Raw genomic sequence first — 40,797 nt, forward strand, 5'->3', positions numbered from 1 at the left:
TCTTCGCATGCGAATACGGCTCGACATACTTGCGTCCAATCCGAAGCGACAGCTTTGCCACTTCCAACAACACATTCGTTCGTGGGGAATCACTCATCACCAGATTTTAGCGCATTCTCATCTCAGATTCCAGAGATGTTTTCAACAATGCAAAACGGATTCACAGCGTCGCTGGCGATCTATCTTGATTCGACTTGGGCCACGGGATCTGGTTTCGATTACAGTGTTGCAGTGAACAACCAGTCTGGGGCCCATTTAAGGGATTTCATTTTCCATGTTGGTGTTGTCGGAGGAGATTTGCTTGTCAATGGGTCAAACAATACTGACTACAGCCTCAATGACGGCAAGCTGACAAATGGTTCCAACTATACGGTCGCTGATGCTGGGTGGTACACATTCGAGCAGAGTTTTTATGACGACGGTGGAAATCTCGCTGTTGACTTAAACCTGAAAGATAGTCTTGGCACAACAGTCTATACAAAGACTCTTGGAACTCTGGACGATATTGCTGCGACAGTCGGTGGAAACCGATATGGCTACTTCGCATTTAATAATGTCGAAGGACTTGCGATCGACAGTTCGCAACTCCTTGGGAATGTTGTCCCAGAGCCTTCGACCTTCGCGCTTGTTTGCTGTGGAATTACAGGTTTCGTAGCTCGGAAACGTCTTAAACGACGAGCGTAGTATAACTTCAGAAATCGCCAGTCTCGGATTGGGGATTTGTTGACAGTTAATAATTGAGAGTTATAGAGCCCAGGTGTCACGGTTCATTCCGTTGATGCTTGGGCTCTTTCTTTTCTTCGGGTATTTTTCCTGGGGGGCCTTTGGGCGTCGTCTCCTTCTTTCCAATGGTTCACCCGCTCGACGCTCCATGTTCCTCAAGCTTTCAGTGGTTCCAATTCGCCGGGCTGTTTTCTCAGCGCTTCGCAGTGGCGTCAGTAAGCTCGTTCATCTTCTTCAGCTTTGACAGCTGTCCCCATTCGCAGCGATGCCAGAAGTGTGGGGCAGCATACCTTCTGGGTGAAGTCGACGACTCAAGTGGTTGTCGAGGTGGATTGAGGGGTTTCTGTGGAATGGGCGCCCTTGTCGAGTTGCCTTAGCAAGGACTGTTTGAAACCGTCCGATCAATCTTGACGGGAGTGTGAAAAAACGGTTCAATGGGTGTTGATGCGATCGGTTTTGGAAACGATCGAGGCACGGACGCCCTCGCCGCTTTGAATGGAGGGTGCCTATGGTTTTCTCGAGAGACGGACGTGAGTCAGAGGCTCAGTGCCGACTGTGTGCACTGCCGTTCCGGAATCTTTTGAGAATGCGGTTCTCTTGCGTCCTGTTGATGTTCAATTCGAGTGCCTCGCTTGATCAGTGGGCGAAGAATTTGGGTCGCCACGCTATGAGATCGGACCGTCTATGTTGTCCAACGATGCGGTTCGTCCCTGGGTGATCAGTCCTCTCCTTCAATTCACTTCTGATGGACATATCTCTCTAAATCGGAGCGTATGATGAATCTCATCGATATCGTTAAGGATCAAGCGACAGCTGCAATCACCGACAAACTCGGGACGATGCTGGGCTTGGACGACAATAAGACCAAGGTTGCTTCACAGGCTGCGATTCCAGCATTGCTTTCCACTCTGTCGGGCTTTGTCTTGACTCGTTCCGGAGCGGATCAACTGGCCACTCGCCTGAATCAGTTCGATGAGAGTGACCGTGAGCGCGTTGCAGAGATGATGGCCTCTCAGCCGACAGAAGCCGCTCGGAAAGGATATGATTTTCTGTCAGCTTTGCTCGGAAGTGGACCGTTAACGAGCCTTGTGGGGACACTCGTTTGCTATCTCGGCAGCGACACGGACACTGTGAAGAAGCTGCTCGGGTATGTCGCACCAATAGCGCTTGGGGGAATTCTGAAGCAGTTTCAAGGGGAGGAACTGACTCCTCATGGTTTGGAGAATTTGTTCGAGAATCAGAAGTCGAACATCGCTACCGCTTTGCCCAAAGGTCTCTCACTTCCGGAGATTCCCGGCCCAGCTTCTCTGGAAAAAGGGAGTCGATCCCCAGAGAAGATGCGTGGCAATGCCGATGCCTCATTCGTCAAGACGTGGGCACCGCTTGCAGCCGTGGTTGTGCTCGGGCTGTTCGCGTGGAATTTCTTCCAGAATCCGGAGCAGGCTGATCCCGTAACGGTCGCTGAGGCGAAACCGTCTGATCCTGTCCAGCATGAAGCTCTCAAGCCGATTGCTCCAGTCGAGGAGAATCGTTCGGTCGTAGAATGGAGTCAGTATGCAGATGGCCTGGACGGGGTTGTGGTCTCTTTGAGAAGTCAACTGGCTGGCATTTCTGATGTGGAAGAAGCCCAGAATGCACTCCCCGGCTTGAAAAAAGTCAGTGAGCAAATTGACGGGTTGGCCAAACTGAAATCGGCGTTGCCGGAGTCTGCGATGAATAAGGCTACGGAAATGGCTGGAACTCATTCGATGCCAGTGAATGAACTCGTTGCCAATCTGAAATCCAATCCGGATCTCAATGCCGTTCTGGGGCCCGTCCTGTTGGAGATCAACGACAAAATGCAGCGATTGAAGGATTGAGTTCTCTGAGCGGACTTTTGGGAGCGCATCGGGAAAGATAGTCTGTGGCCAGTTCGTCGAGGTTCACGGTTGTGGCCCAGTCGCATCATGTTGGATTTCTGCGTTGCGTCTACGAAACATGTCTTGCGAAAGGTGTCTTGGTGAATCCATTCTCACTTCGGTCGGGTTTTGAGTTGTAAGTCCTTTCGGGTAAGCTGTTTGTGGTGGGGTGATGCCGTTTCACGAGTGACTGGTTCGGTTTTTCTGAGAAAGTTTGGCACCTCGTCTGCTAATCAATCGTTCAACGCAACGAACGCTCTCACAGTCTCTCTCACAAAGACTCTCACAACTTTTGTTGCGCTCTCTCTCACACAGGCGGCGTTCGATTTCGGGCGTCGCCTGTCTTCGTTGGGACTTTGCGAAGATTCTGCTACATTGACGGGCTCGACTCATTCACTCTGAATCACGAGTTTTGAAGCTTCCATGTTCGAATCGATTACACAAAACCTCACAGACGCACTCGGAAATTTCACGCGCGGAAAGTTGTCGGAAGGCAACATTCGCGACGGAATGGCGCAAGTTCGCAAAGCGCTCCTCGAAGCGGACGTAAATTACGATGTCGCAAAGTCTTTTTGTGACAACGTCACGAAACAAGCGGTCGGTGACCAGGTTCTGAAGTCGTTGAAGCCCGGCGAGCAGATCGTCGGAATTGTCTACAACGAACTCGTCAACCTGATGGGGCCGGTGGACCATTCGATTGCCATTCGTCGCGGAGAGATGGCAATCATCATGATGTGTGGTCTCCAGGGGGCTGGAAAAACCACGACATGCGGAAAACTGGCGACGATGCTGAAAGAGCAGGGGGCAACTCCGATGCTCGTTGCTGCCGACCTTCAGCGACCTGCGGCTATCGAGCAGTTGCGGGTGATTGGCGAGCAGGTCGGAGTTCCGGTTTATTGGGAAGAAGCTGGTTCGAGCACTCCTGTAAAGGTTTGCCAGAACGCACAGAAAGCGGCGAAGAAAGAAGGATGCAATGTCCTGATTCTCGATACCGCCGGGCGTTTGCACATCGACGACTCGTTGATGAAAGAGCTCGTTCAGATCGACAACAAACTGATGCCGCATCAGGCATTGTTGGTTTGCGATGCGATGACCGGGCAGGATGCGGTCAACAGTGCGAAAGCTTTCAATGAAGCTCTCGAACTCGATGGCGTGATCCTCACGAAGCTTGATGGGGATACACGCGGCGGGGCTGCACTCTCAGTGAAAGCTGTGACCGGGGTCCCGATCAAATATATCGGGGTCGGGGAGCAACTCGACAAACTCGAGCCGTTTCATCCCGAGCGAATGGCGCAGCGAATTCTCGGGCAGGGGGACGTGGCAACCCTCCTCGAGACAGCTCAGCGTGTCCTCGATGCTGAGGAGATGGAGGACCAGCAGCAGAAGATGCTGGAAGGGAAGTTCACGCTCGACGACTTCCTGAAAGCGATGTCTCAGATTCAGCGAATGGGCTCCATGAAGTCTTTGATGAAGCTCATTCCGGGAATGGGCCAGATGGCTCAGGCCATGGAAGCGATGGATGGGATGGATCCGGACAAGGACGTCAAACGGGTGAAAGCGATGATTTCCTCGATGACGGTTGAGGAACGACGCCATCCCGATCGAATCGATCGATCTCGCCGCAATCGGATTGCGATCGGAAGTGGGACAGATCCTGCAGAAGTCAACGACCTCCTCAAGCAGTTCAAGGGGATGTCCGGGATGATGCAGCAGATGGCCGGAATGAACATGGGAGATCGCATGAAAGCTGTTCGAGAGCTTCAATCGGAAGCCATGAATCCGAACAGTCGTGGGGTCTCACAAGGAAAGCAACGCAGCAAACGAGGTGATTTGACCAAAGATGCGTTGCGTGAGAAGAAAAAGAAGGAGCGGCAACGTCAGAAGAAGGCACGAAAACGGAAGAAGTAGTCTCTCGGATTCGTTAAAATGCGAAGCACCTGAGAGCGAAAGTTGGGAGCTCGGCGACGCAATTTTGGGCCTGTTGACGTGACAGTGCACGGTAAATTGTGTATGAAACCACGTTCCCCAAAGTTCTGTCAGAGGTTCAGGTGCACGCATTTTGCTGTAACTGTAGACTCTTTCTATGGTTAAGCCTTGATGGAAGCGGGTGCGGAGCTGCGAATAGTGTTGTCAATCATCTGAATCGTTCTGATTTTTGATGAGAATCCACTTTTCAGCACTCACTTTTTAGCACTTTGTCGAATTTCAGGATTCGCATCGTGGGTCAGCGACTCAATCGAAAGTGAGTGCTGCCGGACGTGCCAACGAACAGGTTGTTGTGGCACGAAGTTTTAGAAACAAGATCTGAGCCGATTTTAGCTGGTCTGAATCGGCAAACGTTTGAGTCTCAGAGGAGACAAGTGTGGCGGTTCGTATTCGAATGAAGCGGATGGGGCGAACACATCGCCCGTTTTATCGCATCTGTGTCATGGATGCTCGGCGTCCTCGTGACGGGGAAGCGATTGAAGAAGTCGGAACCTATGATCCAATGAAGACTGAAAAGTCGGATCGGGTGACTTTGAAGATCGATCGTGTTGAGCACTGGCTCTCGGTCGGCGCACAGCCCACCGAAAAAGTTGCAGTGTTGATCCGAAAGTTCAAAGAGAACGATTGGGGAGCGACGAAGTCACCTCCTCCGATGGCTGCGCCTCAAGTGAAGCAAGCGCCTGCTGCGGAAGAAGCTCCGGCAGAAGAAGGTGCCGAGGCAACTGAGTCAGCGGAAGGTTAAGCATTCGGAATGCTTTTCCGGCCGAATGCATTTCCCGACCGTAAAGTGGCATCTGTCGAGTCAGCGCTCGATTGTCTTTTAGACAGATTGTTCAAACGGTTCAGGGTGGCATCTCGATCGATGCGATGCCGTCCGAGGAATCGTTTCACAGTTGCGGGACTGAACTGTTCATCGAGGCGGATGCCGCGATGACCGGTTGATCGCCCAGCGAGTATTCTGAAAACCACTTGAGTCAGCTTCTCGGGATTCACTCCTGAGAAGATCGGGTGGTTGAAATCTGGTAGACGGATGCGTTTTGACGTTCTCACCTTGTTTCCAGGACTTTTTGAGGGGTTCTTGCAGCAGAGCCTGCTCAAGAAAGCGATCGACGCGCAGCTCATCGAAGTTGCATTGTGGAACTTCCGCGACTGGACAAATGATCGTCATCAATCCGTTGATGATACTCCGTACGGCGGCGGTCCAGGGATGTTGATTCGTTGCGAACCCGTCTTCGAATGCGTCGAAGCGGTTCAAGCGGAGTGCCGACAGCCTGGGCGTCTGATCATGCTGACTCCCCAAGGGCGACGGCTTGATCAGAGATTGGTTGAAGAGTTGTCGGAAGAGCAACGTCTTCTGCTTCTGTGCGGGCGGTATGAAGGCTTCGACGAGCGAATCAGTGAAGGGCTTCAACCGCTTGAAGTTTCCATTGGAGATTTCATCTGCAATGGGGGCGAAGTCCCAGCGATGTTGATGATCGAGAGCGTCATGCGGCTCATCCCCGGCGTTCTGGGAGACGAATCGAGTGCGAAACTCGATTCATTTTCCGAATCCGGACAATTGGAATATCCTCAATATACGAGACCTCGAGAATTTCGCGGGATGTCTGTTCCCGAGATCCTCTTGAGTGGAAATCATCAGGCGATCGCCGAGTGGCGGTCGGCTCAAAGTCAGGCCCGGACGAAAGAACGGCGCCGAGACCTTTTTAGCGGCAGCGATGGAGAAGATCACTTTTCCTCATCGGACTAGCTGCGTCGTCAGGTACGGACGATTCAGACAATACGATGTTCCTCGTCCCTCGTCAGGAACCGCTCGTGACAATCAGGACTATCAGAAATGCGACACAAACTTCTCGACCTCGCAGAGCAGTCGAGCCTGCGTGAGAACAAACTGAACTTTGCCGTCGGCGACACTGTTGACGTTCATACCCGGATTCTTGAAGGGAACAAAGAACGGATTCAGATCTTCGGAGGAGTCGTGATTGCCAAACGGGGACACGGCACGAACGAAAGCTTTCTTGTACGCAGAATCGTTGCCGGAGAAGGTGTCGAGCGAACGTTCCCTGTGAACTCTCCCAAAGTCGCTGATGTGGTTGTGAAGCGACATGCACGCGTTCGTCGTGCGAAGCTTTTCTATCTTCGAGATCGCATCGGAAAAGCAACTCGACTTCGCGAACGTCGTGCACGAGCAGGCGAAGCAGAAACCAACACCTAAGCCATTGCCATGGTTCTTGTGCACTCACATGAGCTTGTGTCATTCAGTGATGACGGATATGGCTCGTGCGAATCGCCGGCGACCAGAGAGCAGAAGAGCACCGACCAAAGATCCAGTTGGCTGAGAGCACATTCTTCAGCAGCCCAGCGATTGGCCGTAAGTTCTTGATGGTGTGACTTCAGAAGATTGCTGCAAACGAAAAACGACGTGACTGATAAAGTTCAGTCACGTCGTTCTTTTTTGTCGTTCTCAATTTGCGTCGTTCAGTTGCCATCCTTTCGATTGGCCAGGCTCAATTGGCAACTGTGATTGCTTTCTGAACAGGAGCGGGCGAGTCAGGGATTCCCTATCGGAAGTTGACTGGTTCTCCGTCCCGGGGATCAATCAATCTTCGGAACTCAGCCGGATCGAGCGATTTTGGAATATCTGTGATCGATCCATCGCAGAAGAGTGCGAGGAACTGGTCGCCAATGTCTCCCAGTGGGGCGAACGGTTCTTCTTCGTTGTATTCCAGTCCCCCAGGTTTGGTCCAGATTTCAGCGGTGTCGTCTCCGGCCTTAACGGCGAGAATTGTGTTGGATGTTCCATCCGTGATGTCTCGCAATCCGAGTCCGGGTTCACCTTCCTGGAAGAGAGTTCTTCCTCCGGTGAAGGCGTGAATTGAAGTCTTGCCGTCTGGGTTGGTTCCGAAGGCTGCGGGCATTTCTTGAATCAGCGTTTTGTTGTGTTCGCTGTCCCACGGTTCGTCGAGATGAAACTGCTCGTACAGTGGGGCTTGTTCTAGAAACGGAAGCAGGTGGACTCGCCAGCTGAGACCCTTTCCTTGTAATTTTTCTGCGACACCGTTGGAATCCGCAGCTGGGAGTGATTTGTAGACATCGTGATAATTGTGAAATGCGAGCCCGATTTGCTTCATGTTGTTGCGCGGGACGTAAATCTCCTCGGCTTTCTTTCTCTCCATTTCAGCGACCTGCTGAATGGCATTTGGGAGATTTTCAAAGCCTTCTGGGCGTGGAACGTTGACCGTGATCAGGGTTCCTTCTGTGGAGATTGCTGCTTGATCCACCAGGGCACTCACGAGTGTCCGGAACTCATCGTGTTCCGGGAGTTGTGACTTGGATTTCTCGAACTGCTGCTTTCCCATGGCGAGGTAGCTGTTCAGCATTGATTGAAGCCCCTGTGCAGAATCTGCATTGATGGCATCAATTTTTGCCTGCAGAAGTTGGGAGTCTTCGAGGTCGCTGGCGATGGAAGCGGTTTTCACCTGCTGCAGGAACGTCATGGCCATCCCGATCATCGGGTTAGGTTGGTCGCCTTGCAGTTCCCCGATGACTTTGGTGACGGTTTGCATGTCGAGGGCAATTCCGATGTCCTGCTTCTGCATTCGGGTCAATGCAGCCGAAATCGGGCCGGTTCCCGCGTCCGTCGGAACGGTTTCCAGGTCGATTTGCGGTCCGAAGATGAGCTGTGAATCACTGAGTGGAAGAACGACTCCATCGGCGGTTTTCACACCTTTTCCCGTTTGGAGATCAATGGGTTCTCCCTCGGGAACCGAATCAAGAATGTTTTGAATATCGACATCCGGAACAAGTTGAACAAGGATGACGGGAGGCGGAGGAGTTTGTGGCGGTCCGATTCCGGGTTGAAATGCAACCGGTGTCAGCTCGTCCGATGTTGCCCGGTCGAGATCGACCTGTCCGTTGGCAGCGACGGCGAATTCTTCAGCTGGAAATGCAGGGTCAAGCTGACCCATTCCCGGCCCCATCCCCATTTGAAGGAACATCATCCCCATTGCGCCTGCTGCAGTGAGAATCTCTCCGTCGAAGCAGATGAGGATTTGTTCAACTTGCTCTGGTGCCACGCCGACACTTTTTTCGAAGTCCGCTAAAGCCTCTTCGGAGTTGACCTGTGGATTGGAATCCGTGATGAGTTCAAGGATTGCCGGAAACATTGGGTTGTTCATCGCCTTTGAGGGGCGAATCGAAATGATCGCGGCTGTGTCAGCGGGGACTCGATCGAAGATTGTGCCCGTTGATGGAGCGTCGGCAACTGGGGTTTCCGTCGATGGGGTGAGAGGTTCTGCCTCCTCCTGAGAAGGAGCGGGCGCCGCATTGGCCTCGATTTTCTCCGGTTGCTCCGGACTGTCGTTTTCCGCGACGTTGTCGCCGCCGCCTCCACAACCATGGACGAGGCACATCATCAGTAACATTAACAGCGTTAAGCGTCTCATTGCTTTGTCTCGCTTCAACAGGAGGATTCTTTCAATTGGATCGTCGGAGATTCCGAAAGATTTCGCAACTGAGTTCAGCTGCGCTCACGGGAACAGAACCGTCTCTTCTCTAAATTTTCGCGTGCCGCTTCTCACAGTCGTTTCGTTTTGCGGCGAAGAATATTTTCATCGTTTCCCCGCATTCGACGAAATTTCGTGCACTCGATGGCTTGAGAATTCCACTTGCGATTCGGTGAAGACCACTTCGAGGTTGTACCCGAAGTGAGGAGCTTTGAAAGGTGGAGTTAGAGAAGGTTCGCAAATGGATGGGTGCGCGATTGCAGCGGGAGTGAGACCGGGGAATTCGTGCGGTGCGATTCGAAAGTCGCGCAGATCAGATCGACGACTTGGCGAGCCTGATACATGCTACACAGCGGCTCGCGATCCGTCTGGATTGCGTCGATCAAGTCTTCAGCTGCGATCTGGTTTCGCGATCGATAACGCTGCCCGGACAATGGTTCCGGAGCCCCAATTCCTGCACTGGAAACCTGTTGCCAGCGAGAATCTGTTTGAGCTGTGGACCAGTTGGAGTCCAGTAAGATATATGTCGGAGCCAACGTCCCCTCGTAGATGTCCATGACACCCTTGGAACCGCAGATTCTCATTCCGTAGCGTGACGGATTTCCGGCGCAGTTCTGGACGGATCGAAAGTGCGCAGCGGCTCCGGACTTCAGGGAATATTCGGCCCGCATCGCATTCCCCAGCAGCGGGCCCAACCCTTCGTTTCCGTCATAAACGTCGCTCAGGGGAGCCCGTGAACCGGATTGCAGGATCGTCGCAAAACACGATTCGGGTTCGAAGCCTAGAGTGAGGAGGAGGTCGAGCATGTGTGAACCGAGGACCCATAGGTCCTCTGGTCCGCCGCGTCGATCTTCTTTGCCTTGCAGCCGAATTTCCACAATCTGGCCGAGGGTGCCATCTTCGATCAGCGATTTGATGACCGGAATCCGCGGGCTGTAAGTGGTGAGATGAGCGATGGCGAGCTTGATGTGCCGCATCTCGCAAGCCTGAACGATTTCGTCCGCTTCTTCCGGAGAACGGCAGAATGGCTTTTCCATAAAGATGTGAACGCCATGTTCCGCCGCTGCAACGGCAACGTCGCGATGCTGATCAATCCATCGAGGGCAGATGGCGATGATGTCAAGTTGCGCCTCTTCGAGCATCTTCCGATAATCGGAATAGAGTTGAGTTGTTTTCAGTTTCTTTCCGGCTTTGGCGCGTCCGTCGGGGTCCTCGTCGCAGACCGCGACAATTTCCGTTTCGGGCATGTCGAGCCAGACGGTATCGAGTCCGTGTCCGTATTTGCCTCGGCCCGTTCTTCCAAAAACTCCAACTCTCAACTGCTTCGCCACAATGCTCTCCATCGCTGCCAACGTCACGGATACACAGACAAGAGGGAGGGAATTGCCTCCCTCTTGATGAAGTTCAACTCTCAGCGAAGTTGATTCTCTCCCGCGTTTTCCTCCTGGTGAATCGTGACAGGCCAACCGGGGAACTGGTTGGAAGGATCTCCGTCCGTGACGTCGACAAGAAATCGAAACGACTCGATTTGGTAGGTTTTGTTCTCGGTGTCGATCGTCACCAGTCCAAGGCCGCTTCCCTTTTGATGGGCTCGATCGTAGCGGTTGGGAGCGGTGCCGACTTCCGGGTTTCCGACAGCGTAGACATAAACGAGATTGCCGAGACCATCGACGAATTCTCCTGTGTTTGGCAGGTCGTGCTCCGGGCGATTCTGGTGCGGCATCTCAATTTCGTCGGGACGCCACCATCGAGGATAACCCACTGCGATGGCAGGCGGACAGAAGGACCAGTTGCTGTCTCGCTGTTCGTCGACTCCATATTGGACCATGGTCGTGAGATGCTGGTCTCCGTTGATGTGCAATGCTTTCGACTTGCGAACGATGTCGATGGCACGATCACGAGCGGTTTGCGGCCATCCTCCACAGTCGAGATCCGCTTTCAGGTATCCATCGAAGCCTCCATGATGCGTGGCGACACCTGCGAACACTGTTTGGCTGAGAAGCACTTTCATGGTATGTCCACGCCAGTCTTCGGCCCAGTTCCGGAGGAACTCTTCCTGGCGTTCTCCGAGAAGGACCAATCCTGGTTTATCAAGTTTCGACGTGTCGAAATCGGGATCTTGAACGTGATCTGCGCGGCCGCTTCCGGTGTCGACTCGTTCGGGACCGCTCTTCCATTGGCGGTCTGCGATGATCGCGAAGCTGACGTCTCCGTACACCATGTCGCCGTAATAGACGCTGATGTCTTGTTTGACTGGTGTGGGATCTGCGAAATCGGGATGGTGGGCCACGCACGTCTTATGAACTGCATTGACCATTCGGGCGGGTTCGCGGTAACCCCCTTTGGAGGAAGCACCCTGTTCCAGCCCGGTCATTGCTGCTCCGGCTTCACCCCAGATATTTCCCTGAAAGACGTCGTGGTCGTCCGGGATGCAGAGTGTCGGTCGGTCTCGCATTGCTTCTCGGAAAGACCATCCGAATTGGTAGTACTTTCTCAAGTAGTTGAGAATCGCGGGGCCGGCTGGATCGCGAATGATTCCGTAGCCACCATGTGATTCGTAAATCTGATCGCCCGAGAAATAGACCATGTCCGGGTCGAGTTTCAGCAGGTTGTTCACGACAGGTTCGTAAGGGAACGCGTAATCGTTCTGGCACGTCAGAGCACCGAAGCGAAGCGGTCGTCCTGTCGGATTCTTCTGGATCGTCCCGGTCCACTCGGATGCGGTTTCTGTACCGTCCGTTTGACGTTCCCGATATACCAGTTTATATGGCGTCGGTGTTTTTTCGTCCCAGTTCGGAACTCGGAACGTCGCGACCCAGGCATCTTTGTCTAAAGCTGCGGTCCCGAGATCTTTCCATTCGCCGTCCTGTTGAATGTAGAGTTCAACGTCCTGGTTGTCCTCTTCGCCGAGCGGGCCGGTCAGGGCGCTGATTTTCATCACGAATCCCTCATCCGAACGGGAATCGCTGAGCGAATACATTGACCACAAGATCGGTCCGAACTTGCGATCTTCTGCGACGGTGAAGGCGTCACCTTCGACGATCCAGTTGGAGAAGCGATAGCGCGACTTCCCGCCATTTTGCTGCTGATTGTTGCGGCGTCGAAGTGGTTGATAGTTATTGACGAGGGAAATGTTTCCGAGAAGTTGATCGCTCGGAACGGTTGTGCTCACCGAGTCAATGACGTCTCCGTTGGGGGACTGTGCAGTTAACGTCAACTTGCACTGCTTGCCCATTGGAGTGCTGGCGAGATGCAGGCGAAATCCCTTGACGTCCAGTGGATTTTTGAGCGGCTTTTTGATCTTGCCGAGAACAAGTTCTCCATTGACGAGACCGGCATTGATTCCGTTGTTTGCAAAGACATTGCTGCGGTATTCGTTGATGTCGCTTCGGGTTCCGACACGAAATCCCGCACCGGCGTCTTGGCCTTTGAGTTCGACTTGTGCGAGATCGACCGACATGGCAAACGGCTGTTGTGGGTCGGTCAACTGATGAGTGATCAGGTGAATGTTGCGGGCGTTCCCGAGCGACTGGCACTCCGCAGCTCCATCGATGACTCGCCAGTCTTCCATTGGGTTAGCCCAGAACTGACTTCCCAGCCAGACTCGGTCGTGAGTCGTGCCCCAATCGTCGATCGGTTCGCCGGTTGTTTGCGGAGAAGATTGAGCGGAAGCTTTGCTCTTGAGTCCAATCAGTGCAGCGCCGCCTGCGATTGCTTTCAAGACCAGTCTGCGGGAGAAGTTGTTCATCGATTTCATTCCTTGTCGAACGTCATTTTGCAGGTTCGGTTTAGACCATTCGTATCGTTGCGTGCAAGTGTTCCGCATGAAATCGAATCGAGGTCGATTCGAACGGATGAGTCGGCTGCCTCGATTCAATACGTCACACGGGTTAAGCTCTTGAGTGACATCATTGGGAAGAACTGGTCTGTGAAGCGGACGAGTCGGGAAAACTCCCTCGGCGTTTCTTTTCTCTGTTGCATTCGGTTCGCGATCACACCGCGAGAATTGGCTCAACTTCAACTTTGGAGGATTCAAGCTTATGTGGTCTTTTCTTCGTTCGACTTTCGTTCTTGGCTTGCTCACTCTGAGTAGTCATCTCTTGATCGCGACAGAGTCTTCTGCCCAGTCGGAAGAACGCCCCAATGTGATCGTGATTTTTATTGATGACATGGGATATGGCGACGTGGGGTTTAACGGGGCAACCGGCCCGCGGACGCCGCATTTGGATCAAATGGCAGCCGAAGGGATGAAGTTTACGGACTTCTATGTGGGCTGCGCAGTTTGCAGCGGGTCACGCACTTCGCTGATGACCGGATGTCACTATCAGCGCGTCAGTATGAAACCCGTTCTCTTTCCGAATGCACAAAACGGGCTTCATCCGGACGAAGTCACAATCGCTGAGGTACTTGGAGATGCTGGGTACGCAACAACGTGTATTGGCAAATGGCACCTCGGGCATTTGCCTCCCTGTCTGCCCACCATGCAGGGTTTCGACTCTTATTACGGAGTTCCTTACAGCAACGATATGTGGATCGATCCCGCCAACAAAATCGCAGACGATGTTGTGTTGCGCGAAGGGGGCACACTCGCGGATTTGCAGGCCGGCAAGAAGATTAAAAACGCCGTCCCGCTCATGCGAGATGATGAAGTCATCGAGTACCCCGCAGATCAAACAACGCTGACGAAACGATACACTGAAGAAGCGATTCGGTTTATTGGTGCTCACAAGGACGAGCCCTTCTTCGTGTATCTTCCGCATACGATGGTGCATTTACCGCTGGCTGTTTCAGAAGCCTTCGCTGGACGAACGGACCATCTCATCTGGGACGCGATCGAAGAAGTCGACTGGTCGGTCGGGCAGATTCTGGATGCTGTGAAGGCTGAGGGGATCGACGAAAAGACGCTTGTGATCTTTACAAGCGACAACGGGGCGGCCGTTGGATCGTCATTGCCGCTTCGCGGTCGCAAGGCGAGTGTTTACGACGGAGGAATCCGCGAACCGACACTGATGTGGTGGCCGGGGACAATTCCCGCCGGATCGGTTTGTTCTGAAGTCGCAGCGACGATCGATGTTCTGCCGACGGTCACAGCGTTGGCGGACGGAAAACTTCCTGAACGCAAGATCGACGGGAAAAACATTTTGCCTCTGATGACTGCTCAAGCGGGGGCCAGGAGTCCACACGATGTGTACTGTTTGATGCACGGTCCCGGTGCTGTTCGTAGTGGAAAGTGGAAGTACTATCCGTGGGCAGAGGGAACAAAAGGGCAGCGCGGGGCAGACATCTCCGGACGCGAACCATCATCCCAACCGGTACAGCTTTACGACACAGTGGCCGACATTGGAGAGACGACGAATGTTGCTTCCAGCCATCCCGATGTCGTCGCAAAACTTCAGGCAAGTTGGGAAGCTCATCAGGCGGAAATCAATGAGAACCGACGACCAGTCGCCCCGCTCATTCGTCCGCGGGGGGCGAAGTCGGCAGCCAGACCACCGAGACAACCATCGAAGTAACCAGCGGTCCGAGAGTCGAATGAGGCATGTGTGATCTTCGAACGCTCCTCAGCAATCTGCTGGATGAGTGGGAATGGTTTGTTGGTCTCGATCTGTCGAAACATCGCACGCTCAGGCGAATCAATGCGAACCATCTGATCGTTCGTCCGTCTGACTTTCGGAGCATTTCCCCTTTGCACTCTGTGATCGATAAGGGCAGTGGGACTTTCCTCGAAAGCGACGGGGCAACCCTGTGCAGAGCGCCGATGCGAATGCTCTCATGGTCATGAGTGTTTCGGGATAAGTCGTTAAAGGAAGGAAGATCCGTTGCCTAGTGAATGGCTCAGCGAAGAGCACGCGACCGCGTATCTCGCCATTAAAAATGAAGTTCCGCAGCGAGCAGCGGGTGAATCGACGCTGTTGGCGGAACTTCCGAAAGAGTCGAAACGGATTCTCGATCTTGGTTGTGGAGATGGGCATCTGCTGAAGTTGGTCCTTCAGCATTGTCCGGATGCCGTCGGTGTTGGCCTCGATTTTTCCCCGGCGATGTTGCGTCGCGCACGGGAGCAATGGCACGGCGACGATCGAGTCCAGTTCGTTGAGCATGATCTGGAGCAACCGTTGAGTGAGCTGGGAACGTTCGATGCGGTCGTTTCAAGTTTCGCGATTCATCACTGTCCGCATCGCCGGAAACGCGAGCTTTACCAAGAGGTCTTTGACCGGCTCAATCCGGGGGGATTCTTCTGCAATCTTGAGCACGTTGCGTCACCCAATGACAATGTTCATGCCGCGTTCATGAAGGCCATCAGTGAAATCGAAACCGGCGAAGATCCTTCGAATCAGTTACTCGATGTCGAAACGCAACTGCAGTGGTTGAGGAATATCGGATTCGAAGATGTGGACTGCTACTGGAAGTGGCGCGAGCTTGGGCTGTTGATCGGAAAGCGATCTGTCTCGAGTTTGAAGCTCGACGAGTCTCAGGAGTTTCCTCTCAAGCAGGTGATCGTGATGCGTCATGATCTGAAAATGAGGAGAGGCAAGCAGATCGCGCAAGGGGCGCATGCGTCAATGTCGTTCCTCGCGAATCGACTCCGTCAGAAAGAATCCGTTTCGCTCAACGAATTGACCGTCGACCAGCAACAATGGCTCAAGGCTCGTTTCGCCAAAATCTGCTGCCGCGTCAACAGCGAAGAAGAATTGTTGGCGATCCATGACGCAGCTGTCGAAGCTGGGCTGGAAGTGCATTTGATTGTTGATAGTGGAAAGACCGAGTTTCACGGACAGCCGACGAAGACTTGTCTCGCAATAGGTCCGGATCGGTCAGACAGAATTGATGCAATCACCGGTCATCTGGAACTGTTGTAGTGATGCAAGTAGCGATGCAAGGTTCTCGCTGGTCGCTTCGAAAGCTCGCTATGATTATCTCTGGCGAGCTTGCTTCTTCTTGAATCGTTCCATTTCCCGTTCGGAGAGGAATCGAATCGAACAACCGATCGGGACTGTTTCGACGACTTCCGGGCGATCCCCTTTCAAAGCTGCTTCGATTGCGTTGTTCACATAGTGCTTCGAAGCTTGTTCGGCGTTGGTGTCATCGTCGAAGGCACCCATATAGACGATCTTCCGGTCTTTGTTGAGAACGAAGAATTCCGGAGTCCGTGAGGCTCCATAAGCTCTGGCAATCTGTTGTGTTTCGTCGAAGAGGTAGGGGAAGGAAAAGCTTTTTTCTTTCGCACGCACTTTCATTGCGTCGAGTTGATCAGCTTCAACCAGATTGACATTGATCGCGACAACCTGAACGTTTTTGTCTGATGCTTTGTAGTGATCGGTCAGGTGAATCAGTCGGTCTTCGTAGTCGACTGCATATGGACAACTGTTGCAGGTGAAAGCAACAACCAGAACGTCTGCATCCTTGAAGTCCGAGAAGGTGAGCGATTCACCGCTGGCGTTGGGGAGTGCTTCCCATTCAGGGGCTGGATCGAGATAGCTTTTGACCTCGTTAAATTCTCCTGCGGTCACTTGCGATTCGATTCCGCTCGTGAACCAGCAACCCAACAGGGCAGCAATGATGAATCCGTATCTCATGATGAAATGTTCTCACTGATCTAAAATGAGGATCTGGAGCATGTGGTTTTGAATTCAAAACTCAGGCATCCGATCACAATGTTTCAACGAATCACTGTGCTTTCACAACTGTGCTCTTAACAGTTGCACTCGATGATCTCGAATCCGGCTCGCGCCCGCAATGAACGTTCAGCCGTTGCGTGTGACGTCTCCTATTGTGTGATTGCGTGCCGGGAAATCAACGACAATTTTTATTGCGTTTCGGGATCTCGGGATTCAATCACGGACAGGATGAATCGGCAACTCACGGCGGATTCTCTTGACGGCTTCCGGGACAACTGATGCCGAGGGTGTGAATCCGTCGGCGAAAAGAATATCTTCGCATTGAAATTTCATTCGACTGACGATTCCGCTCGTTCCTCTTTTCAACAACTGGGTTCTCACCTGAGGTCGATTTATGTTCAGAGTTTATTCCGATCGAGCGAACTGGGGCAAATGCCTGAAGCTTGTGGTCGTTGCAATCTGTGTCTCTTCGATCGCGAGTTTTAGCGTGGTCAGTATGGCGGAAGACCAGGCTCCGGGAACTTCTTTGCCGAAAAGCACTCCGGAATCTCAGGGGGTCTCTTCGAAGGGATTGCTGGAATTCATTGAGACGGCCGACCGGGAAGTTGACTCGATGCACAGCTTCATGCTCGTCCGCAACGGCTACGTTGTCGCAGAAGCATGGTGGGAGCCGGAATCACCTCAAAAGCCACACATTCTGTGGTCACTCAGCAAGAGTTTCACATCGACGGCGATCGGACTTGCGGTCGAGGAAGGAAAGTTGTCCATCAATGATCCCGTGCTCGATTACTTTCCGGAATCATCACCTGAGGATGTCTCTTCCAATTTGAAAGCGATGCGGATTCGAGACCTTCTGACGATGACGACCGGTCATCAGGATGAAGTGAACCTTCGCAATGAATCTGACTGGATCAAAGCATTTCTCGCCCATCCTGTTCCTCATAAGCCCGGAACCCACTTTCGATACAACACACCCGCGACGTTTATGTTGTCCGCCATTCTGCAGAAGGTGACTGGAGAGACAGTCGTTGAATATCTTGGTCCCCGATTGTTTGAGCCTCTCGGAATTCAATTCCCGCAATGGGATGCAAATCCTCAAGGCATTTCCATCGGAGGTTACGGGCTGTACCTGCGGACGGAAGACATTGCCAAGTTCGGACAACTCTATCTTCAGCGGGGAAAATGGAACGGCGAACAATTGATTCCGGAGGAGTGGATCGCGGAAGCAACTTCGAAGCAGGTTTCCAACGGAAGCAATCCTTCAAGCGACTGGGATCAGGGATACGGATTTCAGTTCTGGAGATGTCGACACGATGCCTTTCGAGGCGATGGAAAAGATGGTCAGTTTTGCATTGTCATTCCGGAGTACAACGCCGCCGTTGCCATCACCGCCAACACTCGCAACATGCAGTCCGAACTCAACATCGTGTGGGACAAGCTTCTGCCTGCGTTGTCGAATTCTCCACTGGCTGCCGATGAAGCAGCACTCAAGAACCTCAACGAAGCCATCTCTAATCTGAAAGCGAGCCGATAAAACTGCTGGCCCTTGTAAGAGGGAACCAAAGGCCGAGTGTCGCGTGACGCTCGGCTTGTTTTCCTGATACTGTTGATTTTTGACGTGTGGATATTCTTTAGTTCTTTGCGGAAGATTCATAAACGGGACCTAGACTGATCGAATTGCGTTTCCAATCTCGAAGCAAATTCGATCGACGAGCCACAAAATGAATCAAGAGGGTTCCGAGCAACCAGAACCAAAACGCCGAAAGAAGCGGAAGAAAAAGAAGCGATCGAGGAAACAAGCTGGCACGTTCGAACTGATCGTCGCAGATTTCTTCGCCAAGTTTTCGTTCCTGCTCAAACCTCTGGCAGTAGCTGCCTTCGCAGCCCTTTTCATCTTTTGTATTATGCTCGTGATGCAAGTCGGGTTTCAGCCGTTCGCATGGCGAAGCCAAGTCCAGTACGAAGGCCGCACGACTCGCAAGTGGCTGGAGTTGGAACGAGAAGGAAAAGCACGCAAAGCCGAAGTGCTCTTCGACGGAAAACGCTACATCTCGCCGGACAGGGTGATCGGACTCGACTGGGAAGCTGTTCCCGACATTTTTGAAGGAATCACCGATGATCGGACGCGAACGCTATCGCTGGCCATTCTTAAAATCTACAAGACCGCGCCGGGGACGCCGGTGACTTCTGACTTGTTGAACGGGTACGAAAGTGAAGATCCTCGCGTTCGACTTTGGGCTGTCAAGCTCTCGGAGCGGATCGAAGATCCTTCGGACATTTCACGAGCGACCTCGCGACTTGAGGGCTTGAAAGATGATCCCGACGAAGAGGTCCAACTGGCCGTTGACGAGACGCTTCAGATTCTATCTGCGAAAACGTAGTCACTCTTCGCGGTCGATTGACGACTGCCGAACGGAGCCTGAGCGTTTTTGCTCTTCAGTATTGTGCCAGATGGAATTCAGTTCCCAAACCTGGAGTGACACGAGGCGTGTTGCTCCGTCTTTGGAATAGAGAGTGACTCCGTCACTTGCCTCGCTGGGAAAGATTCGATCAGTAATCGTGATTGCACCATTGTTCGCGAAAACTTCGACCGAGGATGTGTCGACGAAGATGTGGAGTTGAACGCGGCCGTTCTTGACCGAGAGAGGAGCAGCGTGCCGACCGGGGAACGCGAGATGAAAGTTCACGTCTCCGCTGACTGTTCGATCCACAAAGACTTCTGATGATCCTGGACGAACTCCGATCACGGTGCGTTCATCTGGCCCTTCGCAAACGCGAAGTCCAAACTCTTCAGCATCGCTGACTTCGAATTCTGCGATGATTTCCAGCTGTCGGCTGTTGAGGGAGCCGAGCGGAACAGCTTGATTCCCGTCGATTCGAACGTCAGTCAACTCAAGCTCTTGCCCGCGGAGTTTCTGGAGTTCTCGCACTGGACGCTGAATGAGTCGCAGGGAGCCATCGACTTCGCGAAGTGAAAGGGCACGTGGGATCGACATGCTGCTTCGCCAGGGGCTCGTCGGAACGAGGGCTGTTTCCCAGTTGTTCATCCAGCCGATCCAGATTCTCCGGCCGTCTTCCTCAGGAATATTGTCCCACGAGATCGGAGCATAAAAGTCTCTTCCATAGTCCACCCATTGCGAATCTTGCGTGTCCGCATGGAACGTTGTGCCGTCGAATTCTCCGATGAAGTATTCGCCTCCCGATCCTCCCGCGATCGATCCACCTCCGATGTCTGCTTCCAGAATCCAGCGTGTCTCGCCGTCGCTGCCTTCAATCGGAAGTTCAAACACGTCCGGGCATTCCCAGTTGGGTTTGGTGTCGACGCCAGCGGGACCGAATTCGCTCAGCAAGGTCCAGTCTTTCAGATTGGGAGATCCGTAGAACTGAATAATCTTCTTGGCAGCTAAGGAAACGACCATGATCCAGCGCTTGCTGGGAGTGTGCCAGAAAACCTTCGGGTCTCTGAAATGTGCTTCGTCGAGATCAAGAACAGGGTTCTCAGAATACTTGGTCCAGTGGCGTCCGTTGTCGAGGCTGTATGCGAGATCCTGTGTCTGTTTGCCGTGACCATTGCCGGTATAAATGGCAACCATCGGCGGGTTTTCGAGCGTTCCAAATCCGCTGGTGTTTTTGGAATCGACAACCGCACTGCCGGAGAAAATCATCGTCCCGTATTCTTCGTGGAGTGCGATCGGAAGATGTTCCCAATGACATAAGTCGCGACTGACAGCATGTCCCCAACTCATGTGGCCCCACTTATTTCCGTGGGGATTGTGCTGATAGAACAAGTGGTATTCGCCATCATGATAGACGAGCCCGTTCGGGTCGTTCATCCAGTTGAGTTCGGGAGTGAAGTGAAACTGCGGACGGAATTGCTCGCGGTAATACCACGGTGAGCGGCGGTATTTGTCGATTCGAACTTGACCGGGATTGATCCGTGGTTGACTGGTCAACAGGACGTGATCGAGATTGATGTGTCCCCAGTCTCCGACCGCTTGATCGAAGATGCGAAGCTTCGCTTTTTTCCCGTTCAATTCTTCGACATCCCAGGTTTTCCACTCCATGACTCCCGAATGATTTCCCGTTGCGGAACGGACAGCTTCACCATCAACGATGAGTTCCGCGCCGGTTTTCCCCGGATGTCTTCCTCCTGAAATCAGGAACACGATGAACTGGTCGGAGATGACGAATTCTGGAGAGATCAACTCCCCATGAGCTGGGTCTTCTCCGTGAAACGAGTTGAGAAATCGCCGACCTTTGTAGCCTTCAACGCTGAGAGATTCGCCATCGACGGGTTTTTCCCCGAACGCGGTCCCGAGAACGGTCCAACCGTTGAAGTGGTCTTCTTCGAAGTCAAACAGGGGTCTGTCAGCAGACAGCGCCGATTGGCAACAAGTGATCAGAAGAAAGAGTGCGGGAGCGAGCAAACTCAGAAGCGATCTCATTCGGCAAGGTTCCTGCAAAGCTGTTGTGACACGAATGACTCGAGACGAAGTCGTCATTGTCAATCGTCTGAAACGTATCAGTTCATGGGAGAGACGTCACTCGTTCCGGGCCGAAATCATGGAAGGGATTGATCTGAGACGGGAAAAGCCTTCTCGCAAGAAAAGGTGACAACCAATCGCAGTCGCAACGACCTGGGAAGTCTATCTGGGATTCTCAAGCACGGACCCCGCGTTTTTCGATGATGACTGAGAACTTCGTTCAGCGGCAAACAACTTCGGTTAGCACGATTGGGATATCGACTGTGCTGGAGGCGGGCTCGTGTCTTCGTCGCTGGTTGCGAACGATTTGTCTGGGATGTATTCTTCGAGTCGAAACTGTACCGATAAAGATCGAGTGAAAACCACTCATCACATTCTTCGGGCAATGTCGTCAAAGAACGATTTTGTTCCGAATTGCGAAATTGTTCTGATCGGGTTTGTGACTGTATTTGGATAAAGGGAGACGAAATGGACCACATCAATGGTTCGCTGGGGCGAAAACTGAACATGGCGCTCGTTGGTGGAGGACAGGGGTCTTTCATCGGACGTGTTCACAACGTGGCAGCCATTCTCGACAACCGTGCTCAACTCGTCGCAGGTGCGCTTTCGTCGAATCCTGAGCGAGCCAAGGCATCGGCTCCGTTCTACGATATTGATCCATCTCGTGCGTACAGTTCTTACACGGAGTTGGTCGATACGGAAGCTGGACTCCCTGATGGAGAACGTGTCGATTTCGTCACTGTCGCAACGCCGAATCACACCCACTTCGAAATCGCGAAAGCAGCGGTCGAAAAGGGATTCAATGTGGTTTGCGATAAGCCGATGACGTTTGACCTCGATCAGGCGGAGGAACTCGTCAAACTGGTCGAGAAGTCGGGTGTTGTCTTCGCTTTGACCCACAATTACACGGGTTATCCGCTCGTTCGACAGGCTCGGGAAATGATTCTCGCCGGAGAACTCGGAGAGATTCAGGCGATCCGCAGCAACTACATTCAAGGATGGTTGCGAACACGTCTCGAAGCCGAAGATCAGAAGCAGGCATCTTGGCGGTCAGACCCTGCCAAGTCGGGTGCAGCTGGTGGTTTCGGGGACATCGGAACCCATGCTTACAACCTCGCAAGATATATGACCGGATTGCTTCCGGAAGAGGTGTCGTGTCACTTGAAGTCGTTCGAAGAAGGACGAGTTCTCGATGACTACGGACACGCCGTGATTCGTATGGAGAATGGTGGACTCGGCACTGTGACCGCCAGCCAGATTTCACACGGCCGTGAGAACGATCTGTTCATCGAAATCGACGGAACCAAAGGCGCCCTGTCGTGGCGACAGGAAGACCCGAATCAGATGATGGTTCGCCGCAACGGGGAACCATGGCAGATTTACACTCGCAACCCGAATGCTCCTTTCATCGGAGAACTCGCGGCGGCATCATGTCGTCTTCCCGGCGGGCATCCTGAAGCCTTCTTTGAAGCCTTCGCCAATGTCTATCGCTTCGCTTATGACAATATGATCAAGCGGGCTGCCGGAGAATCTTTCGAAACAAAGGATACCATTTATCCCAACGTCTATGACGGTGTGGAGGGAATGTATTTCATTCAACAATGTGTCCAAAGTAGTAAAGAGAACGGGGCCTGGTTGCCGCTGAAGCATCCGCTCGCTCGACGTTAATTCGTCGAACTCTTTGTCAGGAATCGCACGGTTTGGTTCAGCGACTCGTTGAACCAAACCGACTCGGCGAGTTGTCGGGAACGAGCAACGTGCTCAACTAATGGATTGAAAGTCAACGCCTCAGGTGAAGGAGAAAAACCATGGCCGAGTCCACTCAAACGTCCTCCGAGCAGTCTTCGTCGTCAGAGACTGGGCAGCAGCAGGTTCGCATTGAACTCGATGACACAAACGTTGAAGCGCTCTACGCAAATCTGTGTCGTGTTTCGAGCACCCCGGAAGAAGTGATTCTCGATTTGGCCGTCAATCCGAATCCGATGGCGACTGGCAGCCAGAAGCTGAAAGTGACTCAGCGAGTGATTCTCAATCACTACACAGCCAAGCGGCTCGCTGCTTTGCTCTCAGCGACAGTTCAACGACACGAACAAGCCTTCGGTCGCCTCGAAGTTGACGTGAGAAAACGGCTCGTTTCCGCAGAGACAACTTAAGCTCGACGACACTTCCGGAACGGTTCAGAGTGTCCGCCCGAGACAACAGAACACATCGTGGTGGTTCTCGGAACCGTTCAGTCGGAATTCCGAAGAAGTCGTGAAATGAAGAGGTCATCCTATGGATGCCAATGGAGGGTCTCCTCCAGATGATGAGGAGTCAGAACGAGATCGATCGGGTGAAAAGGATTCCGGCAGGGATTCTCGCGATCCTCTTCCCGACCCAGCTTCTTTTCCCCAGCCGATACAAGCTCAGGTTCAGCATCAGAATTTGAGTGCGCGTGTTCCCGGTCGGGTGGGGGAAGGAGTCTTCGCGAATGGAGTCATGGTTCTGACGGGGCAGACCGAAGTTGTTCTCGATTTCGTTCTGAGGATGGGAGAACAACAGCGAATTGTTTCGCGATGTGTGCTTCCCTATCTCGTCGCACGTCAGTTCTTAATGGCCCTTCAAAGCAACGTCGACAACTACGAACAACGTTTCGGACCACTCCCGCAACTTCCTGTTCCCAAACCGGAAGCGTCAACAGGTCCCGTGTCTGAAGAAAGAGAGTCAGGCGGCTCTCCAGCAGGCGACGCCGGCAATCCTCATCATTCTGGGTTCGGAAACTTGGGGCATCCGGAAAACAGAGATCGGAGTCCCGCTGTCCCGCGAGTTGAAGATGTCTACGATGAATTGAAGGCGGATGATCAAATCTATGCTGGGCACTATGCCAATGCTGTGTTGATCCGGCACACCGGAACAGAATTCTGCCTTGATTTCATTACCAACTTGTTTCCGCGCTCAACCGTGACATCTCGCGTTTTTCTCGCTGCGCCTCACATTCGTCCTCTCGTGGGATCCTTACAGCGAGCTCTTCAACTTCCGGGAAGCAGCGATGAGATGACATAATGTCTCGATGGATAAGTTTGAGTATTCGTCTTCAAATGTGCTTGGGACCGCGCCGGGAGCTTGCTCAGCGAAGATTGTGGAACTTTGACGACAAGTGACAACCTATGCACGCTGTGATTCTTGGTGCCGGAACGGTCGGAAGATCGATTGCAGATTTGCTTGTTCAGCAGGATGTGAATGTTTGCATCGTCGATGAACAGCGCGATGTGCTGAATCGTGTCGAAGAACAGCTGGATGTTCAAACGGTTCTCGGATCTGCGTGCGAGTCGATTCCACTGTTTCAGGCTGGAGTCCAGAACGCTGAGATTTGCCTGGCGGTGACCAGTCGCGACGAGGTGAATCTCGTCGGGGCGAGCTTATCCAAAGTGATGGGCGCGAAAACAACGGTCGCCCGCGTTTTCAATCCTGCTTACCGCGATTTCAGTACTTTCGACTATCAACGGCATTTCGGGATCGATCGGCTTCTCAGCCTCGAAAAGTTAACTGCTCTGGAACTCGCGAAAGGTCTCCGTGCTCCGGGCCTGTTTGCTGTCGAAAGTTTCGCGCGGGGCGGAGTGGAGGTGCTGGAGGTCGGAGTCGACCAACGTTCGGACGCCGTTGGAAGGTCCATTCGGGATTTAAATCTCCCAGCGACAGTCCGCATCGGTTTGCTTGTCGGGAACAAGGGGCCGTCAGTTCCGACAGCGGATGAAGTCATCCAGCCGAGTGATCGAGTGACGCTAATCGGAAAGTCGACGGCGCTGGAAGATGTGAAGAGTCTCTTTGAGGCGAAGTCTCACCGGACGATGTCAGTGATTATCGCGGGAGGCGGAGAAATTGGTTTCCACCTCGCGAAGATTCTCGACAGTCGACGCTATCGGGTTGTGGTCCTTGAAGCTGATCCCGAACGATGTCAGTTGTTGGGAAGCCGACTGGAGTCCGTGACCGTTCTCGCGGGTGATGCCACCAATCAAAAGGAACTCGAGGAAGCACGAGTCAGTTCCGTGGATGTTTTCGTCGCTGCGATGGGACGAGACGAAGACAACATAATCTGCGGTGCTGAAGCGAAGGAACTGGGAGCGTCCCGAATCATCAGCATTGTTCGTCGACCAGACTATGTGAATGTGCTGGAGAAAATTGGAATTGATCTCGCCGTCAGTCCGCGAGAAGTGATGGCCGGTGAGATCGTCGGAATGATCCAAACTGGGCCAATTGCCCGGCAAAGCTCGCTCGCTGGCGGAGCGGCTCAGGTCTGGGAAGTCGAAGTCCGAGAAGGAGCACCTTGTACCGCGGGGGCACTTCGCGACTTGCAGATCAAAGATTGTCTGATTGCAGCCATTGTTCGCGAGGAATACGTCGAAGTGGCCTCCGGCGATGACCAACTACGGGTCGGCGACTCGGTCGTTGTGATCGTTCAGAAAGGTCAGGAGTCCGCAGCGCTGAAGTGGTTTGGGGCGAATGGTCAGGGCTCGCGAGGCTGAACGGTCTCGAGGTCTCTCTGTTGTTCAATCAACGATAAACGAACGTTCGCTATGTTGACTGAGCACCGGAGTTTTTCGACTCTTTCCACCGCGCAATCTCTCGCTCAATGTTCACCGGGACAACCACAATGGGTGGGCTTGGCGATGGAGACTGAATGGCTTGAAGGACACGTTGATTGAGCTTTTCGAGTTCTGCTCGAACGAAGTCTTCGTTGGCCAGAGTTTTGATTTCGTTCAGGGTCTGCTCAATGTCTCGACGGGCGTCGATCAGTGGTGGAACGATGCTCAGCTGTTCCCGCTTCAGTTTGTCTTTTAACCACCAATCCGATTCGAGAACTTTTTCAACACCCGAAATCGGCTTTCCATGACCGCTGAGATTGTCGAATTCCCCTTCGCTTTGAGCGTCTTGAATTCGTTGTTCAATGAAACCTTCCCAGGGCTGATGAGCCGGTTTTCGTTCTCCCACTGTTCTTCTCCGATTAACAGGGTGTTATCACAGTTGAACATGTTTGTGATACATAATCGTGATGCTTAAGACTTCGATTAAGGAAGTCTGTTTTTTAGATCGCATCCAATAATGCGCTGCTCAATTCTACTCAGAATACTTTTCTAAGTACTCGGTCATTTTGAGCTTCTTTCGCGTGCTTTCGCTGGTCATGTAGCGAATTTTGCCAAAGATGGGACGTTCCGGACCCCATGCACGATCGTATCTTCCCAAGACCCAGAATATCCCGGAATAGCTGTTGGGATTGCGTCCATCAACGGCGTATTTATTGTTCAGCTCGATCATCACTTTCAATGCGTCTCGCGGTGTCGCGGACCATTGAAAGATTTTCTTTCCCCACAGCATGCGGAGGTAGTTGTGGAGCCGACCGTCACGGACAAGTTGTCGTTGGGCTGCGTTCCAGATTTCGTCGTGCGTTTCTGCCCGTTCGAATTCTTCGAGAGAATAGGTGTGAGGTCGGTCGTCGTGGGCGTGTTCTTCGAGCGTCTTTTTTGCCCAATCAGGAAGCGACTCGTAACGATCGTAGTCGCTGCGGTGAGCACACATGTTGTATCCGAGTTCTCTCCACGTAATCAGTTCGTCGAGAAAGCTTTCGGAAGAGGACGACATTCCCCACCATCCTTCACGGGCTCCGGAAGTTTTGTCGGACAGCTGATCGATCGACCAGCCTTCATGATCGGCAATCCGCTGAAAGACCGTATGTGACGAGATCTGTCCAAAGTGAAGATATGGAGAGAGTCCGCTGCTGGCGTCTTCGTCGGGATGATTTCTGCCATCGCCGTATCGAACCAGCCGATCCTCAATGAAGCGATCGAGTACATCATCCGCAGCCCTGCGACCTCCCTCAAAATCGGCCGGGCCGACAGAGTGATCAATCGGAAGTTCTGACAATGCTTTGCTTGTTGCTTTCAAGAGATCTGCCGAAGCAGTGGGCCACTTCTTGAGAATCCTTTTCGGGACGGGAATGGAATTCGGGAGATCGTTAGCTTCGATGGGATCGACGTCGGGAAACTCTTCGAGGTGAGGAGGCAACGACTTTTGGAGAAAGCGGCGAAACGAGTAGGCGGTTTTGAAGACTTCTTCCGTCGATCTCATCGGGAAGAGTCCGTTCGAATCGACCGCTTCAAGTTTGACGTGCAGCTTGCGGGAAATGAGTCGCAGCATCGTCGGAATGAAGAACGACGGAAAGTCATCAGTCACGACAACCGCAGCTTTGTCGGCCAAAGTCGTCAGCAGTTCTCGACCGTGGTTCGGAGTTGGTTCGACATACGGGTAATACGTGACATTGGCGTCTGCGAAATCTCGCTTCTGGTCAGCCATTCCCTGAAGGACGAAACGATGAATCCGGTCGCTGGCCCAGCGATAGTTGACTCGAAGTGCTTCAAAAACAATGAGAGGTTTGTTGAGCAAGTTGGCCCATTCCACAGCTCGCTGGAGTGAGAAATTCGACTTCGCTCGACGATTGGCAATCATCCAATAGAGAACATAGTCGCCGTTCTCCTGAACTTCTTCGTCATTCAGCGATTGAATTCGAGATGTCGGAACGTCACTCATGAGACGAAATTCGTTTCGTGAAATTTCTGAGCAATAACTTCCTGGCGGAACTGGAAAATTCGACGAAGGTCCCTGTTCACTAATCTGTCATGCAAGAATCGAGGACCGGGAACGTTATAATACACGTGATCAGAGACTTGTGTTCCGTTGTCTTTGGGAATGAATGTGTGTTGGTGGATCCATTTTCGATAGGGACCGCGAATTTGTTCGTCTGTAAAAGAACATGGAGGATTCCATTCCGTGATCTTCGTCCGCCAGCGAATCGGGATCTTTCGCAGAGCCAATCGATAGTCAATCAGCGTTCCTTCCTGCATCGGAATGGGGCGCGGAGTGACGATCTTGAAGTTCAACCAGGGCGGAGTGATCGCTTCCAGATTCTCTGCGTCGCCGAAGAATTGAAAGACCTCATCAATCGGTGCGTCGAGGAACTGCTCGCAGGAGAGTTGCCAGTCTGGTCCAGTAGATGTGATGTCAATTCGGTCTGCCATGGGGGCCAAGCTCATTCGGTTTCGCTGAGTCTATCAGAAGGAATCGTCGATTGTTCAACTTCCTTGACGATCCTAGACGCAAGAGCGAATCCGTCGAGAGGGCTTTTCGGCTCCTCGCTTGTTGGCAATTTCATTGGACCGCAGTTTGACCGATGCCGGTTCAGAAATTGAGCAAGCACAAACGACAACAGCGGCGCCGAGATCGCTCGACGCCGCTGATTCAGATTCCGACATTGTTTCAGGAACTCAAACTTGAGGGGCTACTCGTGTCGCATTGCAGCTTTTGCTTTGAGGTCGACACTTGTCAGATAGCGGAAGAAGTAGCCGACGTCTGTGTAGGGGACACTGACTGCAACAACGATGAGGTCTCGCGTGGACGCGTTCAGACATTCGTTGTTCGGATTGGGATTTCCGGTGTAAGGAGTAATGGTCACGGTGACTTGATTGGTGGTGAGCGTGGCTCCCACTGTGTTGCGAACCTGATCGATCACCGCGGTTTTCACATCGGCAGTCGAGACACCCTTAATGATCGCTTGTCGGCTTCCTTCACGGGCCGCATTGGTGATCAGGTTGGAGACCATAAAAGCCCGTCCAAACTCAATCACTCCGAAGGTGACGCTGAGCAAGATTGGCATCATCACCGCTGTTTCGACAATTGCGGCTCCCAACCGAGATTTTTTCTGATTGCTGATTCGATGTTGGCGTCGCATGGGATCACTCGAAGTTAGTTGTGAGGGAATCGTTGAATCTGATCAGAACATAGAAGGGTTCTGTCGATCAGTGAATGAGTCCAGCTGGGGCGAGGACGGAATCGTCCCGGATGACGGTATCTCCGCCAACAACACTGGGGTCGGTGTAAACTGCTGGTTGAATCACGACGGTCTTCCCGCTCGGCTTTCCTGTCAGTCGAACGAACATAATTCGAATCGGGACAAACTTGACGATGGTGTAGTTCGCGTTATTTCCGTTTCCAGAAACTTGCGTGAAGATGGGAATCATTCGTGGCTGGCCTTTAATCGCCTCAAGCTCATCTTTGATTCCTGCACTCAATCCGGTGTCTCCGTTCAAGATCATCGGCAAAGCGTTCAGGTCGAGTTTGCCGCCGAAGTAAGAGAGGTCGGAATCATTGAGTCCGTGAAGAATTTGTCGTGAGATGTCAGCTGTGCTGTTTCCCTGGTGTCCAAAGTCGACTGTTCCACGGTTTCCAGGCGGCAAAGCCTGGTTTCCATAAGGATAGAGGCTGACTTCCAAAACTCCGTCGCTCCCGCTGGTGATGGTTTTCGTCTCATCGTTCCAGTGATAGTTGTCCGAGCCGACCCCATTCAGTATCAGGTCGTTCCAGGTGGGCTCATCGAGGGTGATGGGCAAAAGGCCAGCCTGGATGTTGGGAACGTTGCGAATCGTGACTCCTGGTTGAATGGCTGCGGTTGCCTTCACTGTAGTCGTTGCGTTCCGGGATCCGATGACGGGAGCGAACCAGAGATCGAGCGGCCCATCTCCGAGATTGCTTCCCGGTGTGTTTCGACGGGCCGTAACTTCCACTGCGTTGTAGGGAGTTTGTCCCCACTTGATCGACCACTGACTGGTTGCTGGATCCCATTGTCGGTATCCGAAGCGAATGTCGTTCGCGCTGTCGATGTAGGTTCCACTTCGACCAGCTGCTTCATTTGCTGCAGCTACGGCCACCGCTGCGTTTCGTGCTGCGGTCGCTCCCTCGGCATTCGTTTTGGAAGCTCCAACTCCCCACGACTTGTAGAGTTCGATGTTCGCAGCGAGCGCTGCGGCATCGGCACTTCTCTGTAGTTCGGCTCGCGACAGAGATATGTATCCCATATCGAGTGCGAGGGCTGTGAACGCGAAGAGAATGACCAGCAATCCGATTCCCATGATCAGAACAGCCCCCTTGCGGTCGTTCTGGAATTTCGGTTGAAGTCGTGTTCTTTGCAGGGTTTTCATCACCGGCTGCCTCACCATGAGTTGAGCGGTCAAAATTCAGAAGTTTGGGGGAGCAAAATTTGAGAAGTGATCCCAAAACCTGCGAGTCGACAGGCATCTCGAAGTTGATCGCACGTTGCTTCTGCTCGTGCGGATTCGAACAAGCTGCTTCGAAAAGTATCTGAAGCGTTTCGAAATTCAGGTGTTACTCGGCTGCGAGTCGGTGAACGTAACGGTCGTTGAGGTCCTGAGCGTACAGGTCTCCGTTTTCGTCATAGAAGCGGATCGCAGATCGTTTGAAGTAATCGACTCGGTTGGCTCCGAACGTCACTTTTGAGTGTTCGATGGAGTTTCCAGGGTGGTAAGGATTCAGGTCGGTACGATTTGTGAACAACCAGACTTTAAGGGAGTTGCTGTCGCCGAACGTTCCAAAGGTTGTCGAAGTGCCGTTGAAAACAGACATCGTAAGGTGACCGCCTTCGATTGCAGTGGCGGTTGTGTAGGTGATTTTCTCGTTTGAGGTTGACAGTTCCGACGGAGCACGTTGTCGCTGATAACCAATCAGGTAGTCTCCGAACCACACTTGCAGCTGCATTCCTCCCTCACCGAAATTCGGAAGAGTTCCGTGGTTGAGTTCGAACAGCGTATGTGTGTCGAATCTTGCGTCAGTGGGGCCAAACACTGTGGCAATCTGTGGACAATCCGCGTTGGGATCGGGGTTGTTGACGACTAACTCCCAGTCTTCTTCGACACGATGAATCGGCGGAGCATTGGCGACAATGTCTTCGAACGTCACTTCCTGCGAAGTGTCGTCGCCAGCTGTCTGTGCGATGGCAACTTGCCCCCCGTGAACAATAAGGGCAACTGCCGAAAGGCAAGCCAAAGATTTCAGTGCACGCATAATGGGAGCCTCTCAATCGATTGGAAAAGTCGTGTTTCTGGTACGATGGACTTCAGCATCTTCCGAATGGTGGAGAGAGCACCAACAAAGAGGGAGGTTTGTATTTCGGGGATACATTGAAGTGTGACCAAACCCTATTTCACGAATTCGCAGTCGTTGCCCGAATTTGAGAAAAATGGGAGAAATTTTTGATCCTCGCGTGATCCAATCGATCGTTCCAGATGAATTCAACGGGTGCCTGTGTGGATGTTTCGCAACACTGAGTGAGAACCTGATGGTTTTGTCATTCAAGGGAGTGCGTCGCTACGCCTCTCGATGCGGATTTACTACGATTCCGAAAACTGGATTTCAAAGCGTGGTCTCCGAATCTCGTCAAATTTGATCGAACGGTTCGAAATCGATCCGATTCACGAGTTTCGGGATGATCTGGCGACAACCGAGTGGATGTGATGGATGCGATCAGGCCATCTGATTTCGCATCATTGATCTGTCTTGCGTGAGCTTCAATGAAATCCAGATTGAAGAGAAATTTCGAATCCGCCCCTACCTGACAACCTCAAGACGACCATGCTCTGGGAAATCGAGATCAGTTCGAAAAGTGGACCCGACCGCGAAGCAGAACATGCTTTGGCGGAAGCCCGAATGTGTCGCCTGAACAGTCTGGCAACTGTTCGATCGGCGAGATCATATTTGATTGAGGGAAGTCTCGATAACGCCCAGCTGCAACAAGCGTCCGGAGTTCTTGCCGACCGGGTTGTCGAGCAAGTGACCGTTCGTTCACTGCCTGATCATTCAGAAGCTGGCCAAACCGAACGGCTGTTGAATGTCCTCTTCAAACCGGGGGTGACGGACAATGTTGGAGCGACAGCGACGAAAGCACTTCAAGAGTTGGGATTTGAAGTCGAACGCGTTTCGACGTGCCGCAAATACTGGGTCAACGCGGATTCCAACGAAAGCGAAGTCGAACGATTCGCGTCGCGCGTTCTTTCGAACGATTCGATCGACCGCGTCCTGTTCGGACCATTGCAATTGACCAGTCTGGCGGTCGGGAGTGAACAGGACTTCGAACTGAAGCATGTCTCCATTCGCGATATGGACGACGAGCAACTCAAGACTCTCAGTCAAACAGGTCAGCTGTACCTGAGTCTGACTGAGATGCAGACCATTCGAGACTATTTCCGGGAGTTGGAACGAGATCCGACTGATATTGAACTCGAATCCATCGCTCAAACCTGGAGTGAGCACTGTTCTCATAAGACCCTGGCTGGGCGAATTGCTTATCGTGACGAAAACGGTGAACGGCACTTCGAGAACATGCTCAAAGAAACAGTCTTCGCTGCCACTCAAACGATTCGAAAGAATCTCGGTGATGCGGACTGGTGCGTCAGTGTGTTCAAAGACAATGCGGGAATCGTTCGCTTCGATGACAAGCAGGACGTGTGCATCAAAGTTGAAACACACAATCACCCCTCAGCACTCGAACCTTACGGCGGCGCGAATACCGGTTTGGGCGGAGTGATTCGCGATCCGCTCGGGACTGGGTTGGGCGCGAAACCTGTTTGCAATACCGACGTCTTCTGTTTCGCATCTCCCGAGACCGGGTTCGACAGCTTGCCGCCGGGTGTTCTTCATCCGCGAACAGTGATGCGCGGAGTGGTCTCCGGGGTCCGTGACTATGGGAACCGGATGGGAATTCCGACAGTCAACGGGGCTGTCTACTTCGACGATCGATACCTTGGGAATCCGCTCGTTTATTGCGGAAACGTCGCAATGATCCCGCGCGGTATGAGCGAGAAAGAAGTTCATCCCGGTGATTACATCGTCGCTGTCGGCGGAAGAACGGGGCGAGACGGGATTCACGGCGCCACGTTTTCATCTGCCGAGCTGACTCACGAGAGTGAAGAACTTTCAGGGGGAGCAGTGCAGATCGGGAATCCCATCACCGAGAAGATGGTTCACGATGTTATCCTTGAAGCACGCGACCGACGACTCTTCAACGCAATCACCGATTGCGGAGCGGGAGGTTTCAGCAGTGCAGTCGGGGAAATGGGTGAAGAGACAGGAGCCGAAGTCTGGCTTGAGAAAGCTCCTCTGAAATATCAGGGTTTGACTTACACGGAAATCTGGATCAGCGAAGCCCAGGAGCGAATGGTTCTCTCGATTTCTCCCGACAAGTGGGATGAGTTCAATGCACTCTGTGAGTCTGAAGGAGTCGAAGCGACCGTCATCGGAAAATTCACCGATACGAAGATGCTCGAGTTGAAGTATCAGGGCGAATCTGTTGGATCGCTGGCGATGTCGTTTCTGCATGACGGGCGTCCTCCGGTGATTCGTGATGCTGTGTACTCTCCGCCGGAAGAACGTGCTGTCAATTTGGATTCCGAGACGATTGAACATGGTGAGGTCCTGCGAAAAATTCTCGCTTCTCTGAACGTATGCTCAAAAGAGTCGATCATTCGTCAGTACGATCATGAAGTTCAGGCGGGGAGCGTTGTGAAGCCGCTCGTCGGAATCGCGAATGATGGTCCTTCTGATGCTGCGATCATTCGTCCGGACTTAAGCGGAAAACGGGGACTCGTTATTTCATGCGGGATGAACCCGCATCTGGGAGACGCCGATCCCTATTGGATGGCTGCCTCTGCGATCGACGAAGCTGTCAGAAATTGTGTTGCTGTCGGTGCCGATCCTGAGCGAATCGCGATTCTCGACAACTTCTGCTGGGGCAATACAGAACGTGCGGAGACGCTCGGATCTCTCGTGCGAGCGGCGCTGGGATGTCAGGAAACAGCCGTCGCCTACGGAACTCCATTCGTCAGCGGAAAAGATTCGCTCAACAACGAGTTCTCCTATGTCGATGGCGAGACGTCTCGAACGATCAGTATTCCTTCATCGCTGTTGATTACTGCACTCGGTCAAATTGGTGATATCGAAAAGGCCGTGACGATGGATCTGAAATCGGCCGGCAATGTTCTCCTTCTCATTGGGGAAACTCACAACGAGTTGGGCGGCAGCCATTTCAATCTCGTGACTGGTCGCGATGGAGGAATCGTTCCGCGTGTTGACTTCGAGAAAGCTCCGAAACTGTTCTCGGCCGTGCATGAGCTGATCGATCGCGGATTTGTGCGAAGTTGCCATGATCTGAGTGAAGGTGGGCTTGCAGTCACCCTGGCAGAAATTGCATTCGCTGGCGGACTCGGGGCCGAAATCCAACTTCAGAAATCGGGAGTCGATGCGACAGTGGAACTCTTTTCCGAGAGCAACACGCGATTCGTCCTCGAAATTCCATCAGAACATCTTGCGGATTGTCACAACGTCCTTGAACAGGCTCAGTTGCCCGCTGCGGTTGAACTCGGTCACGTGAACGAGAGCAGCGAACTGGTTGTGCGAGGAAGCGACGGAACCGTTCTCATTCAGGACTCACTGAAAGCATTGAAGCAGTGCTGGCAGGAACCTCTGTCGCGTTTTTAGGCGTTTTCGCGGTGTCTATGAACTTTCCCAACCGGTTTCGTCTGAGGAATGGTCGGTTCACTCGCGGGCCAATCGTTGCAAGCCGGTGAGGACGGGACTCTCCTCGCGGAATCCGATATTGCGAAAACGGGTGAGAATGTGTCATAACCTGCTGGTTGAAGCGCATCGATTCTCTCTCAAACTCAAGAGTCCCGAGATCGGGAGTTCAGTCTGGCATGGAGCCACCATCGGAACAACTTGTCGCTGATCTTGAGAGTTTGCAACTGGCTTCGCGACGTGACATTGCAGCGTGCCGACCGGCTGTTCGGCGTGCTTCTCGAGGGTTGCCAGCGTTCGATTCTGTCTGGATTCACTGCCTTGTTGCCACGGGAAAGCTCACACCCTTTCAAGCTGTTCGGCTGGAGACTCAGACGACGGACGAACTGAAAGTTGGCCCATCGTACGTCCTGGCGGATCAAATTCACTTCGATGCTGTTCTTCCGGTCTTTCGGGCAATTGAGACGACAACTGGCCGATCGGTTGTTGTCACGCGAATGAAGGTTGATCGGGAGGATTTGAAAGAAGTCCGGGCTCGCTTTGAAAGGCGATTTGCTGAGTTTCGAAAGTTCACTCATCCCAATCTCTCTCTTCCGACGGAATACTTCATCAAGGCGGATCGAGGAGAAGTCGACATCGTATCGCCTGGACTCGATGGGCAACCGATGACTCAGTTCTTGATTCGTCGCGGTCGGGTTCCTGAAGATGTGGTTCGGTGTATTGCTTCTCAGGTGGCTCTTCTGATGAAGACGTTTCCCGGGGAGTTCTTCCATGGTGATCTGCGTCTGGCGAACGTCTGGCTGGACCGAAAAGGGCGGGTTCATTTGGCGAATCCGGGCATCTTTACCTGTCTCCATCCATTCCCGACGATTCATTCACTCGCTCCGAAGGATGCCTACGACACCATGGCTCCGGAACGGATTTCTGAACGAAGCCTTCCGGATCTTCGGTCGGAAGCGTATTCGTTGGGGTGTATTCTCTGGCAGATGCTGACCGGGCGTCCTCCGCATCTCGTCGCTGATCCTCTCGCAAAACTTGCGGAGCACCAACGCACAGAAATTCCGGATGTTCGGGAATTTGCTCCCGACGTGTCGGAGGATCTGGCTCGACGCATTCGAATGATGACTCGACGTGACCCGGCACTGCGAAAGTTGAAACTTGACGAATTGGTTCAGGTCGCTGAAAGGGGCCGACAACCGAAGCTGGAACGTCGATTGAAGCGTTTTGTCCAAACGTTCGAAACGGCAGCACCCCGCATGATGGGAGAACGTCCGGCTTCCTCTCGAAAAAAGACTGTGGCTGCTGCTGTGTTGTTGAGCGTGATCGCCTGTGTCGTTGCGTGGAACTGGCAGCACCTTGGATTGGGGCAGGTCGAACGATTGGAAGCCTCAACGATTCCATCGAGTGTCTCTCTGGAATCATCTCATTCGGATGACGTGGCGGAGGCTGATCTCGATCCCGAATTGTTGGACCGAGATAAATCGGAAACAGCTTCTGTGCCTCCGATCGTTGTCGCGGAAGAGGCTTCAGAGAGCGCCGACTCGACTGAAGAGACCATTTCGAACGACATCGAAACTCTTCCTCAACTGGATTCCGATGGACTCGTGCGGCTGACGGGTGTCGGTCCCTATCGAATTTCAAACCTGACCAGTGAGTCTCCGATTCGAATCGTCGGTCTGGCGAATGAACGCTCGCAGATTGTTGTCGATCGCGAATTGAATCCGGTCGTGACTCCGCATCTCGTCCTGCAAAATGTTGAATTCGTGTTTCGCAACGAGTCATCAAGCAGCGACGGCGTCGCAGGAATCACAATTCGATCGGATCAGTTGACCTGTTCAAGCTGTCTTTTTCGAGATGAAACCGGTGACGCTCGACAGCCACTCATTCGGATCAGTGCTGAGGACCGTTCGAATTTGAACGCGGGGCGACTCCTTCTGACGAACTGCGTCTTTCTCACTTCAAAGCCGGTGATCCAGTTTCAGTCTCCCTTAACGACCGCTCGATTGGAAAATGTGTTCGCGAACACACCAACAGCTTTTCTATCACTCTCCTCCGGAGTGGTTTCCGGTTTTCGGGTTCCTTTGATTGTCGAGCAATCGTCGTTTTCGGGAGGAGGGGCACTGGTCGAGTTTCAGTCGGGATCGAAAACTCCCCCATTTGGTTTGCTGTCCATTCAAGGAAAAAACAGTGTCGTCGAAATCAGTCCTGATGGCGCGATCGTGGAGTTCGTCGGATCTCCCGATTCTCTGAATGCCGGTCAAATTGCGAAACAGATTGAGCTTTCCGGGACGGGGCTGATCGTCCGGGCTGACCGGCAGCTTGTTCGTGTTCAGAGCAACCATGGTTTTGCCGGGGAAGGCAATCTTGAGGCGGAATTGACCGTCAACGGGGTCCTGAGTGGTGAGTTTCGGTTCGAGAACATCGAGGCTGTCACGCCGTGTTTCCCGGGGGAAGAGCGGGTGATTTTCGATGCTCTTCCGGTGCGGGATGCGCTGACCGTTCCCGGCTTTGATTCTGCACGCTTCTGCAGTTCGCACTCAGAGATGTAACTTCTTGTCTCTCAATAGTTTGAGCAGCTCGGGAATGTCGTCTGGGTCCGTTGTTGTTCGCCTCTCATTCAGCTATAATTTCGGTGCCCCGGAACAGATATTGCTGATTGCTGGAAAATCTTGTTCTGTAAGGGGTTAGGGGGCTTTTGGGAGTTCCCGGACGGTGAGCAGGTCTTCATTTGCCGCCACTACCGTACTGACTGTTGAGAATTGAACTGAACGCAGGAGCGCACTGCTTTGTCGAATGATCTGACCCCTCCTGAAGACCCGAATCAAGGTGACTCGAATTCTGCATCTGGTGGATTGAGCCAAGGCCGCATTCAGGCTCTCGATATTCGAGAGGAGATGCGGCAGAGTTATCTCACCTACGCGATGTCGGTGATCGTCAGTCGCGCACTGCCTGATGTTCGTGATGGCTTGAAGCCCGCTCAGCGACGAATTCTCGTCGCCATGAATGATTTGAATCTGGGGCCGAATTCCGGACGTGTGAAGTGTGCGAAAATCTCCGGGGACACTTCGGGAAATTATCACCCGCACGGGGAAAGCGTCATCTATCCAACCCTTGTCCGAATGGGCCAGGATTGGGTGATGAGAGAAATTCTCATCGACAAGCAGGGGAACTTTGGATCCATCGCGGGGCTCGGTCCTGCTGCGATGCGATATACGGAAGCTCGACTTTCGTCCGCAGCTTCGGAAATGCTCGACGATCTCGATCACGACACCGTCGACTATGTTCCGACTTACGATCAACGTGGAGAAGAACCGGTCGTTCTTCCGTCACGATTTCCCGGGCTGCTGGTCAACGGATCACAGGGAATCGCGGTCGGAATGGCGACCAGCATTCCGCCTCACAATTTGAGTGAGGTCGCTGATGGCGTTCAGTTGCTGATCGACAATCCCGAAGCATCGATTGATGAGATCATTAACGTCCTGCCGGGTCCTGATTTCCCGACTGGAGGAGTGATTTGCGGGCGTTATGGAATTCGTCAGGGATATCTGACCGGTCGATCGACTCTAACGCTTCGCGCCAAAGTCGAATTTGACACCGAGAAGAATACCGACGTGATCGTCGTTCGCGAGATTCCTTACCTTGACACAAGGGATCGTCTGAAATCAAAGCTCGAAGCACTGATCAAAGAAGATCGCGTGAAAGGGATTTCGAGGGTCGTCGATTACACCGACCGAAAGACACCCAGCTGGCAGGTTCGGCTTCACATCTATCTCAAGCGTGACGCCGACCGTGAAGTGGTGCTGAACCAGCTTTACAAATACTCGCCGCTTCAGACGACCGTTTCGGTGATTTTGCTCGCCCTCGTGGGAAGTCGACCGCAAACGCTGAACATCAAGGAACTCCTTCAAGAGTTTATCCGGCATCGCGTCACTGTCATCAGGCGTCGGACAGAGTTTCTGTTAAACGAAGCCCGACGCAGAAAACACACCATCGAAGGCTTGTTGATCGCGCAGATCGATATCGACAAAGTCATTCAGACGATTCGAAATTCTCCGAGTCGGGCCGAAGCGAAAATTCGCCTTCGCGAAATTGAAGTCCCGGCGGAGATGGTTGCGCGAGCCTTGGGGCAAGATGGTTTCGAGATGCTGGTTCTGGAAATCGGCGAACGAGAAAATTACTCGCTTTCGGCGAACCAGACCGAGGCAATTGTCAGCATGCAGCTTGGTTCACTCGCCAATCTGGAACGCGAAAATCTGCAGGGTGAACACAAACAGCTTCTTGAAAATATCGCGGAACACCTCCGGCTTCTCTCCGATGAGGACAACATTCGCGCGGTGATCCGCGAGGACATGGACACGCTGAAAAGCAAGTTTTCGAATCCTCGACGAACCGAGATCAGCGATGAAGAGTTGGGTGACGTCGATAAGGACGAGTTGATCACCGAAGAGCCGATGGTCGTCACCATCTCGCAGAGAGGATACGTCAAGCGAACTCCGCTTTCGATTTACAAAGCTCAAAACCGGGGCGGCAAGGGCGTGAAGGGGGCGAAATCGGATGAAGAGGATCCGATTGAACATCTCTTCGTGAGTAGCACTCACAGCTATCTGTTGTTCTTTACGAACCTTGGAAAAGTCTACTGGCAGAAAGTCTACGATCTACCACTGCAAGCTCGAACCGCGAAGGGACGCGCTCTCGTGAACCTGTTGCGCTTGTCAGATGGGGAACGGGTCCAGGACTGCATCGACGTTCGAGAGTTTGACGACGAACGCAGCCTCTTGATGGCGACGCGGAAAGGTTACATCAAGAAAACTCTCCTTTCGGCTTACAGCCGTCCAATGAAGGGGGGAATCATTGCAATTAAACTTGAGGAAGATGACAGTCTTATTGACGTCGTCAAAGTCTCACCCGGTGAGAATGTTGTGTTGAGTACCTCCACCGGGATGGCGATTCGGTTCTCTGAAGCGGATGCCCGGGCAATGGGTCGAAACTCGCGAGGAGTGAAAGGAGTTTCACTCTCCTCGGGTGATGAAGTCGTCGGAATGGTTGTGGCAAGTTCAGAGCTTTCGCTTTTAACAGTCTGTCGAAACGGTTACGGAAAACGGACTCCATTCGGTGCCGGCGTCGTCGAAACCGAAGAGGACGATGATTCATCACCGAATAGCAACGGCAATATGCGGTATCGCCTTCAGCGGCGAGGTGGCAAGGGGCTGCGTGATATTAAAACGACCAGTCGAAATGGTCCCGTGATCGGAACACTCGCTGTTGCGGACGGAGACGATGTCCTGCTGATGTCGATTCAGGGAAAGATCCAGCGAATTCGTGCTGCCGATATCAGTACGATTGGGCGAAATACTCAGGGAGTGACCATCATGAAAATGGATGGCGGAGACACTCTCGCTTCCATCGCCCGAATTCCGGAAGAAGTCGTTGAAGTTGAGGAAGAAGGAGTCGAAGCTTTGGCTGTCAGTGACGGAGAAAACGTTTCCGCCGACGGGTCCGTTCCTGAAGTTGACTCGAGTTCGGCAACTGATTCCGCAACGGATTCTGAAGATCAGGCATCGAATGATGTTCCTGGCGAACCTGAAAACGACTGATTTCGAGGTTCCTGAAAAGAGTCGATGACGCCTTGGGGGGCGTCGACTTTGGGCGGGATGGCAGGTGTCGTTGCGAATCAATGGTCTTTTCTGCTGTACTGTTTCTGGAGTTGTTGTTGATCTGACGAGTTTGATCCGATGAGTGTGTCGATCTCCGATGAATCGACCGATTGAAAATCTCTTCGAGAAAGCGAGGCGACGATGCAGCGGTCTTCCGTACGTTCTTTCGAGAGTCAACGTTTTCAAAGTTGCAGCGTCCATTCGCAGAGTGCGAAGTTGATGAAACTGTTCGCATTGGTGCTGGCGTTTCAGCTCAGCGTTACAAGTTTGCTTTGGGCTGAGAGTCCGGCCGGTCCCAATATCATCCTGATCATGGCTGATGACAAGTAAGAGGACTGCAAAGCAAATGGCAGCAAATTGCGGGAAAGGCAGCGTTTCTCAGCCGACATTCAATGTTTTCAAACGCCCCCAAGTTAGAGCCTATCCGGAATCCTCTTCATGCTGTAAGTCGGTATTTGAACGGAGCTTGGTTGGGTGAAGGAGCTAAGCGGCGGAGCATGCGACCAATGGAAGCCACATAGATCATGGCTTCGCTCGATTTGGTG

Annotated in this window: 28 protein-coding genes; 17 read left to right on the forward strand and 11 right to left on the reverse strand. The window is 52.8% G+C overall.

The genetic code is table 11. The annotated features are described in order from the left end of the window. The first annotated feature begins 135 nt into the window (after positions 1–135). The 6 genes from KOR42_RS20755 (at position 136) to rplS (ending at position 6,819) form a co-directional block, all read left to right on the forward strand. Entirely contained in the window at positions 136–684 is a 549-nt protein-coding gene (locus KOR42_RS20755) for a PEP-CTERM sorting domain-containing protein (RefSeq protein ID WP_146511755.1), read from the forward strand. A gap of 812 nt (positions 685–1,496) precedes the next feature. Next, positions 1,497–2,582 carry a DUF937 domain-containing protein gene (locus tag KOR42_RS20760; RefSeq protein ID WP_231741048.1) on the forward strand — a complete coding sequence of 362 codons (1,086 nt, stop codon included), beginning with the start codon at positions 1,497–1,499 and terminating at the stop codon, positions 2,580–2,582. Between the two features lie 462 nt (positions 2,583–3,044). Continuing rightward, positions 3,045–4,529: a signal recognition particle protein gene (ffh, locus tag KOR42_RS20765; RefSeq protein WP_146511757.1), complete on the forward strand. Its 1,485-nt coding sequence runs from the start codon at positions 3,045–3,047 to the stop codon at positions 4,527–4,529. Between the two features lie 454 nt (positions 4,530–4,983). Continuing rightward, a complete protein-coding gene (gene rpsP, locus KOR42_RS27675) occupies positions 4,984–5,349 on the forward strand; it encodes a 30S ribosomal protein S16 (RefSeq protein ID WP_146511758.1) in 366 nt (121 codons plus the stop codon). A 288-nt stretch (positions 5,350–5,637) separates the two neighbouring features. Next, a complete protein-coding gene (gene trmD / locus KOR42_RS20775; protein ID WP_146511759.1) occupies positions 5,638–6,354 on the forward strand; it encodes a tRNA (guanosine(37)-N1)-methyltransferase TrmD in 717 nt (238 codons plus the stop codon). 87 nt (positions 6,355–6,441) lie between these two features. After that, positions 6,442–6,819 (forward strand): 50S ribosomal protein L19, encoded by a 378-nt coding sequence (gene rplS, locus KOR42_RS20780; protein ID WP_146511760.1) that lies wholly within the window; start codon positions 6,442–6,444, stop codon positions 6,817–6,819. Between the two features lie 346 nt (positions 6,820–7,165). On the opposite strand, the gene KOR42_RS20785 is transcribed toward rplS, so the two are convergent. From KOR42_RS20785 to KOR42_RS20795, 3 genes are all read right to left on the reverse strand, one after another. Then, positions 7,166–9,049, reverse strand: coding sequence for a DUF1559 family PulG-like putative transporter (locus tag KOR42_RS20785; protein WP_146511761.1), 1,884 nt, complete (start codon positions 9,047–9,049; stop codon positions 7,166–7,168). Between the two features lie 284 nt (positions 9,050–9,333). After that, positions 9,334–10,440, reverse strand: coding sequence for a Gfo/Idh/MocA family protein (locus KOR42_RS20790; protein WP_197441406.1), 1,107 nt, complete (start codon positions 10,438–10,440; stop codon positions 9,334–9,336). Between the two features lie 80 nt (positions 10,441–10,520). Further along, a complete protein-coding gene (locus KOR42_RS20795; RefSeq protein WP_146511763.1) occupies positions 10,521–12,857 on the reverse strand; it encodes an alkaline phosphatase D family protein in 2,337 nt (778 codons plus the stop codon). A gap of 292 nt (positions 12,858–13,149) precedes the next feature. Between KOR42_RS20795 and KOR42_RS20800 the strand changes: the two genes are divergently transcribed. Together KOR42_RS20800 and pth2 are read left to right on the forward strand one after the other, a co-directional pair. Then, positions 13,150–14,622, forward strand: a complete 1,473-nt coding sequence (locus KOR42_RS20800) for a sulfatase family protein (protein ID WP_146511764.1) — start codon at positions 13,150–13,152, stop codon at positions 14,620–14,622. 306 nt (positions 14,623–14,928) lie between these two features. Continuing rightward, positions 14,929–15,966 (forward strand): aminoacyl-tRNA hydrolase, encoded by a 1,038-nt coding sequence (gene pth2, locus KOR42_RS26900; protein ID WP_197441407.1) that lies wholly within the window; start codon positions 14,929–14,931, stop codon positions 15,964–15,966. A gap of 54 nt (positions 15,967–16,020) precedes the next feature. Here the strand turns inward: pth2 and KOR42_RS20815 are convergent, their stop codons facing one another. Next, entirely contained in the window at positions 16,021–16,683 is a 663-nt protein-coding gene (locus KOR42_RS20815) for a thioredoxin family protein (protein ID WP_146511765.1), read from the reverse strand. 436 nt (positions 16,684–17,119) lie between these two features. On the opposite strand from KOR42_RS20815, the gene KOR42_RS20820 reads away from it, so the two are divergent. Both KOR42_RS20820 and KOR42_RS20825 read left to right on the forward strand, forming a co-directional pair. Then, positions 17,120–18,259, forward strand: a complete 1,140-nt coding sequence (locus KOR42_RS20820; protein ID WP_197441408.1) for a serine hydrolase domain-containing protein — start codon at positions 17,120–17,122, stop codon at positions 18,257–18,259. A 187-nt stretch (positions 18,260–18,446) separates the two neighbouring features. Beyond that, complete coding sequence (locus KOR42_RS20825; protein ID WP_146511766.1) at positions 18,447–19,106, forward strand: hypothetical protein; 660 nt, start codon at positions 18,447–18,449, stop codon at positions 19,104–19,106. Here KOR42_RS20825 and KOR42_RS20830 read toward each other — a convergent pair whose 3' ends face one another. Beyond that, positions 19,107–21,170, reverse strand: coding sequence for a glycoside hydrolase family 32 protein (locus tag KOR42_RS20830; RefSeq protein WP_197441409.1), 2,064 nt, complete (start codon positions 21,168–21,170; stop codon positions 19,107–19,109). 507 nt (positions 21,171–21,677) lie between these two features. Between KOR42_RS20830 and KOR42_RS20835 the strand changes: the two genes are divergently transcribed. From KOR42_RS20835 to trkA, 4 genes are all read left to right on the forward strand, one after another. Continuing rightward, positions 21,678–22,877 carry a Gfo/Idh/MocA family protein gene (locus tag KOR42_RS20835; RefSeq protein WP_197441410.1) on the forward strand — a complete coding sequence of 400 codons (1,200 nt, stop codon included), beginning with the start codon at positions 21,678–21,680 and terminating at the stop codon, positions 22,875–22,877. A 140-nt stretch (positions 22,878–23,017) separates the two neighbouring features. Beyond that, positions 23,018–23,362 (forward strand): DUF3467 domain-containing protein, encoded by a 345-nt coding sequence (locus KOR42_RS20840; protein ID WP_146511768.1) that lies wholly within the window; start codon positions 23,018–23,020, stop codon positions 23,360–23,362. A 121-nt stretch (positions 23,363–23,483) separates the two neighbouring features. Continuing rightward, entirely contained in the window at positions 23,484–24,251 is a 768-nt protein-coding gene (locus KOR42_RS20845; protein WP_146511769.1) for a DUF3467 domain-containing protein, read from the forward strand. A 104-nt stretch (positions 24,252–24,355) separates the two neighbouring features. Beyond that, positions 24,356–25,711: a Trk system potassium transporter TrkA gene (gene trkA / locus KOR42_RS20850; RefSeq protein ID WP_146511770.1), complete on the forward strand. Its 1,356-nt coding sequence runs from the start codon at positions 24,356–24,358 to the stop codon at positions 25,709–25,711. 49 nt (positions 25,712–25,760) lie between these two features. Here trkA and KOR42_RS20855 read toward each other — a convergent pair whose 3' ends face one another. The 6 genes from KOR42_RS20855 to KOR42_RS20880 form a co-directional block, all read right to left on the reverse strand. Continuing rightward, positions 25,761–26,177 (reverse strand): DnaJ family domain-containing protein, encoded by a 417-nt coding sequence (locus tag KOR42_RS20855; protein WP_146511771.1) that lies wholly within the window; start codon positions 26,175–26,177, stop codon positions 25,761–25,763. 126 nt (positions 26,178–26,303) lie between these two features. Beyond that, positions 26,304–27,770: a cryptochrome/DNA photolyase family protein gene (locus tag KOR42_RS20860; RefSeq protein WP_146511772.1), complete on the reverse strand. Its 1,467-nt coding sequence runs from the start codon at positions 27,768–27,770 to the stop codon at positions 26,304–26,306. Next, positions 27,767–28,258 carry an SRPBCC family protein gene (locus KOR42_RS20865; RefSeq protein WP_146511773.1) on the reverse strand — a complete coding sequence of 164 codons (492 nt, stop codon included), beginning with the start codon at positions 28,256–28,258 and terminating at the stop codon, positions 27,767–27,769. The genes KOR42_RS20860 and KOR42_RS20865 overlap by 4 nt, the downstream gene beginning before the upstream one ends. 260 nt (positions 28,259–28,518) lie before the next feature. Beyond that, complete coding sequence (locus KOR42_RS20870) at positions 28,519–28,968, reverse strand: TadE/TadG family type IV pilus assembly protein (protein ID WP_146511774.1); 450 nt, start codon at positions 28,966–28,968, stop codon at positions 28,519–28,521. 67 nt (positions 28,969–29,035) lie between these two features. Next, the gene (locus KOR42_RS20875; RefSeq protein WP_197441411.1) at positions 29,036–30,214 is read right to left on the reverse strand and encodes a TadG family pilus assembly protein; all 1,179 of its coding nucleotides are present in this window, start codon (positions 30,212–30,214) and stop codon (positions 29,036–29,038) included. A gap of 184 nt (positions 30,215–30,398) precedes the next feature. Further along, a complete protein-coding gene (locus tag KOR42_RS20880) occupies positions 30,399–31,094 on the reverse strand; it encodes a hypothetical protein (protein ID WP_146511776.1) in 696 nt (231 codons plus the stop codon). A 567-nt stretch (positions 31,095–31,661) separates the two neighbouring features. Between KOR42_RS20880 and purL the strand changes: the two genes are divergently transcribed. The 3 genes from purL to gyrA all read left to right on the forward strand — a co-directional run bounded on the left by purL (position 31,662) and on the right by gyrA (position 40,192). Continuing rightward, positions 31,662–34,562, forward strand: a complete 2,901-nt coding sequence (purL, locus tag KOR42_RS20885) for a phosphoribosylformylglycinamidine synthase subunit PurL (RefSeq protein ID WP_146511777.1) — start codon at positions 31,662–31,664, stop codon at positions 34,560–34,562. A 215-nt stretch (positions 34,563–34,777) separates the two neighbouring features. Then, a complete protein-coding gene (locus KOR42_RS20890) occupies positions 34,778–37,147 on the forward strand; it encodes a serine/threonine protein kinase (protein ID WP_146511778.1) in 2,370 nt (789 codons plus the stop codon). A gap of 237 nt (positions 37,148–37,384) precedes the next feature. Then, entirely contained in the window at positions 37,385–40,192 is a 2,808-nt protein-coding gene (gene gyrA, locus KOR42_RS20895) for a DNA gyrase subunit A (protein WP_197441412.1), read from the forward strand. The last annotated feature ends 605 nt before the right edge of the window (positions 40,193–40,797 follow it).

Source organism: Thalassoglobus neptunius (assembly GCF_007859735.1).
In the GTDB taxonomy this organism is placed as follows: Bacteria; Planctomycetota; Planctomycetia; order Planctomycetales; family Planctomycetaceae; genus Thalassoglobus; species Thalassoglobus neptunius.

Coding starts and splice junctions, on each gene's coding strand:
- rplS (WP_146511760.1), top strand. CDS start 6,442: ATGCGACACAAACTTCTCGACCTCGCAGAGCAGTCGAGCCTGCGTGAG.
- KOR42_RS20820 (WP_197441408.1), top strand. CDS start 17,120: ATGTTCAGAGTTTATTCCGATCGAGCGAACTGGGGCAAATGCCTGAAG.
- KOR42_RS20755 (WP_146511755.1), top strand. CDS start 136: ATGTTTTCAACAATGCAAAACGGATTCACAGCGTCGCTGGCGATCTAT.
- KOR42_RS20800 (WP_146511764.1), top strand. CDS start 13,150: ATGTGGTCTTTTCTTCGTTCGACTTTCGTTCTTGGCTTGCTCACTCTG.
- KOR42_RS20860 (WP_146511772.1), bottom strand. CDS start 27,770: ATGAGTGACGTTCCGACATCTCGAATTCAATCGCTGAATGACGAAGAA.
- KOR42_RS20825 (WP_146511766.1), top strand. CDS start 18,447: ATGAATCAAGAGGGTTCCGAGCAACCAGAACCAAAACGCCGAAAGAAG.
- ffh (WP_146511757.1), top strand. CDS start 3,045: ATGTTCGAATCGATTACACAAAACCTCACAGACGCACTCGGAAATTTC.
- KOR42_RS20795 (WP_146511763.1), bottom strand. CDS start 12,857: ATGAACAACTTCTCCCGCAGACTGGTCTTGAAAGCAATCGCAGGCGGC.
- KOR42_RS20815 (WP_146511765.1), bottom strand. CDS start 16,683: ATGAGATACGGATTCATCATTGCTGCCCTGTTGGGTTGCTGGTTCACG.
- KOR42_RS20785 (WP_146511761.1), bottom strand. CDS start 9,049: ATGAGACGCTTAACGCTGTTAATGTTACTGATGATGTGCCTCGTCCAT.
- KOR42_RS20845 (WP_146511769.1), top strand. CDS start 23,484: ATGGATGCCAATGGAGGGTCTCCTCCAGATGATGAGGAGTCAGAACGA.
- KOR42_RS20890 (WP_146511778.1), top strand. CDS start 34,778: ATGGAGCCACCATCGGAACAACTTGTCGCTGATCTTGAGAGTTTGCAA.
- KOR42_RS20840 (WP_146511768.1), top strand. CDS start 23,018: ATGGCCGAGTCCACTCAAACGTCCTCCGAGCAGTCTTCGTCGTCAGAG.
- KOR42_RS20760 (WP_231741048.1), top strand. CDS start 1,497: ATGATGAATCTCATCGATATCGTTAAGGATCAAGCGACAGCTGCAATC.
- KOR42_RS20870 (WP_146511774.1), bottom strand. CDS start 28,968: ATGCGACGCCAACATCGAATCAGCAATCAGAAAAAATCTCGGTTGGGA.
- trmD (WP_146511759.1), top strand. CDS start 5,638: ATGCGTTTTGACGTTCTCACCTTGTTTCCAGGACTTTTTGAGGGGTTC.
- trkA (WP_146511770.1), top strand. CDS start 24,356: ATGCACGCTGTGATTCTTGGTGCCGGAACGGTCGGAAGATCGATTGCA.
- KOR42_RS20865 (WP_146511773.1), bottom strand. CDS start 28,258: ATGGCAGACCGAATTGACATCACATCTACTGGACCAGACTGGCAACTC.
- purL (WP_146511777.1), top strand. CDS start 31,662: ATGCTCTGGGAAATCGAGATCAGTTCGAAAAGTGGACCCGACCGCGAA.
- KOR42_RS20835 (WP_197441410.1), top strand. CDS start 21,678: ATGGACCACATCAATGGTTCGCTGGGGCGAAAACTGAACATGGCGCTC.
- KOR42_RS20875 (WP_197441411.1), bottom strand. CDS start 30,214: ATGAAAACCCTGCAAAGAACACGACTTCAACCGAAATTCCAGAACGAC.
- KOR42_RS20830 (WP_197441409.1), bottom strand. CDS start 21,170: ATGAGATCGCTTCTGAGTTTGCTCGCTCCCGCACTCTTTCTTCTGATC.
- KOR42_RS20880 (WP_146511776.1), bottom strand. CDS start 31,094: ATGCGTGCACTGAAATCTTTGGCTTGCCTTTCGGCAGTTGCCCTTATT.